The 53,058-nt window shown below is 36.3% G+C and carries 49 protein-coding genes, 1 other RNA gene and 1 pseudogene; 34 read left to right on the top strand and 17 right to left on the bottom strand.

What is annotated here, in order from left to right; all coding sequences use genetic code 11:
* Positions 1 to 127: 127 nt before the first annotated feature.
* The gene (gene aac(6'), locus DF281_RS08340; protein WP_256595784.1) at positions 128 to 583 is read left to right on the top strand and encodes an aminoglycoside 6'-N-acetyltransferase; all 456 of its coding nucleotides are present in this window, start codon (positions 128 to 130) and stop codon (positions 581 to 583) included.
* 62 nt (positions 584 to 645) lie between these two features.
* Here aac(6') and DF281_RS08335 read toward each other — a convergent pair whose 3' ends face one another.
* Positions 646 to 1,227 carry a TetR/AcrR family transcriptional regulator gene (locus tag DF281_RS08335; protein WP_109349793.1) on the bottom strand — a complete coding sequence of 194 codons (582 nt, stop codon included), beginning with the start codon at positions 1,225 to 1,227 and terminating at the stop codon, positions 646 to 648.
* A 238-nt stretch (positions 1,228 to 1,465) separates the two neighbouring features.
* On the opposite strand from DF281_RS08335, the gene DF281_RS08330 reads away from it, so the two are divergent.
* From DF281_RS08330 to DF281_RS08315, 4 genes are all read left to right on the top strand, one after another.
* Positions 1,466 to 2,200, top strand: coding sequence for a glucose 1-dehydrogenase (locus tag DF281_RS08330; RefSeq protein WP_109349792.1), 735 nt, complete (start codon positions 1,466 to 1,468; stop codon positions 2,198 to 2,200).
* Between the two features lie 175 nt (positions 2,201 to 2,375).
* Positions 2,376 to 3,098: a DnaD domain-containing protein gene (locus DF281_RS08325; protein ID WP_232025803.1), complete on the top strand. Its 723-nt coding sequence runs from the start codon at positions 2,376 to 2,378 to the stop codon at positions 3,096 to 3,098.
* The gene (gene nth, locus DF281_RS08320; protein WP_109349791.1) at positions 3,098 to 3,757 is read left to right on the top strand and encodes an endonuclease III; all 660 of its coding nucleotides are present in this window, start codon (positions 3,098 to 3,100) and stop codon (positions 3,755 to 3,757) included. The genes DF281_RS08325 and nth overlap by 1 nt, the downstream gene beginning before the upstream one ends.
* On the top strand, positions 3,754 to 4,098 hold the full coding sequence (locus tag DF281_RS08315; RefSeq protein ID WP_109349790.1) for a YpoC family protein: 345 nt from the start codon (positions 3,754 to 3,756) through the stop codon (positions 4,096 to 4,098). The genes nth and DF281_RS08315 overlap by 4 nt, the downstream gene beginning before the upstream one ends.
* A 47-nt stretch (positions 4,099 to 4,145) precedes the next feature.
* On the opposite strand, the gene DF281_RS14740 is transcribed toward DF281_RS08315, so the two are convergent.
* The 3 genes from DF281_RS14740 to recU all read right to left on the bottom strand — a co-directional run bounded on the left by DF281_RS14740 (position 4,146) and on the right by recU (position 7,808).
* On the bottom strand, positions 4,146 to 4,307 hold the full coding sequence (locus DF281_RS14740) for a hypothetical protein (RefSeq protein ID WP_166636111.1): 162 nt from the start codon (positions 4,305 to 4,307) through the stop codon (positions 4,146 to 4,148).
* A gap of 282 nt (positions 4,308 to 4,589) precedes the next feature.
* A complete protein-coding gene (locus DF281_RS08310) occupies positions 4,590 to 7,163 on the bottom strand; it encodes a PBP1A family penicillin-binding protein (protein ID WP_240605531.1) in 2,574 nt (857 codons plus the stop codon).
* Positions 7,164 to 7,190: 27 nt separating this feature from the next.
* On the bottom strand, positions 7,191 to 7,808 hold the full coding sequence (gene recU, locus DF281_RS08305) for a Holliday junction resolvase RecU (protein ID WP_109349789.1): 618 nt from the start codon (positions 7,806 to 7,808) through the stop codon (positions 7,191 to 7,193).
* Between the two features lie 235 nt (positions 7,809 to 8,043).
* Here recU and DF281_RS08300 point away from each other — a divergent pair, with 235 nt between their 5' ends.
* The 10 genes and pseudogenes from DF281_RS08300 to DF281_RS08250 all read left to right on the top strand — a co-directional run bounded on the left by DF281_RS08300 (position 8,044) and on the right by DF281_RS08250 (position 20,114).
* Positions 8,044 to 8,412, top strand: coding sequence for a YppE family protein (locus tag DF281_RS08300; RefSeq protein ID WP_240605530.1), 369 nt, complete (start codon positions 8,044 to 8,046; stop codon positions 8,410 to 8,412).
* 52 nt (positions 8,413 to 8,464) lie between these two features.
* Positions 8,465 to 10,687, top strand: coding sequence for a DEAD/DEAH box helicase (locus DF281_RS08295; RefSeq protein ID WP_206058894.1), 2,223 nt, complete (start codon positions 8,465 to 8,467; stop codon positions 10,685 to 10,687).
* Positions 10,687 to 11,940, top strand: coding sequence for a ribonuclease H-like domain-containing protein (locus DF281_RS08290; protein WP_109349787.1), 1,254 nt, complete (start codon positions 10,687 to 10,689; stop codon positions 11,938 to 11,940). Before DF281_RS08295 ends, DF281_RS08290 begins: the two co-directional genes overlap by 1 nt.
* Positions 11,941 to 12,015: 75 nt before the next feature.
* The gene (gene gpsB / locus DF281_RS08285) at positions 12,016 to 12,333 is read left to right on the top strand and encodes a cell division regulator GpsB (protein WP_172461958.1); all 318 of its coding nucleotides are present in this window, start codon (positions 12,016 to 12,018) and stop codon (positions 12,331 to 12,333) included.
* A gap of 77 nt (positions 12,334 to 12,410) precedes the next feature.
* Positions 12,411 to 12,798: RNase P RNA component class B (gene rnpB / locus DF281_RS08280), an RNA gene on the top strand.
* A gap of 99 nt (positions 12,799 to 12,897) precedes the next feature.
* Positions 12,898 to 14,634: a putative bifunctional diguanylate cyclase/phosphodiesterase gene (locus DF281_RS08275; protein WP_109349785.1), complete on the top strand. Its 1,737-nt coding sequence runs from the start codon at positions 12,898 to 12,900 to the stop codon at positions 14,632 to 14,634.
* A gap of 2 nt (positions 14,635 to 14,636) precedes the next feature.
* The gene (locus tag DF281_RS08270) at positions 14,637 to 15,770 is read left to right on the top strand and encodes a THUMP domain-containing class I SAM-dependent RNA methyltransferase (RefSeq protein WP_109349784.1); all 1,134 of its coding nucleotides are present in this window, start codon (positions 14,637 to 14,639) and stop codon (positions 15,768 to 15,770) included.
* A 97-nt stretch (positions 15,771 to 15,867) separates the two neighbouring features.
* Positions 15,868 to 17,769, top strand: a complete 1,902-nt coding sequence (locus DF281_RS08265) for an ATP-dependent DNA helicase (RefSeq protein ID WP_109349783.1) — start codon at positions 15,868 to 15,870, stop codon at positions 17,767 to 17,769.
* Positions 17,770 to 18,046: 277 nt separating this feature from the next.
* Positions 18,047 to 19,312 (top strand): annotated as a pseudogene (locus tag DF281_RS08255) (YobI family P-loop NTPase).
* The gene (locus DF281_RS08250) at positions 19,281 to 20,114 is read left to right on the top strand and encodes a hypothetical protein (protein ID WP_109349780.1); all 834 of its coding nucleotides are present in this window, start codon (positions 19,281 to 19,283) and stop codon (positions 20,112 to 20,114) included. The pseudogene DF281_RS08255 and the gene DF281_RS08250 overlap by 32 nt, the downstream one beginning before the upstream one ends.
* A gap of 78 nt (positions 20,115 to 20,192) precedes the next feature.
* On the opposite strand, the gene DF281_RS08245 is transcribed toward DF281_RS08250, so the two are convergent.
* From DF281_RS08245 to DF281_RS08225, 6 genes are all read right to left on the bottom strand, one after another.
* Positions 20,193 to 21,152 carry an arsenic resistance protein gene (locus tag DF281_RS08245; protein WP_109349779.1) on the bottom strand — a complete coding sequence of 320 codons (960 nt, stop codon included), beginning with the start codon at positions 21,150 to 21,152 and terminating at the stop codon, positions 20,193 to 20,195.
* A 107-nt stretch (positions 21,153 to 21,259) separates the two neighbouring features.
* Complete coding sequence (locus tag DF281_RS08240; protein WP_109349778.1) at positions 21,260 to 21,898, bottom strand: hypothetical protein; 639 nt, start codon at positions 21,896 to 21,898, stop codon at positions 21,260 to 21,262.
* A 466-nt stretch (positions 21,899 to 22,364) separates the two neighbouring features.
* A complete protein-coding gene (locus DF281_RS08235; protein ID WP_109349777.1) occupies positions 22,365 to 24,047 on the bottom strand; it encodes a b(o/a)3-type cytochrome-c oxidase subunit 1 in 1,683 nt (560 codons plus the stop codon).
* Positions 24,044 to 24,526 (bottom strand): cupredoxin domain-containing protein, encoded by a 483-nt coding sequence (locus DF281_RS08230; protein ID WP_109349776.1) that lies wholly within the window; start codon positions 24,524 to 24,526, stop codon positions 24,044 to 24,046. Before DF281_RS08230 ends, DF281_RS08235 begins: the two co-directional genes overlap by 4 nt.
* A 25-nt stretch (positions 24,527 to 24,551) precedes the next feature.
* Positions 24,552 to 24,674 (bottom strand): hypothetical protein, encoded by a 123-nt coding sequence (locus DF281_RS14955; protein WP_256595752.1) that lies wholly within the window; start codon positions 24,672 to 24,674, stop codon positions 24,552 to 24,554.
* 221 nt (positions 24,675 to 24,895) lie between these two features.
* Complete coding sequence (locus DF281_RS08225) at positions 24,896 to 25,348, bottom strand: chemotaxis protein CheX (RefSeq protein ID WP_166636109.1); 453 nt, start codon at positions 25,346 to 25,348, stop codon at positions 24,896 to 24,898.
* A 458-nt stretch (positions 25,349 to 25,806) separates the two neighbouring features.
* Between DF281_RS08225 and DF281_RS08220 the strand changes: the two genes are divergently transcribed.
* The 4 genes from DF281_RS08220 to DF281_RS08205 all read left to right on the top strand — a co-directional run bounded on the left by DF281_RS08220 (position 25,807) and on the right by DF281_RS08205 (position 32,046).
* Entirely contained in the window at positions 25,807 to 29,421 is a 3,615-nt protein-coding gene (locus DF281_RS08220; RefSeq protein ID WP_109349774.1) for a dynamin family protein, read from the top strand.
* A gap of 79 nt (positions 29,422 to 29,500) precedes the next feature.
* Positions 29,501 to 30,484: a CAP domain-containing protein gene (locus tag DF281_RS08215; RefSeq protein WP_109349773.1), complete on the top strand. Its 984-nt coding sequence runs from the start codon at positions 29,501 to 29,503 to the stop codon at positions 30,482 to 30,484.
* Between the two features lie 11 nt (positions 30,485 to 30,495).
* The gene (locus DF281_RS08210) at positions 30,496 to 31,308 is read left to right on the top strand and encodes a sulfurtransferase (protein WP_109349772.1); all 813 of its coding nucleotides are present in this window, start codon (positions 30,496 to 30,498) and stop codon (positions 31,306 to 31,308) included.
* Positions 31,309 to 31,374: 66 nt separating this feature from the next.
* Positions 31,375 to 32,046 carry a TerC family protein gene (locus DF281_RS08205; protein ID WP_109349771.1) on the top strand — a complete coding sequence of 224 codons (672 nt, stop codon included), beginning with the start codon at positions 31,375 to 31,377 and terminating at the stop codon, positions 32,044 to 32,046.
* Between the two features lie 47 nt (positions 32,047 to 32,093).
* Here the strand turns inward: DF281_RS08205 and pepF are convergent, their stop codons facing one another.
* From pepF to gdhA, 3 genes are all read right to left on the bottom strand, one after another.
* Entirely contained in the window at positions 32,094 to 33,905 is a 1,812-nt protein-coding gene (pepF, locus tag DF281_RS08200) for an oligoendopeptidase F (RefSeq protein ID WP_109349770.1), read from the bottom strand.
* A 125-nt stretch (positions 33,906 to 34,030) separates the two neighbouring features.
* On the bottom strand, positions 34,031 to 34,717 hold the full coding sequence (locus DF281_RS08195) for a phosphoribosylaminoimidazolesuccinocarboxamide synthase (protein ID WP_109349769.1): 687 nt from the start codon (positions 34,715 to 34,717) through the stop codon (positions 34,031 to 34,033).
* A 176-nt stretch (positions 34,718 to 34,893) separates the two neighbouring features.
* Positions 34,894 to 36,261 (bottom strand): NADP-specific glutamate dehydrogenase, encoded by a 1,368-nt coding sequence (gene gdhA, locus DF281_RS08190; protein ID WP_109349768.1) that lies wholly within the window; start codon positions 36,259 to 36,261, stop codon positions 34,894 to 34,896.
* Between the two features lie 192 nt (positions 36,262 to 36,453).
* Between gdhA and DF281_RS08185 the strand changes: the two genes are divergently transcribed.
* From DF281_RS08185 to DF281_RS08170, 4 genes are all read left to right on the top strand, one after another.
* Positions 36,454 to 36,900: a YaiI/YqxD family protein gene (locus tag DF281_RS08185; protein WP_172461959.1), complete on the top strand. Its 447-nt coding sequence runs from the start codon at positions 36,454 to 36,456 to the stop codon at positions 36,898 to 36,900.
* Positions 36,901 to 37,073: 173 nt separating this feature from the next.
* Positions 37,074 to 38,126, top strand: a complete 1,053-nt coding sequence (locus DF281_RS08180) for an LLM class flavin-dependent oxidoreductase (protein ID WP_109349766.1) — start codon at positions 37,074 to 37,076, stop codon at positions 38,124 to 38,126.
* A 165-nt stretch (positions 38,127 to 38,291) separates the two neighbouring features.
* Complete coding sequence (locus DF281_RS08175; RefSeq protein WP_172461960.1) at positions 38,292 to 38,486, top strand: helix-turn-helix transcriptional regulator; 195 nt, start codon at positions 38,292 to 38,294, stop codon at positions 38,484 to 38,486.
* 13 nt (positions 38,487 to 38,499) lie between these two features.
* Entirely contained in the window at positions 38,500 to 38,952 is a 453-nt protein-coding gene (locus DF281_RS08170) for a hypothetical protein (protein ID WP_109349765.1), read from the top strand.
* Positions 38,953 to 39,001: 49 nt separating this feature from the next.
* On the opposite strand, the gene DF281_RS08165 is transcribed toward DF281_RS08170, so the two are convergent.
* Positions 39,002 to 39,829 (bottom strand): squalene/phytoene synthase family protein, encoded by an 828-nt coding sequence (locus DF281_RS08165; protein WP_109349764.1) that lies wholly within the window; start codon positions 39,827 to 39,829, stop codon positions 39,002 to 39,004.
* A gap of 204 nt (positions 39,830 to 40,033) precedes the next feature.
* On the opposite strand from DF281_RS08165, the gene coaW reads away from it, so the two are divergent.
* The 4 genes from coaW (at position 40,034) to DF281_RS08145 (ending at position 43,769) form a co-directional block, all read left to right on the top strand.
* Positions 40,034 to 40,861, top strand: coding sequence for a type II pantothenate kinase (gene coaW / locus DF281_RS08160; RefSeq protein ID WP_109349763.1), 828 nt, complete (start codon positions 40,034 to 40,036; stop codon positions 40,859 to 40,861).
* A 161-nt stretch (positions 40,862 to 41,022) separates the two neighbouring features.
* Complete coding sequence (locus DF281_RS08155; RefSeq protein WP_109349762.1) at positions 41,023 to 41,421, top strand: MarR family winged helix-turn-helix transcriptional regulator; 399 nt, start codon at positions 41,023 to 41,025, stop codon at positions 41,419 to 41,421.
* Positions 41,422 to 41,427: 6 nt separating this feature from the next.
* On the top strand, positions 41,428 to 42,606 hold the full coding sequence (locus DF281_RS08150; RefSeq protein ID WP_232025809.1) for an MFS transporter: 1,179 nt from the start codon (positions 41,428 to 41,430) through the stop codon (positions 42,604 to 42,606).
* 128 nt (positions 42,607 to 42,734) lie between these two features.
* Complete coding sequence (locus tag DF281_RS08145; RefSeq protein WP_147285832.1) at positions 42,735 to 43,769, top strand: acyltransferase; 1,035 nt, start codon at positions 42,735 to 42,737, stop codon at positions 43,767 to 43,769.
* Between the two features lie 18 nt (positions 43,770 to 43,787).
* Here DF281_RS08145 and DF281_RS08140 read toward each other — a convergent pair whose 3' ends face one another.
* Positions 43,788 to 44,177 carry a ribonuclease HI family protein gene (locus tag DF281_RS08140; protein WP_109349760.1) on the bottom strand — a complete coding sequence of 130 codons (390 nt, stop codon included), beginning with the start codon at positions 44,175 to 44,177 and terminating at the stop codon, positions 43,788 to 43,790.
* 101 nt (positions 44,178 to 44,278) lie between these two features.
* Here DF281_RS08140 and DF281_RS08135 point away from each other — a divergent pair, with 101 nt between their 5' ends.
* Positions 44,279 to 44,476 (top strand): zinc-finger domain-containing protein, encoded by a 198-nt coding sequence (locus DF281_RS08135; RefSeq protein ID WP_373863440.1) that lies wholly within the window; start codon positions 44,279 to 44,281, stop codon positions 44,474 to 44,476.
* Positions 44,477 to 44,523: 47 nt separating this feature from the next.
* Here the strand turns inward: DF281_RS08135 and DF281_RS08130 are convergent, their stop codons facing one another.
* Positions 44,524 to 45,129 carry a hypothetical protein gene (locus DF281_RS08130; protein ID WP_109349759.1) on the bottom strand — a complete coding sequence of 202 codons (606 nt, stop codon included), beginning with the start codon at positions 45,127 to 45,129 and terminating at the stop codon, positions 44,524 to 44,526.
* A 240-nt stretch (positions 45,130 to 45,369) separates the two neighbouring features.
* Here DF281_RS08130 and DF281_RS08125 point away from each other — a divergent pair, with 240 nt between their 5' ends.
* Both DF281_RS08125 and DF281_RS08120 read left to right on the top strand, forming a co-directional pair.
* A complete protein-coding gene (locus tag DF281_RS08125) occupies positions 45,370 to 46,731 on the top strand; it encodes an aspartate kinase (protein WP_109349758.1) in 1,362 nt (453 codons plus the stop codon).
* A gap of 185 nt (positions 46,732 to 46,916) precedes the next feature.
* The gene (locus DF281_RS08120; RefSeq protein ID WP_109349757.1) at positions 46,917 to 48,257 is read left to right on the top strand and encodes a hemolysin family protein; all 1,341 of its coding nucleotides are present in this window, start codon (positions 46,917 to 46,919) and stop codon (positions 48,255 to 48,257) included.
* A gap of 244 nt (positions 48,258 to 48,501) precedes the next feature.
* On the opposite strand, the gene DF281_RS08115 is transcribed toward DF281_RS08120, so the two are convergent.
* Positions 48,502 to 48,708, bottom strand: a complete 207-nt coding sequence (locus DF281_RS08115) for a cold-shock protein (protein WP_109349756.1) — start codon at positions 48,706 to 48,708, stop codon at positions 48,502 to 48,504.
* Positions 48,709 to 48,942: 234 nt separating this feature from the next.
* Here DF281_RS08115 and DF281_RS08110 point away from each other — a divergent pair, with 234 nt between their 5' ends.
* The 4 genes from DF281_RS08110 (at position 48,943) to DF281_RS08095 (ending at position 52,878) form a co-directional block, all read left to right on the top strand.
* Entirely contained in the window at positions 48,943 to 50,622 is a 1,680-nt protein-coding gene (locus DF281_RS08110) for a formate--tetrahydrofolate ligase (protein ID WP_109349755.1), read from the top strand.
* A gap of 73 nt (positions 50,623 to 50,695) precedes the next feature.
* Positions 50,696 to 51,238 (top strand): P-loop NTPase family protein, encoded by a 543-nt coding sequence (locus DF281_RS08105; protein WP_109349754.1) that lies wholly within the window; start codon positions 50,696 to 50,698, stop codon positions 51,236 to 51,238.
* Positions 51,204 to 51,980, top strand: a complete 777-nt coding sequence (locus DF281_RS08100) for an MBL fold metallo-hydrolase (RefSeq protein WP_109349753.1) — start codon at positions 51,204 to 51,206, stop codon at positions 51,978 to 51,980. The genes DF281_RS08105 and DF281_RS08100 overlap by 35 nt, the downstream gene beginning before the upstream one ends.
* Before the next feature lie 40 nt (positions 51,981 to 52,020).
* The gene (locus tag DF281_RS08095) at positions 52,021 to 52,878 is read left to right on the top strand and encodes a patatin-like phospholipase family protein (RefSeq protein ID WP_109349752.1); all 858 of its coding nucleotides are present in this window, start codon (positions 52,021 to 52,023) and stop codon (positions 52,876 to 52,878) included.
* Positions 52,879 to 53,058 lie beyond the last annotated feature (180 nt).

Genomic DNA, 53,058 nt, shown 5'->3' with positions numbered 1-53,058 from the left:
TAACTAAAAAAGAAACATATGTTCTTATCTAAGCTAAAAGAAAAAGGCGATAAGACCTTTATATCAGTTTTCGAGTTACCAACGGTAACCCTCAAACTGAACGGTATTCATCCCCCACTTATAGAAGCTGGGGGATGAATACCGAAACGATGTTAAATTAGCTACTATTGAAGATGTAGAAAATGTAACGTCGCTCGCTATGCTTTTATGGGAAGGGCATGAAGCGAGTGAATTAAAGGAAGAATTTGAACAACTAATTGCATCCGAGCAATGCGCAGTTTTTATTTTTAAAGAAAAAGAGCAAGCGATTGGCTTTGCTCAATGTCAATTGAGAGTGGATTATGTGGAAGGGACAGAGACATCTCCGGTAGGTTATTTAGAAGGTGTTTTCGTCTTAGAGCAATATAGAAAACGTGGAATTGCGCGTGATTTAGTCCAATATTGCGAGCAATGGGCTACTCAAAAAGGGTGCAGCGAATTTGCGAGTGATTGTGAATTGGAAAATGAAGCAAGTGCTAAATTTCATGCTGCAATGGGGTTTATTGAAGCAAACCGAATCATTTGTTTCAAGAAAAAAATATAAAGATTTAGATAAAAAAGGTGAAGGAATTCTCAATTTCCTTCACCTTTTTATGATGTGTATGATTAAAAAACTTCAGCTTCTTCGAATAACTTACTATGGAGATACGTCAGTTTTTTAGCCATGACTTTTGGTTTTTGGTCGAAATTATTTTCCATCCAGTAGATGAAAAAACCTAAACTTCCATAAGTAGAGAAATAGCTTAAAGCAGGTACTTCAATTGGAAGTTCATCATTTAGTTTTATTTCACGATGCGTTAATTTCACGAGGTTTTCACAAAAACGATTTTGCGAACCTGGAATTAATTCACCCTTGATGATTAATGTGAAGACGAATTGGTTTGCATAAATAAATTCAAAAATAGGTAGATGTAATCTTTCGTCTGTTGAAGAAAATTTTCCGAGGGATTGATAACTGTCTCGGAAATGTTTTAATAAACTGTCTAAGTAATCATCGAAAATCGCATTTAATAATCCATCTAAGTCGTTATAGTGGGAATAAAATGTGACACGATTGACATTTGCTTTTGCTGCGACGGTTTTAATGGACAGTTTTTTGAAATCTGCTTCTTCCATTAACAACTGAATTAAAGCTTCTTTTAAGCTTGATTGTGTTCGAATAATACGTCGATCTTTTGATAAAGACAAGTACTCAACCCCTTTCTTTGCAATATTCCTACATTATGACAGTAAAAATGAAAAATGAAAAGTTTACAGATGAAATAAATAGGACATATAGATATTATGTGACTTTGTGATACAATGAACTTAAGGATTAAATAGTTTAATTCTAAAATATTTAAGCTTTTTCATTGACAAAGCATTATAAAGTTTGTTAATTTACAAGTGTAGTTTATTTCTAGTTAATTTAAGGAGGAGTTTTATAATGGCTCGTTTAGAAGGTAAAGTAGCAATTATCACAGGTTCAGCTCAAGGTATGGGAGCTTCACACGCAAAAAAATTCATCGCAGAGGGCGCTAAAGTCGTTCTTACAGATTTAAATGAAGAAAAAGGTAATGCATTTGCTGCAGAACTTGGCGAAAACGCAATTTTCGTTAAACAAAACGTTGCAAACGAAGAAGATTGGAAAAACGTAGTAGCGAAAGCTGAAGAAGCATTCGGTCCAGTAAACGTATTAGTAAACAACGCTGGTATTACTATGGCTAAAAAAATCGCTGATACTTCAGTTGAAGACTACCGTCGTATCGTAGAAATCAACCAAGTATCTGTATTCTTAGGTATTAAAACTGTTACAGCTTCAATGGAAAAAGCTGGTAAAGGTTCAATCGTAAACATCTCATCTCTTAACGGTCTTGTTGGTGGTGCAGTTGGTTACACTGATACTAAATTCGCAGTTCGTGGTATTACTAAAGCTGCTGCTCTTGAATTATCAAGCAAAAACATCCGCGTAAACTCTGTACACCCAGGTGTAATCGCTACTCCAATGGTTGTTCAAGAAGATACAAAAGCTGCTGTTGAAGCATTTGCTAAACATATTCCACTTGGTCGCGTTGCTGAATCAGAAGAAGTTTCTAACTTAGTAGTTTACCTAGCATCAGAAGAAGCTAGCTACTCAACTGGTTCTGAATTCATCGTTGATGGCGGTATGTCAGCTCAATAATTGATCGTTGTAATGCAAGTTACACAATCAATCAATTACACGCTCGAAAGTCTTTCGTATGAAAGCTATTGGGCGTGTTTTTTTTGCGCATTTTTTCAAGTCATTCTTTGCACTTTTGCACCCAATAAAATGTTATAATCATTGTTGAAGCATTTTCAGAGGAGGAGTCATAGAGATGAATAAAAATGAAGAAATGAGGCTCCAATCTTGGATTTCAAGTGGGCAAGTTTCCGTTCCTCAATTATTTTTTAAATATTATAAGAAACTCAAAATTACAGATGAAGAAATGATTCTACTATTACAATTGCAATCATATATTTCGAAAGGCATTGATTTCCCGCCGCACACAGAATTAGCAGCACGTATGGAAATCCCCGAACATCAGATTATGTATTGCCTACAAGGACTTTTACGTAAAGGATTAATTCATATTGAACAAGAGGTTAACCAAAACCAAGTACTCTATGAAAAAATCAACTTAATGCCACTGTGGATTAAATTGTCGGATTGTGAGCAAAACAGTTCCATTCAAAAAGAAGAAAGAAATGAACAACTTGAAGAAGGTAAACTTTTTCAAATGTTTGAACAAGAGTTTGGCCGTTTATTATCGCCAATTGAAATTGAGACAATTACGATGTGGATTGATGAAGATCGCCACGATATTAAATTGATTAAACAAGCTTTAAAAGAAGCAGTTCTAAATGAAAAAATGAATTTAAAATACATTGATCGCATATTATTCGAATGGAAGAAGAAAAATATTACAACTTCAAAAGAAGCAGTTGAGCAGTCTAAAAAATTCCGCGAACATAATATGAAATCAGTAAATCATGAAAAAGTAGAAGACGCACCAGTGAAGAAAGCGCCGTTTTACAATTGGTTAGAGGAGAGAGAATAATGCTAACGATTAAGCAATGGCTATTGTGTTTAGATGAAATGGATCGAATGTTTCCGGATGCTCATTGTGAGTTAGTACATGACAATCCTTTTGAATTAACAATCGCTACATTATTATCTGCACAATGTACGGATGTATTAGTGAACAAAGTAACGAAAAACCTATTCCAAAAATATAAAACACCAGAAGATTATTTAGCCGTTCCACTAGAGGAATTGGAAAATGATATTCGTTCGATCGGGCTTTTCAGAGGAAAAGCAAAGAACATTCAAAAACTTAGCCAACGTCTACTAGATGTTTATGGAGGAGAAGTTCCTGCGAATCGTGAAGATCTAGTAACGTTGCCAGGAGTCGGGCGCAAAACAGCGAATGTAGTGCTATCAGTGGCTTTTGGTGTTCCTGCAATGGCAGTTGATACACATGTTGAGCGAGTTACGAAGCGGTTAGGCCTATGTCGTTGGAAAGATAATGTACTTCAAGTTGAAGAAACGGTCATGAAGAAAACACCAATCGAAAAATGGTCTAAAACCCATCATCAATTAATTTTCTTCGGTCGCTATCATTGTAAAGCTCAAAAACCTGGCTGTAATGAATGTCCATTATTTGATTTATGTCGAGAAGGACAAAAGCGTATGAAAAAGGGGCTTGTCACAAGATGATTGAAGTAATTAAAAGTAAAATCGAAAAAGAAGCGGTGGATCAATGGTTCGCAAACTGGTCTGACCTAGTACCTGTTATTCATGAAGCGCATGATTTGCGAGATAAGACCGCTGGCACTCATATGGAAGAGGGCATTCAACTGTATGAGCAATTCATATGCGATGTGAGTGAAGTCGCTGAAATCGATGTTCATGAAGAATATGAAGTATTACCAATCAATGCGTTAGAACGTTTAGCCTTCATCAAAAGAAGACCAGGCCAATATGCTTGTTATCGTCAATTAGATGAGCTGTTCATTGAGACGAAAAAACGTTGTGCGAGACTACGATTGAAGAAATAAAAAAAGCTTCTGCATTTTTAATATGCGGAAGCTTTTTCTATTAAACTTTATTTCGCGGGTTCCTTTTTGCCTTCAAATAATTTGCCGACAAGAGTACCTGCAATGATGCCTAAAATGAATGTAATTCCAGAATCAACAGCGTGTGTACGATTTAAAATAATGGCAACAATAATTAGAATAATACCGATTATGCCTAATAATTTATTCAAAAAAACACTCCTCTTGAAAAGATTATACTAAGTTGTATGTAATAATTATACAATTAAAACTTTTTTTGTAAAACTATTCGCGTGGATTTATATAAAATGAGTCGTTTTGAACTAGAGTTTGTTTACATCTATAAGCGTTTCTTTTAAGTCAGAATATGTTCTAAAAAACTAAGTTTGTATTCATTAATCATACGCTTTCAGAGTAAAGGATTGTAAGACCAAACATATATAATAGAGGCAAAAAAAAGCAGCACCCAAGTCTAACTTGAGTGCTGCTTTTTTTTATTGATCTGATTCAGGTTTGTTTGAAACAGGTGGTTTTGTACCTTGCGTATCGACAGGTTCATCCGTTTCAGGTTCATCTGTTTCAGGTTTGTCAGGCTCATTTGGTTTTGTCGTTGTACCGTTACCATTGCCATTACCATTTGGTGTTGTAGGTTTTTCAGTTTCAGGTTTTTCTTCAGGAGTCGTCGGTTTTTCAGTTTCTGGCTGATCCGGTTCTTCCGTTTCAGGTTTTTCCGGTTCAGTTGTTTCCTCTGAAATTCGAACGGTTGCTGAAGCAGCAGAACTCGTTTTACCATCTTTCGTCGCTATTACTGTAAAGGTCAGTGAAGTACTGCCTGCTGGGACGCTGTAACTTGCGGAAGTGCTATCTGTTGTTGTAATCGTCTTACCGTTTACTGCGACACGATAGCTCGCTCCAGAAGTACCATTCCAAGAAAGTGATACCGAGTTACTACCTTCATTATAAGTTGCACTTAAACCAGTTGGCGCATCTAATTTTTCTTCTTCCTCTTTGTCTGGTTTTTCTTCAGGAGGAGCAGCTACTTGCGTACCACGTACATACAATTCAGAGCCAGAGCGGATGACTGAATTTGGTTGTTTGAAAGCAGGTGTGTTTTTCCCTTGAGAAATTTGCGACATAATAATTCGGAATAGATTTTGCGCTAGTTGTCGTTCAGCTGGAGATGAAATCCCATCCTTACGACTCGAATAACCTGTCCATACAGACATTGAGTAGCGAGAAGTGTAGCCTGCGAACCAAGAATCTGGAACTGCTCCATCAGGAAGGCCATATTCTCGAAGTTGCTCGCCTGTATAGTTTGTCGTACCAGTTTTACCAGCGACATCTAAGCCATAAACATTGGCTAGAGAACCAGAAGCACCAGGTTTCGAACCGACAACATCTCTTAACATATCTGTCACCATGTAAGCGGTATAGTCACTCATTGCTGCTTTAGGTTCAGGTGTATAAGTTTTTACTGTATTACCATCGCGGTATACAATTTTCTTAATTGAGTGTGGTTTAATATAAATCCCGTTATTTCCGAATGAAGCATAAATACCTGCCATATCAATCGGAGATAAGTTGACTGAACCACCACCGATTGCGTCAGATTCATAAAGTTCTTTCGGCTCTAAGCCAAATCCTTTGATGAATTCTTTCACTTTCGGAACGCCAACTTCTTTGAACGCTTTGATTGAAGGGATATTACGAGAGTTGTAAAGTGCTTCACGCATCGTAATGCTTCCTTTAAATTGGTGGTCGAAGTTATTAATTTGTTGAGAAGTACCACTATAAGTCATTGGTTCATCAACAAGTGTATGTGCTGTATTCCATTTTAAATATTCAATTGCTGGGCCAAAGTCCATAATTGGTTTCATTGTAGAACCGGGTTGTCGTGTTTTTAATGCTTGAGCATAGTTGAAGCCACGCTCTGGGCCGTAATCACGCGCACCACCAATTGCAGAAATCTCACCATTTTGCGTATTCACTACTGAAATACCCGTTTGGATTTTCTTCGTAGGGAAGTTCGCATCATTATTAATTGTTTTTTCAACAACTTTTTGTGCTTCAGGATCAAGTGTTGTATAAACACTTACACCTTCTTCTAATGCTTTTTCATCATTATTCTCCGCAAGTTCTTTTAATACAACATCTACGAAAGCATCGTATTTTGAGCTGCTTTGACTAATGCGTTTATCTTTTGGAAGTAGGCCTGTTTTAGCACTCACTTTCATCGCTTTGTCCATTTCCTCTTTGCTGATTTTCTTATTGTTATACATTAATTTTAATACTGTATTACGACGTTTTTCAGCTAAATCTGGATTTGTGAATGGGTTGTAGTTGTTTGGAGATTGTGGCATACCTGCTAATAAAGCCATTTGAGGTAAAGTTAGTTGATCTAAATCTTTCCCGTAGAATTTCTTCGCAGCTGTACCAAATCCGTAAGTTCTACCACTCATTAATACTTTATTGAAATACATTTCAAAAATTTCATCTTTTGAATATTCACGCTCAAGTTGAACAGAAAGATAAGCTTCCTGTGCTTTACGTTTTAAAGTTTTCCCGTTATTTAAGAATGAGTTTTTAATTACTTGCTGTGTTAATGTACTTGCACCTTGAGCGCCGAATCCATCTCGTAAGTTGGCAACTACTGCGCCACCTAAACGATAGAAATCAATACCATGGTGCTTGTAAAAACGTGAATCTTCCGTTGAAAGAATCGCATTGATCATTTCTTGAGGGATATCCTCAAATTCGACATGCTCTCGTTCTTCCGTACCCATCGTGTAAAATTCTTTGCCGTTAATGTCATAGAATTTAGAAGATACTGGGTCTTTCAAAGTTTCTTCATCTAACTTAGGTGCTGTAACTGCGTAATAAGCGAATACGCCACCACCTAATAAAATCCCGATTAAACCTAACGTTACGATTGTAAGAAATATTTTTTTCAACCAAGATTTCTTCGGTTTATCTTTTTTACCTTTAGAAGATGGCTTTCTTTTGCCACCTTTTCTTTGTTCGTTTTCCATACGTTTTCGTTCTTCTCGAGAATTATATCGTTTATCCACTAAAATTCCCTCTCTTTCTGATCACCTTTATATAGGTAACAAAGCGGTTATTGCCTTTAGATAATCAAGTTGCGGCACATAACCTTCTTTTACTTCAATTGCCTCTTTTTCAAATACTTCAAATGGGATGGACTTTCGCTCGCCATTATCCATGCCAATCCATGCTTGATTTAACACATCAAATGGAAGGATGAAAAATCGTTCTAAAGTTGTGAATTGGACAAGTAAGAAGCAAATTCCTCCTTGTTCAACTGCTGCTCTCATATGAATTACTTGATGTAAATGAACATTTTTTAATGGAAAGGACGTTTTGTTTTTCGTTTCTTTCGCATCAAAGTCAATATAATGTCCCTTATAAACACCGTTGTAGTCTGTTGTAGACGGTGTTCTAAAATATGCTTCTCGAATTACCGCAGCACTTCGTGAAGGATATTCTACTTTGACGATTTGAACCGGAACAGGTTTCTTATGGATGACAGCTATATTAGCGCTTAAATAGTATTGATTTGTTTCATCAATTTTATCCTCTAAGCTTTTTCCGCGATTACTATAGGTCGGATCCATTTTTTTCTTCTTCGTAGTTTGTCCTACGGATGTATTATTTGGTGGTGTATATTTTCGTCCATTTGGATAACGAATTGCCATCGTAATCACCTCGTAATCAATATCATACCATATGTTTTATCGGGCGCTTTCGCTCTGTTTTGATAATTAATCGAAAAACACTACCAAAAGATATTAGCAATAACAGAACTATTTTGCAAATAAAGAAACGGCATTCATTCAATGTCTTGAAATAGAATATGGAATATTCGTTCGCTTATAAATGTAGTGAATTACGCAACTATTTGGTAAAATAGAAAGTAAAACAACGAGAGGGGTGCTGGTCATCTTAAAACAACTGACAGAAGAGTTATATGCAGAGTGCGATTTAAGTTGGGAACGATTTTCTCGATTTAGAGAAGAAGAGTACGAACCCGATTTTTTCACCGAAGTGAAGCCTTATGCGGATGAACTCCAAGATAAATTAGTACGATGGAAGCAACTTTCACAAGAGTATATTTTTAAAAATAGACCAAAACATATTCATATGGTTCAAATCAATAATGCGAGCGACGCTTTTGAGCAATTTGTCGTGCAATCATTTTATATAAAAACAAGTAAGAAACGATTTTTCCAATCGATTCAATCTGTGAAATATACATGCGAAACTTTTTTAAGAACTTTGGAGGCGGAGCCGGTTGATTAGAGAAAAAAGAACGGTAAAGCAACTAATCGACCTTTGGCAAAGTGATCCGAAAATGCAAAGTAGAGTACAGCATATTCGTGTGCTTGATGAGAAGGAAGCGACTTACGCATCATTTCCTGAACAATTGCATCCATCGATCCGCAAGGCTTTAGCTAGTCGAGGGATTCATCAATTGTATTCACATCAACGTGAAGCTTTTGATTATGCGACGGCTGATCAATCCTTTACAGCAGTAACGCCAACAGCTTCGGGTAAGTCCTTATGTTATAACTTACCCGTTTTACAAGGAATTATGGAAAATCCGCAGGCGAGAGCTTTGTATTTATTCCCGACGAAAGCTTTGGCGCAAGATCAAAAATCTGAAATGAACGCGCTAATTGAAGCGATGGATGAGGAGATTCTCTGTTATACATATGATGGAGATACTGCTCCGGGTATTCGACAAAAGGTTCGAAAAGCGGGTCATATCGTAATGACGAATCCGGATATGCTTCATTCTGGGATTTTGCCACATCATACGAAATGGGTTTCTTTATTTGAGAACTTGAAATATATTATTGTCGATGAATTGCATACGTATAAAGGGGTATTCGGCTCGCATGTCGGTCATGTCCTACGAAGATTACAACGTATTTGCCATTATTATGGTAGTAATCCAGTATTCATCTGTACGTCTGCGACAATTCAAAATCCGAAAGAATTAGCCGAAGCATTGACGAATACAACACATGAATTAATCGAGAAAAACGGTGCGCCATCTGGGAAGAAGACATTCCTTTTTTACAATCCTCCAATTGTTAACGAGACATTCGGAATCCGAAGAAGTGCCATTTTAGAAGTGAAGGATTTAGCGAAAAAACTGTATGAATCTGAAATTCAAACGATTATTTTTGCAAAAAGTCGTGTCAGAGTTGAAATGCTCGTAACCTACTTAAAATCATTAACATTCCAAAAAATCCATGATGAATCCGTACGAGGATATCGCGGTGGTTATTTACCATCGGAGCGCAGAATCATCGAAAAAGGGCTACGAGATGGGACAATTCAGACTGTTATTTCGACGAATGCTTTGGAATTAGGTGTCGATATTGGTCAATTACAAGCATGTATTATGACTGGCTACCCAGGCAATATTGCGAGCGCTTGGCAACAGGCTGGGCGAGCAGGGAGAAGGCAGGATGATGCTTTGATCATTTATGTCGCACAATCCACGGCATTAGACCAATATGTCATTCAACATCCAGATTACTTACTTGGCAATAAACCAGAAGAAGCGCGTGTTTATCCTGAAAATATGCTTATTTTGATGGATCATTTGAAATGTGCGGCATTTGAATTACCGTTTAACCAAGGGGACTCCTATGCTGAATTTGACGTAGATGATTTATTAACCTATTTAGTAGAAGAAAAAATATTATTGAAAACATCAGAAACTTGGCATTGGATGTCGGACAGCTTCCCAGCACATGATATTAGCCTACGTTCTGCCTCTCAAGAAAATGTCGTTATAATTGATCGTACATTAACAGGGAAAGCCTCTGTCATAGGTGAAATGGATCGATATAGTGCGATGACACTTTTACATGAAGAAGCGATTTATATTCATCAAGGTACGCAATATCAAGTGGAAGAATTAGATTGGGAAGAGAAGAAAGCCTACGTCAAGGAAGTCGATGTCAACTACTTTACAGATGCCAACTTAGCGGTTGAATTGAAGGTTATTTCAGAAGATAAAACGATGAAATTAGGTAAGGCGACTGCGTCATTTGGCGATGTCATGACATTAGCAACTGCAACTATTTTCAAAAAAATTCGTTTTAATACACATGACAACATTGGTTCAGGTCCAATTCACCTGCCACCAGAGGAGTTACATACTTCTGGTACATGGCTGAATTTTGAACAACCGACAGATTGGACGGATGATGATTTAAATGGGGCTATGTTAGGTGTAGCTTATGCGATGAACAGTTTCATCCCATTGTATATCCAATCAGATCGTAGCGATGTACACGTAGTTCCTCAAGTGAAGGCGATTCATAATAATCAACCAACATTCTTCATCTATGATCGCTATCCAGGTGGCATTGGTTTGAGTGAACGCGTTTATGATTACTGGCAGTCATTAATTGAGCATGTATATGATCATGTCGAAAGCTGCTCATGTCAAATCGGCTGTCCATCATGTATCGGCGCTCAAGACCAATCAGGTGACGCGAAAGACAAAGTATTACATTTTCTACAATCATTTTTATTAGAGGAATTGATGAAGTAATGTCTTACGAGAAAAAAATATTACAAATGAAGCAAATGTTAAAGAAAAAATCTCCTACCACCGAAAAAGAACAGCCGAAATTCAAAAAACCGAATCCTCCATTATATGCGGATGCGTGGGATGAAGTTGGTTTGAAAAAGATTTCGAATGATTGGGGTACAGTGTTTTTAAAAGAAACGCATTATGATTTAGATTACCAACACGGTAAATATAAGCTCGGTCAATTTTACGACGCGCTCGCATTATGGGATCAATATGAAGACGAGCATCCTCTAAAATTAACTTCCGATGATTTAGCCATTTTCTATGATACGGAGACGACAGGTTTGAAAGGTGTCGGCACGCATATTTTCCTAAATGGCTTACTCGAAGAATCGCCGCACGGATTCACGTTAAAACAATATATTTTGGCGGATCCTGCAAATGAAACGGCATTTTTATTCGAATCGAGGTTTTGGCAAGGCGAAAAGACGGTAATAACATATAATGGGAAAAGTTTTGATTGGCCACAACTCCAAACGAGATGGACTTTAAATCGACAACATTTGCCACCTTTAAAAACACAGCATCAAATTGACCTTTTTCACAGCTCAAAACGAATTTGGAAAAATGATCTAGGTAGAATGAAGTTATCGATGGTTGAGGAGCAGAAATTGGGGTTTGCTCGCATTGATGATTTACCAGGCTATTTAGCACCTATTGTCTATTTAGATGCTGTGAGAAGCGGGGAATATGAAGCTTTATTCCAAGTGTTAACGCATAATGAATATGATTTATTGTCGCTCATCACATTATTTGTTCAAGCTACACAACTAGTTTTCTCAGAAGTGGAGAAGAACAATGCGACAGTGCATACGAATATCGGGAAATGGTATAATGATTTAAAGCAAAGCGATCGAGGAATCCACTTGTTAGAAGGTATTAGCGAGACCTATAATGAGAAAGAAGCAGCACAGGCGAATTATTTATTAGCGAATCAACAAAAGCGCAAGAAGGATTTCGTGTCAGCTGCTGAAAACTACAAAAAAGCATTACCGTACTTAGTGGAACGACAATGGATTGACGCCTCAATCGAACTAGCCAAATTATATGAGCATCAACTAGATGATTTGATTGATGCGGAGACTTATACTTTGAATGCACTATACAAAGTGAAGTCTGCGAAGTTTTATAAAAAAGAAGTTAAATCGAATAAAATAGCTGAAATCGAGAAGCGTTTTTTAAGAATTCGCAGAAAACAAGGAATCAAATAGAATAAGCTCCTTATTCACCCATGTTTTTACAACTATATGTTATAATAAAATTACTTATTAACACTTGAAAGGATCATGATGATGGACATTAAATTATCAGCAAAAAAGATACTAGATAAAGACTTCAAAACCGGTCTAAGAGGATACAGTCAAGATGAGGTAGATCAATTCCTAGATGAGATTATTAATGACTACGAAAACTTCGAAAAAGCTTTACTAAAAAAACAAGAAGAAATCAATTTATTAAAACAAGAGCTTGAGCAAGCAGAGAGTAATCGTCGAAATGCTCCTACTACAGTACCTACTTCAGGCGCTGGAGTGACAAATTACGACATCTTAAAACGTATTGCAAACCTTGAAAAGCACGTTTTTGGCGATAAATTGTACGATTAATCTACAATTTCTTTGATTTGTCGAATTCTACCTTGTAATAATGGATTATTGGGCATATAATAAAGACACATCAATAAGAGAATGAGTAATCGCTGCAACGCTTGACGTTGTTGAGGAAAGTCCATGCTCGCACGTTTCTGAGATGATCGTAGTGTTCGTGCTTCGCGAAATCATAAGCGGAGGTAGCAGCAATGCTAACGGCGGGAGGAAGGCCTAAGTCTTTGGATATGGCTGAAACTCTCTGAAAAGTGCCACAGTGACGAAGCTTATAAAGAAATTTATGAGGTGGAACGAGGTAAACCCCACGAGTGAGCAACCCAAATTATGGTAGGGGCGTTCTCCTGAAAGAAATGAATGGATGGAGAGATGTATATGCTTGCATATGCATAGATAGATGATTACTACCCGAGTAGTACGAGGCTCACGCCGTTTGAGTACGAAGGGCACAAAACATGGCTTACAGTTCCTTATGATGCTTATAACATGACTAGTCAGGCTCTCCTAATTTATTGGAGAGCCTTTCTTACTAAATAAAGAAGATTTTATCTTAGATGTGAGGGTAATATGACAAAAAATGAAGGTTTCTATAAAGATTTATTATCTACCTCTAAAAATATTGCTTCACCATTAGTTGATGCAATTTTTAATACGATTACAGAAGGTATAATGGTAACGGATCCTAATAAAGTGATTTTAACAGTCAATCCTGCATTTGAGTTTGTTACAGGATATAAAGCAAGCGAAGCTGTTGGTAATAAGCCATACTTGCTTCAATCAGGCATGCACTCAAAAGAATTTTACATAGAGATGTGGGAAGAAATTGATGCATTCGGTAAATGGTCTGGCGAAATATGGAATAGAAGAAAAACCGGCGAAATTTATCCAGAATGGCTAACAATTATGGCGATTCGTGATGAAGAAAATACTTTGCTTCATTACTGTGGCATTTTTGAAGATCTTTCCGAGAAAAAGACAGCAGAGAATACAATTCAAAAGCATATGAATACCGATACTTTAACAGGTATAGTAAACAGCTACTCATTTTCTAAAAGAATGGAAGTTTTACTTTCAGGTTCAGAAGATAAGCAGTTTTTGCATGCGCTCTTATTTCTAGACTTAGATCGCTTTAGTCAAATTAATGAAACTTTAGGGCATTCCGTAGGGGATTCCTTGTTGATGAAAGTTGTTGAGAGATTAACACCGCTCATCCGAAATAAAGATATATTAGCGCGATATGGTGGCGATGAATTCGTTATTACGATGACCAATTTACACAATCCTAAAGAAGCAGTACAGTTAGCAGAGAAAATCATTCGAATTTTTGAAGAACCTTTCAAATTAGACGAGCATCAAGTGTATATTACTGCTTCAATAGGAATCAGTTTATACCCAAATGATGGTGATAACACTGAAATACTTATTAATCGTGCCGTAAAAGCGATGGAATTTTCGAAGCGTAATGGCCGCAATCAATTCGCCTTTTACTTTGACGATTTAAAGTTGGAAACGAATAAAGGCATACTCATTGATCATGAATTACGACAAGCGATCAAGAACAATGACTTCACTTTAAACTACCAACCAAAAGTCGATTTGAAAAAGAATGCAGTAATTGGGTTTGAAGCACTCGTACGTTGGAATAATGACAAGCTTGGATTTGTATCGCCAGGCATTTTCATTCCATATGCTGAGGAAACGGGATTAATCATACCTTTAAGCGAACTAATTATCGAACAAGCTTGCTTAGATTGGATTAAATTAGATCGATTAGGAAATGGTCATTTGTCGATTGCCATCAATATTTCGAGTATTCATTTCCATCAGGAGAATTTTATTGACTCAATTCAGCAAATTTTAGAAAGAAATAATTGTTCGCCGCGCAATTTTGAATTAGAATTAACAGAGCGCACAGTTATGAATAACGAGAGAGAAACAATCCGAAAACTAGTATTATTAAAACAACTTGGATTCAAACTATCCATTGATGATTTTGGAACAGGATATTCATCATTGTCTTATTTAGTTCAGTTCCCACTAAATTATTTGAAAATCGATCAAAGCTTCATTCAATTAATCGGTTCATTAAATGAAAAACAAGCAGTAGTAGATGCTATTATTCAGATGGCGCACAGACTTCATATGGAAGTAATTGCTGAAGGTGTGGAACAGAAGGAGCAAGTAGAATTGCTAAGGAATATGGGCTGTGATATGATTCAAGGATATTATTATTCAAAACCTATGCCTATACGAGAGGCGATTGATTACTTAGAGTTTTGGAAACTGGAGATAGAAGGGAAATAAGCATGACAAAATTTAATTTAGTAGCAACTGCAGCAATGGGCTTAGAGTCGATCGTAGCAGATGAGTTGAAAGCTTTAGGATACGAAACAAGAACAGAAAACGGTAAAGTATATTTCGAGGGCGATGAGCGAGATATCGCACGTACGAATTTATGGTTACGCGTAGCAGACCGTGTGAAAATTGTCGTTGGTAAATTCCCAGCGAGAACATTTGATGATTTATTCGAGGGCGTAAAAGCATTACCTTGGAGCAAAATCATGCCAGTAGACGCTGAATTCCCTGTAACGGGTAAATCAGTTAAATCAAAATTATATAGTGTGCCAGATTGCCAAGCGATTACGAAAAAAGCAATCGTAGAAAACATTCGTAAAGCACATGGTCGTCTAGGTTTCTTAGAAGAAACTGGCCCGAAATTTAAAATTGAAGTTTCAATCTTAAAAGATGAAGCAACTTTAACAATCGATACATCTGGCGCTGGACTTCACAAGCGTGGCTATCGTACAGAGCAAGGTGAAGCTCCGCTGAAAGAAACTTTAGCAGCTGCACTTGTCTACATTTCAAAATGGTCACCAAACCGTCCATTCGTAGATCCATTCTGTGGTTCTGGTACAATCGCACTTGAAGCAGCAATGATCGGTCAAAATATCGCACCAGGATATAATCGCGAATTCATTAGTGAAGATTGGCCGTTTATGAAGGAAGAAATTTGGGATGCAGTTCGTGATGAAGCAGATGAGTTAGCTGATTACGACCAACCACTTCAAATTATCGGTACAGATATTGACCACCGCATGGTTGAAATCGCTAAAAATAATGCCGTTGAAGCTGGATTTGGTGATATTATCGACTTCAAACAAATGCAAGTATTAGATTTCACAACTCATGCTGAAGATGGCGTAATGATTGGGAATCCACCATATGGGGAACGTATTGGTGAAACAGAAGAAATCGAGCAAATGTTAAGTAACTTAGGTCACTTAATGAAAAAATACCCATCATGGTCGGTATACATGCTTTCTTCAATGGAAAACTTTGAGGATCTTTATGGTCGCAGAGCAACGAAAAAACGTAAATTATTCAATGGTTTCATCCGCACAGACTTATACCAGTACTGGGGAAGAAAAACACGTAATTAATATATAATGCAGTGTAAATCAAGAATGGCTCTTTTTTGCGCCATTCTTAATTTACGTTTAAATAACTATGGCGAAAATATAGAGAGGGGTAGCTAATTTGAGACAATCACTACCATTTGAATTATCAAAAGAAAAATCATTCTTCGATTCTCTAGGGGATTGGATGGGCGACGTTTTATACGACGAGTTACCTGAAAAAGGTTTAGAATGCCGTGATGAACAAATCTTCATGTCATACCAAATCGAAAAAGTATTACGTGAAAAGTCTATTTTATTCGCGGAAGCGGGTGTAGGTACGGGGAAGACAATCGCATACTTACTACCAGCAATCGCTTATGCTAGATATATTGGAAAACCAGCTTTAATTGCGTGTGCTGATGAAACTTTAATCGACCAACTTGTTAAAGAGGGCGGCGATATTTACAAACTTCAATCATTATTAGATTTGAAAATTGATGTACGTCTTGCGAAATCACGTGATCAATACTTATGTAATAAGCGTTATGAAGAAGCCGAGCAGTTTTTAGATGGTGATTATTTAGACGAAATCGCCATGTCAATTCCAGAAGGCTATCATGGCAATGGTAAATTAGAAGTTTATGGTGTGCGTTCAGATTATCCGAATATTTCTGATGAAGAATGGCAGCATGTAAACTATAACTATATCCAACAATGTCAGGTTTGTGATGTCCGCAACCGCTGTGGTCAAACATTGCACCGCGCGCATTACCGTGAAGCGACTGACTTAATTATTTGCTCGCAAGATTTCTTAATGGAGCATACTGCGACGAAAGAATCGCGTGAACGTGAAGGTCAATTACCTTTATTACCTGAAGTTTCGATGATTGTTTTGGATGAAGGACATTTATTAGAATATGCAGCTCAAAAAGCGATGACGAATAAAATTCAAGATTACACAATCGTAAAATTATTAGATCGTTTAATGGTTGATGGTTTACGCGAAAAAACATTACTTTTAATGGAGAAATTACAAGATGGCCATGAGCTATTCTTTGATCAATTAAGAGATGATGTTGTGGAATCTGAAGAAGATCGCAAAAAAATCAATAAGAGTGAGACGTTAATTAAATTGGGTGAGAAAGTTATCTCAATCATCCAGCAATTAATGGAAGAATTCGTCTTTGAATCAGAAATGTATGTCATTCCTGAATATGAATTGCGCATGGCAGAAGAATTCCTTGATCAATATGAAGAAGCAATGAGCATTTTCGTATCACAAGGGAACGCCATTGATTGGTTAGAGGAAACAGATGGTGAAGAAACATTAGTCATCATGCCTCACTTAATTACGGAAATTTTAGAGAAAAAATTATTCTCTAAAAAAATCCCATATGTATTCTCATCTGCAACACTTTCAATCAACAAAGACTTCAGCTATATCGCCTATAGTTTAGGTATTAAAAAATATGATTCATTCACAGTGGAATCTCCATTCGACTATGAAGAAGTAATGAAAATTAAATTACATGATCTTGAGCAACAGGATAAAGCGGCTCGCGTCATAAAAGTGATTGAAGAAGAGGAAGCGCAAACTTTACTTTTATTCAAATCGAAACAAGCGATGCATGGCTTCAAATCGATCTTGACGGAAGAGCAGTTAGTTCAATATGGTTTCGAAGGGGATAAGGAATTATCTTCACTTGTGCGCGATTTCCAAAATGGTAAATTGAAAGTATTAGCTTCTTACCATCTGTGGGAAGGCTTAGATTTACCTGAGGAAGCTTTAACGCGTGTCATCATCATGGACTTACCATTCCCTCCGAGCGACCCATTATTCGATGCGAAACGCTCGTTTGCGGATGATCCGTTCGTAGAGGTTGAACTACCATTCATGTTATTACGTCTTCAACAAGGTATGGGCCGTCTAATTCGTACAATGAATGACCACGGAACAATCCACTTACTATTGAATGAAACAGAAATGAAGTATTTAGAAGATATTGAACCAATCTTCGCTGTAAAAGCAGAGAAATACTAAAACTAAAAGCCTCGTTAGCATGACAGTGTAGTCATCTAATGAGGCTTTTTTGTGTGGAGAAATGAGATTTATGGATTCTGTAATCTAGAAATTTTAAATTTTCTAGGTTTATGAAATAATGAAGGCTTTCCGCCGACAAGTGGCGCACTATTTATTTCCACTTTGGGTGGAAATAAAGGATTGCTTCACACTTGTTTTTCGGCAGGAGTCCTCATTATTTCTAATTAATTACTGATATACTAAAAAATCCAACTAGTGATATAATTAAGGTTGGAGGATGAGGCAATTGGAATTCAAAAATTTAGTACCTAATACAGAGGAAGATATTAAAAAGAAACCATTTTTAGATGCTCTTAAATGGGCAATTAGCAATGATGAAAATAAAAATATTGCTATTACAGGTTCTTATGGTTCAGGTAAAAGTAGCATTATCGAAACATTTATCAAAAAAGAAAAGATAGAGAAAGAAACTGCGAAAATATCGATTACAACCTTTAACAAGGAATCGAAAAAGGGAAATGAAGCTAGAAATTCTTCAGACACTGCACTTGAAGATATATTAGAATAGCAAATATTACAGCAGTTATTTTATAAAATTTCACCAGACAAAATTCCATTCTCTAGATTTACGAGTATTTTAGAAATTAGTAAGATAAAGATTTTACAAGGGATTGTGGTCACATTAACAATGCTTTTAATAACGTATTATCTGGTTAATTATAATTGGCTAACTAAGGGCGTTGAAAAATTCATATCAGGCGATTTAACGTGGGCAATTTTTGTAAGTGTTATAACTTTAGCTTTAATAAGTGCATACACATATTCAATCTATTATTTAATTTTGATAATCCATAAATTAAGAGTAAGTAAATTTGGTTTTGGCAGTACTTTAATAGAAGTAGGGACAAATGAAAGTAATTCAGTATTTAATCGATACATAGATGAAATTATTTATTTTTTCAAGAAAACCGAATACAAATATATAATTTTTGAAGATTTAGATCGATTCGAAAACCTGGAGATATATGAAAGACTAAAAGGATTAAATTTACTTTTAAATTCTAATCAGCAACTATCGGATAGGAGAATAGTGTTCATATATGCATTGAAAGACGAAATATTTGTAAAAAAGGAAGGCACTGTACAAGTAAATAATCGGACTAAATTTTTTGATTTCATCGTTCCAACTTTAAATATAGTGCATAATTCTAATGCTGAAGAGATATTAAAACAATACTTGACTACTGAAATAGGAAAAACAGAAATGAAAGAAGGATTAAGTGAATTATTTATTGAAGACATCTCGCTATTCATAAATGATATGAGAATTCTAATCAATATTTGCAATGAATATAAAATTTTCTCCGAAGCACTGAGTAATAGTGGAATAAATAGAGAAAAACTATTTTCTTTCATTGTCTATAAAAATATGAATCCGTTTGATTATTCAGAACTTCTGAATAATAAAGGATTAATTTTTAGCGTTCTAAATATAGTAGGATTAGAAAATCATGAATTTTATGGGAAAATGGGGGGGGGTTAGTGCTGCTTTAGAAGGAAACGAATTTTATGAAATTCTTGAAAATAAAAATACAGATGCAAACATTAAGAGTTCACTCCTTAAATTAAGTAAAAATGAATTATTGTTTTTTTTAGTAAAGCATGAATATCTTGATGAAAATTATAGGGATTATTTGACGTTCTTCTATGAAGGCAGCCTTTCGCAAGCTGATGCAGAGTATTTAAGAGCAGTTCGGAATGGGATTATTGGTAAAGAATGTCTCGAACTTACTAATACTAAAAAGGTATCAAAAAGAATTCTATTGAAGGACATAAATCATATTTCAATTCTAAATTACGATTTAATATATTTCTGGATTTTAACCAACGATGTGGAAAAAATCCGTAGAATTATTAAGGTTATATTTGAAGTTAAAGAGAATAATATTTATTATTTTCGTCTGATTGAAAAAATGAGTGCAGATCAAAAATGGAAATATATAGCGTATGTAATCAATAATGGTAATTATTCAAAAGGCTTTATTTTAGAAGAAAAATTTTGTGAAGATGAACCAGTATTAAAATTAAACTATTTGATTTCCACAATTAAATCTTGGCAGTATATAGACAATGATTTTAGTAGTAATCACATTTTTCATCTTATCGAAACTTTAGAATATTTGGAAGAAAATGAACCAGAACAATTAATTAAAGTGATTAGTCGAGAGGACTACGATACGCTATTAGAGAAATATGAAGAATATTCAAGCAATCCAGAGATTAGAGCGGAAGACTTCACAGAAGTTTTACAAGAATTAAAATTCAACAAAATAAAAATCTTATGAACATATCAAAAGTGTATGAATTGTATAATTCATACACTTTTATTTTAGTTGGGAAATATAACTCTAAGGTAAAATAAACTATTTAAACAACTTCGGTATGATTTTCACATAAATCAATTCACCAATCAATTCAATAATTGTTTGGGTGACGATGACGGCTGCTGCAATGATTGCCCATTGATCTGGTAGGGCAAGTGCAATAGGTAGAACAACAAGGGAGTTACGTGTACTCAAACTAAATGCCAATGTGCGACTTGTCGAACTGGGTAATCGAAATAATACGGATAGAAATTTTCCGATTAAAGGGGCGATGACTAAAAATAATAGAAAGATCGGAATGACCATTTTTATTTCATGAAAATGGTCAGAAATAGTTGGTAATTGAGTTGCTAAAATGGTGAAAAGTACAATCGCCATGAACGGTACAGGTAACCACGCAGTCTGTTTTAACAGCGTGGATGAAAGCTTAAAAGACTTCGCTGTAACTTGTAGGGCAAAAGCGAAAGCCATTGGTATGACAATCATCCATAAGAAAGCTTTAAACAATGGTGCGAACTGTAAGAGAGACGAAAGTTCATTATTGAAAAATAAATACATATACAACGGTAGTAATAATAACTGAAGTACTAGCAAAATGGGCGTGGATACTAGCATTAACGCTTCATTACCACGGCCTAACTTGGTGAAGACGATGACATAATCAATACACGGTGAAAGTAAGACAAGTGCGATGCTGAAAGCTATGTATGAATTGAAATCAACTATTTGTAATAAAGTCCAAACTGCAATCGGAACGAAGATGAAATTCCCGATTAAAAGTGCAATGAAATAGGGCAGGTTACTAAATGCTTTCTTCATTTCTAAAAACGGGATTTGGGCGAACATGGTGAAGAGCAGTACAGCGATCGCAGGTGAGATGATCACCGAAAAATCAGTTGTAAGATCTTTTAAAAAGACGCTAGAAACCGCTCCTAATAGTAAAGCGATGAAATAGAGCCATATTTGATTATTTTCTAATGATTGAAGTTTATTATTCAAAGTGTCACGGCCTCCAAGTTGGAATATTGTCTATTCATTACACCATGTGAACTGCAAAAATACTAGAAAAAAACCACCAATCTCTTAAATGAATTGGTGGCTCGTGATTATAAATAAATCGATTTGTATGAATCTACTTCATCCATCAGGTTAATTTCAGTGAAAATTTGTAAGGAGTGATTCGTTCGTTCCGCAAGTGGAAGTTTAGAAAATAGCTCCATATCAACAAAGATCGGCAATTCGTTAAGAGAATGAAGGACAGTGTGAGCTGCACATTCTAAGCAATTGCCAATTGCAAGTTGTTCATCAATAAAATGTTGTAAATCGATAGTATTCGTCAGTTCTTCCGAAGTGAAAATCGATTCAATTTCAGAATCGATCATCATTGCGACCATCTCAGTAAGTAGTAATGCACACACAAATGAATTACCATTATGATGTTCTGAAATCTCGTGAATAATATGGAATGTAGGATGCTCGTATACGGCTTTCAAGATTTGTGATAACACTTCATTTGAAAAATCTACCTTCTCGCTAAATTGAACAATTTCGTAAGGTTGTTCAATCATAAACCAGATATCTCTATATAAGGCAGGGTAATATGCATTATTAATTGCTCTTTCAGCTAGAATTTGTTCAAGTAAAGGCACTTCAACAACATTCATATAAAAGAAATCGTACTGATCTTCTTCCAAAGCCAAAACACTGTTTTTCGATTTCTTAAATTCATTTAAAATAGTCTGCATTAATAAACTCCCCTTTTTCTATAAAATTTCTGTTATGTCTAAGTTTTTGTCAAAATAGCTCTAAAAATTAAAAGAAATGGAATCAATTGAAAGTCGAAGGAGAACCCCCTTATGAAAATGTTTTACAATAAATAGGAATTTCTTGCGCTATCATTTCAGTGGATTTTGCTTATGTATGCAAAATGTTCTTAGGAAAAAGTAAAATAGACTGAATAAGAACGCCGGAAATACTTGGTTATCCTGCTGTTTTGAAATGATTTTATGATATGAAAATAATTGTAAGAAAAATACTTTCTAAGTAGTTAAGTAGAAAAAATCAGTATAAAATAAGTAAATTTCTACCTTTTTCACATCTAAATTAAATTCACTAAATTGTAACATTAGTCTAAAGGTTATTTTGTGAAAAATCAAACTTATATTAAAATATCTTCTCCATCCTAGGACAGAGAAGATTTATTAGTAAAAATTACCAAAGTTTATATCCTTTTGAACCGAGTGGTGCGTTTGAAATAATATCGTAAATTGGATACGTATAAGCAATCAAAACAAGCGCCACTAAAATAACAATCCATAATTTGAAGTTTTCCAAAATTGCTGGAGTTTCTTGTGCATGATCCGAAACAAGCGCAATCGGGAATTCTTCATGCCCTTTAGGCGTAGCCCAACATAATTTAATGAAAATATAAAGGAATAGGATGATCGCAATAAATAGTAAAGTACCACCAACTGCTTGAGCAATTTGATAACTTAGCCAAGTTTTTGCGATTTCAGCACCACCATAATCGGAGAATGATGATCGTCTAGGTGCGCCCATCAAACCAGCAACATGCATTGAAATCGACATGATGCCCATGCCAAGTGCCCAAAGAATGGTTTGAATTATTCCTAATTTATTCATTTCTTTTGTCAATGTACGTCCTGTAAGATGTGGAACTAGCCAGTAAGTTGCGCCGAAGAATGTTAACATTACCGCGGTAGCAACGGTTAAATGGAAGTGACCAGTAACCCAAATCGTATTATGAATCAGTTGGTTCATTTGGTAAGATGCATTGACGATTCCGCCAGCCCCACCCGGAATGAAGACTAACATACCGATAAATGGTGCGAAGAATCGAACATCATGCCAAGGTAATTTTTTCAACCATGCAAAGATTCCTTTACCACCAAGTTCTCTACCTCTCAATTCAAAAGTTGCGAATAGCGAGAAGGCTGTCAGTAGGGAAGGAATTACGACCATCATCGTTAAGACAACCTGAAGGAATTTCCATGAGCCGTCAACGCCAGGTTCTGTCAATTGATGATGTAATCCAACTGGTACTGAGAAAAGAACGAACATGATAAATGAGAGTCTAGCAAGTGCATCTGAGAAAATGCGTCCGCCGATAATTTGAGGAACGATTGCATACCAAATCATATAGGCAGGCAATAACCAGAAATACACAAGTGCATGGCCGAATGACCAAAATAAAGTTCTCGAAAGTAGTATATCTACGCGATCAACGAAACCGAGCGACCACGGTAGTAATTGGAATAATACTTCTGTAGCGACACCGATTGTCGCGATGAACCACATTAAATTATTACAGACAACCATAAATCCAAGTAATGGTGTCGTTTGTTTCGGGTGATCTTTTCTCCATTTCATCCATCTTAAAGCTTCTGACAACGCCGCAATCCATGAACCTACAACAACGAGTGCTAAGCCCGCGTAGAAAATCCAATGAGCTTGTAGCGGTGCATAAAATGTGTAGAGTACGGATGCTTCGTTTAGTAAAACCATGACAGCAGCCATAGCTGTACCAATAGTCATTACCCAAAAACCTATCCATCCTAAACGTCTTTGATTAGAGGATAATGTACCTACTGCGACACTCATTGCAGCGGTTTGGAATCCAAAGATGAAAAAAGTTGTAAGAATAAGGCCTAATAAAACGCCGTGAACCGTTAAAACTTGATAATAGTTAATTCCCCAAGGTAATTCGAATGATCCAGAACGGACTAGAACTTGAAGTAAACCTGCAAGTCCACCTAGGAATAAAGCGATGAATGCAACGTATAAATGAGCCATCGATAATTTTGCATCACGTGCATCAATCTTTTTTAATTTCGAACGAAAAGATTCATTTACTTCAATTGGTTGCTCACTCATTTAGGTTCCACCACCTTTAAAATAGAATGCATTTGAGCATGACCTACTCCGCAATATTCATTACAAACGATTAGAAATTCGCCTTTTTTATTGACCGTTGTAACGAATTCAGAAATATAGCCAGGTTCAAGCATCATATTGACATTCGTTTTCGCGATTTCAAAACCATGTACGACATCTTTTGAAGTTGCGATGAATTTTACTTTTGCACCTAATGGCACTTCTAAAACAGGGGGATTATAGAAAAATGCTGAAGCTAAAACGACGACTTCATAATCCCAATCCTTCCCTGAAACTTTGTGAACACCAGGTTTATCAAATGGTGCAATTTGTTCGACTTTTTCGTGATTGATCGTATTTTTTGCACTAGGTGGGTGACTGCCGTTATGAAATGCCATAATTCCTGTAATCAATAAAAAAACGATTAGCGAGCCAACACCAAATGTGAGCCAATACTTTTCATATTTATGAAAATGCAATGTAACCTCATCCTTTCAAATATATTTAGAATCGATCCATAAAAATTGCGAAACAGCTTGCCCAAACAGCAACGATAATGACACCAATCGTCATTGATAAATAAAATGTGCCTTTAAGATTGTCGTTTGTATCTTGTTTTTTGGACATAAAGATTCCTCCTCACTTCTCGAATACAAGCAATGGTTTCGTTACTTACCACTTATTGTAAAGAATGGAAATAATCTATGGTGTGATAATTGTCACAGAGTTAGACAGAAATTGTGAAATAAATGTGAAAGAATAGTGTGACTCAAATTCAATTCCCTTAGAAACTTAAAAATATGCATAAAAAAACTATCAAATACAGAATTTGATAGTTCAGAAAGAATCTAATTTTCAATTGTAAGTAAAACATTTAGTGAACCCACTTCATTAATAGTGATTGGAAGTGAAAATGTTGGTGGTGAATTAGGGATTTGGGTCTGTCCGATCATCACTGTTGGTGGTGTAATATCGAGATGAATCTGCTGTTCTGAGCTGTAGCTACATAATTTACCTGCCACCATATTCCCGAATTCTCCAACGAAGGATTCTAATAAATCGCCTTCTAATTGAAATCCGTACAGTGTTTGACATAGTTTTTCGAAAAAAGGCTGGTCTGCATCAAGGATGATTCTTCCTTTAAAATCGCCAACCATTCCGACTAACACGCTATAGGAAAGAAAAATATGATGATCTGTAAATGTAGATGGTTGTTTTACGTCCACTAAATTAGGTAGAATCTCCTTAAATGCGTAAATAGATCCGTTTAGCAATGTTGTTACTTGGTTCGATATACTCAATTTCATCACCTGGTTCATATGACTTTTACTTCATAATACAATGATATTCTAAATAACACAATAAAATCTTATTGAGAATTTATTTCAATTAGGTTGACAAAAAGAGTGGTATTGATTATGATTATCAATGAGAATGATTATTATATTCACTTGTCGATTATGAACGATTATATATATTAAAGGAGTGGGGAATCATGGTATTCGCATTAGTAGGTGCTACAGTTATTGCCTATGGCGCTATGACAAAATTTGTCTTAACAAAAACAACAGCACATTTGAAATAACAGATTCAATTCCTTTAGCCTTTGCTTATAGCAAGGGCTTTTTTTAATGCTAAAATATATTTTCAACTACTTCAGACAAAAGAATAAGTAGATTTCAGCACATTTACTATTTTTCCTTTGCAATGTGCATGTTAGAATAGAATTACTTACATATATAAAGGAGATTGTGTTTTCATGACTGGTTTTGATGAAAAAATTCAAGTATTACTAAAGAAGACTGCTTTACAGTACATGATTTATAAGAAAAATGAGGACCATGAACGACTTGCAAAGACTGTGTTATTTGCAGATAAATTAATTAAAAAGGAATATGCAATTGGTTTCGCAGGGCATTTCTCTGCGGGTAAATCGAGTATGATTAACTCATTAACAGGGGATCAATTACTACCTTCAAGCCCGATTCCTACGAGTGCCAATGTCGTAAAAGTCCATAAATCTGAAGAGAATTATGCAATCGCTTACCTAACAGGGGATGATCCTGTCCGATTTAATTCTGATTATGATATTAAAACGGTGAAAGAATTCGCGAAGAATGGCGCATTAGTGTCGCAAATCGAAATTGGCCATAGCGAATCTGTATTACCAATGGGTGTGACAGTTATGGATACACCAGGGGTAGATTCGACAGATGATGCGCATAGAATGTCGACGGAATCTGCACTTCATTTAGCAGATATCGTATTTTATGTGATGGACTATAATCATGTGCAATCTGAATTAAACTTCCAATTTACGAAAACATTAATGAAGCATAATCCAAATGTATATTTAATCGTAAACCAAGTAGATAAGCATAAAGATCAAGAGCTTTCATTCGATGAGTTTAAGAAATCAGTAGCCGATTCATTCGGTAACTGGGGCGTATTCCCAAAAAATATTTTCTTCACATCATTACGTGCGAAAGACTTGCCATACAATGATTTTGAAGAAGTGAAGGGCATCGTGATGAACAGTATTGATGGCTGGCAAGATCAATTAGTCGAAAATGCTGAAAATACACTTGCACAAATGCATGATGAACATGGGCAGTTTTTAGCTCAAAATAAAGAAGATTTAATTACGCAAAATGAAGAAATAATTTCAGAAGCAGATTGGCAAAGACGTGACGATATTCTGGATGAATACCAATCTGTCGTGCGCCAATTAGAATTGTATTCCGTTGAGAAATGGGAGAAATCTTTCAATAGTCAACGTGATGAATTACTTGAAAATGCGGTATTAATGCCTTTCGAATTACGTGATCGACTAGGTAACTACGTTGAGAGTATGCAAAAGGATTTCAAAGTCGGGATGTTCTTCGCTGCGAAGAAAACTGAAGCTGAAAGACTGGCGCGTAAAGAGTCATTATTTGAGCTGTATCAAACGATTGTTGGCGCTCAAATTTCAGGACATATGCTCAACTTAATGAAAAACTCATTAAAAGAAGTTGGCGCATTATCAGATGAGAAATCATTGGAAGTTGATGCTTTTAAATTCGATATTCCTTTCGAAGTAATCACCGATGAAATGCGTACGGATGCAGTAGCGGGGGATGCATTGTTGAACTTCGCAAACCGCGTTGTATCAGCGACTCGTATGTGGTTCAAACGTGCAACGGATCAATGGAAGAAAGAGCAGATGGATTATATCCAACAACTTTCAATTGTGAAAATTGAACCGTTGAAGAAGAAAAAAATTGCGATGACAGATAAAGTGAATGTCATTAATGAAGTGCTTCATATTGAAGAACAGCAAAAATACTTTGAAATTCAAAAAACAGTCGATATTCGTACTTTAAATAAAGAAGCGGATGGCTATGTTGAAACATGGATTATAGATGAGCGTGAAGCACGTGAAAATATGCGTATTTTTGATCCTGCAATGATTGCGGAAGATGAAGTAGTTGAAGCAGAAGTTGATGATGAAGATGTGTCACAATCTGAATACAATCTTCAATTGGACCAAGCGATTCAAAATGCACTTGCTACGGCGAATGCAGTTGAACCGATTTCAGGATTCCAAGAAGTATCCGCATACCTAAAAAATAAAGTGGCACGTCTTGAAGAAAAAGATTTCACAATTGCATTATTCGGTGCATTTAGTGCTGGTAAATCTTCATTTTCAAATGCTTTAATGGGGCAAAAAGTATTACCTGTATCACCGAACCCGACGACTGCGGCCATTAATAAAATTCGCCCAATTTCGCCAGATCATCCACATGAAACGGCGGATGTACGTCTGAAAACAGCGACACAAATGACGGAAGATATCATCGCTTCATATGGCGCGATTGGTGTTAAAGTTACGTCACTTGATGATGCCTTTGCAAAAGCTGAAAAAGCACTTGCGATTGAATTATCGGATGAACGACTACATGTCCACAAATCATTCGTTCGTGCATTTGCGCAAACGTATGAGCAATTCAAAGATCAATTAGGCACTGTGATCCGAACGGAACGCGATGATTTCGAAAAATTTGTCGCACAAGAAAGTTATAGTTGTTTTGTAGATTCGATTGATTTCTACTTCGATTGTGAATTGACTCGTTTAGGCGTTACGCTTGTTGATACACCTGGAGCAGATTCAATTAACGCGCGTCACACAGGCATTGCTTTCGAATATATTCGTAATGCTGATGCAATTTTATTTATCACATACTACAACCATGCATTCGCAAAAGCAGATCGTGAATTCTTAATTCAACTTGGCCGTGTCAAAGATGCCTTTGAATTGGATAAAATGTTCTTCGTTGTTAATGCTATCGATTTAGCGACAGATGCACAGGAAGCAGAAGATGTAAAAGATTATGTGCGTAATGAATTACTTCGTTTCGGTATTCGTAAACCGCGTCTATTCGGTGTGAGTAGTCTACTTGCATTGAAAGAAAAAGTAGAAGATGCGGATCTCGAATCGGGTATGAAACCATTTGAAGAAAACTTCCATAATTTCTTATCAGAAGAATTAATGGCTTTAGCAGTTCAAGCTTTAGTGGAAGAAACAGATAAAACGAAAGAACGTCTATCAGTTTTAATCCGTCAAACAGAGGATAACTTATCGCGTAAAGATGAGCGTCTAGCTGAATTAGATCAAATCGAAAAATTTGTTCGTATGACATTTGAACAAACAGCAGCAAAAGTAATGAAACAAGATATTGCACAGGAACAAAAAGAATTACTATACTATGTATTGCAGCGTGTGTACTTCCGCTATACGGATTTCTTCAAAGAATCGTATAACCCAACTGTGTTCAATACAAAATCAACATCTGATGCACTTGAATTTTCATTAACAGAGCTTGTACAAAGTTTAAGTTTCGACTTTGAACAAGAGATGCGTGTAACGAACTTCCGTATTTCGAAATTCATCGTGGCGAAAACTTTGGAACGCTATACAGCAGATTCACGTAAAATGAAGGATGTTAATGATAGTTTCAGCTTCACACCATTTGAAGTGGAAGAACCTGCAATTTTAGAATATACAGGTCCATTCAATGATCCTTTCAAATATAAAGAAGTGAATAAACTATACAAAAATCAAAAATCATTCTTTGAAAATAATGAGCGTACCGTGTTACGTGACCGTTTAGAAGAAGTGACAAAACCAGATGCTCAAAGCTATTTAGATGAGCAATCACAACGCATGGCTGCTTGGGCTGAAGCGGAAATTGACTCGATTACGACTGCATTAAGCAAGCATATCGAATCACAAGCATTAGAACAGCTTGATACAGAGCGTTCATTATTACAAGAAGATAGTAAATTAGCCGAATGGAAAAAAATCTTTGAAGAGCTTGTAGCTGTAAGTAAATAAATAATTTGAGAACTTATGCGACTATAAAGCATCCATTGATTCATTGAATTCGTCTATTTTAGAAATAGAGGTGAAAAGGATGAAAAAACTAGTTGCGTGGGTTCTCTTTTTCGTATTGATTTTTGGTTGTATTCGTTTTATTACATGGATTACCGATCAAGATGAAACGAGGGAACTGATTGCATCCATCCAAGAAAAAGTGGATCAGAAAACAGCGGATTTAAAAACAGAAAAAGAAAAACCAGTGAAGGAAATTGATGTCAAAGATACGCAAAGCGCCGTGAAAGCGACATTTTACAATGAATATGCGCAGAAGTGGACGATGACACATCGAGATTATGAAAACTTCACTTTAGAAATGCCGAATCATCAAGGCGGGTATATCGCAGGACATGGTCGGAAACTTTTTGATATGACAATCGGCAAAGATGATTACAAGAGCGTGGCGAAGAAATATGGTAAGCCACTCGACTATATTCAAAAAGGTATGACGCAATATGGTTTTAATGAAAAAGATGAAAAAGAGATGCTGTGGTATTCGATCGATGGGTATTTCGTGACATTTTTCTTTGACAATCATCAAAAGGACCAACTTCGAGCGATTCAATATATTCAAAATGATGTTGAAATGAAGAAAGACGGCTATTATGGCCAACCTTCAGAGCAATTAAAAGTTAGTTTTGAAAAAATGATGGTCGAATTGATGAATCAGTCACGCGTAGAGCATGGCTTAAAACCATTCAAGTATGATGCGGGTCTTACTGCACAAGCGAGAGCGCATAGTGAAGATATGGTCAAAAATAAATATTTCTCACATACGGGAAGTGACGGTAGTACAGTTGATACACGTATGAAAGCAGCGGGCTATAAATATGAGCAGTACTATGCTGAAAATCTAGCTTTCGGACAATACAGTAGTATTTTTGCGCATGAAGGATTGATGAATAGTCTTGGGCATCGTGAAAATATTTTGAATAAAAATTTACAAGTGGCTGGCGTAGGTGTAGCATTTGATTCAGAGAGAAGACCTTATTACACGATTAATTTCTATACTTCATTCTAGGGGGAATTACGATGGGAAAAGTATTCATTCAAGCGAAGGATATTCAAGATGGAAATGCAATTTGGATTGATGCACGATTTGATTTGGCAGATGCGACAAAAGGGGCAACTCTTTTTGCGGGAGGACATTTGAAAAATGCGATTCATTGGGATTTAGAAAAGGATTTATCGGATATGACTTTGGAAAAAAGCGGTCGTCATCCAATGCCTTCGAAAGAGCAGTTAACGGAATTATTCCAAAAAAGTGGCTTGAATCATGATGAAACGATCTATGTTTATGATCAAGGTGGCGCACCGTTTGCGACGAGAGCGTATTGGTTATTAAAATATGCTGGCTTTGATGATGTAAAAATTGTACAGGACGGCTATATTGCGCTAGTGGAAGCAGGGTTTGAAGTGACTTCTGAAACTGCTACTCCTGCTCAAACTTCACCAAAATTGAACTGGCAGGATCAGTTATATGTCGATCGATTTTATGTGAAGGAAGTGACGGAAGGGAAGCATAATAAAGTGCTTGTCGATGCACGTTCACATCCGCGCTATTTAGGTGAGATGGAGCCGCTTGATCCGATTGCAGGTCATATTCCAACTGCACGAAACTTTGATTGGGAACAATTAAAAGAGGGCAATCAAATCGTATTGAATGAAGAAATTACGAAAGTGGTTTCTAAAGATGAAAACGTCATTGTTTATTGTGGTAGCGGTGTTTCTGCCACGCCATTATTTGCTGTATTAGATGAGCTAGGCTACGAAAATATTCAATTATATACGGGGAGTTACAGCGATTGGGTTGCACATTACGAGATTGCGACGGGCGAGGAATAGGTTTTTCTTTTCATTTACTCAAAAAGGAGTACAATGGAGAAAGTCTATTATGAAAGAGGTTAAAATATGGATATAGATTTTCTATCCAAAATCTTGTCGATTATTTTGCTCGACATTGTTTTAAGTGGTGACAATGCGGTTGTAATCGCACTTGCTACACGTAAACTAAACCCCGCTCAACGCAAAAAAGCAATTTTGATCGGTACCGGGGGCGCGATTGGTTTAAGAATTATCTTAACGGTGATTGCGGTTCAAATTTTAGCGATTCCTTTCGTCAAAATCGTTGGTGGACTACTATTATTTTATATTGCTTACGATTTATTACGTTCAAATGGCGAAGATTCAGACGTCAAAAGTGGCGGTACATTACTGGCGGCAGTCAAAACGATTATCGTTGCAGACTTTGTCATGAGTCTTGATAATGTTCTTGCTATTGCAGGTGTTGCAGATGGTCATACAGGTCTTGCGGCACTAGGATTACTTGTAAGTATTCCAATCATTATTTTTGGTAGCCAATTAATTATTAAATTAATGGATAAATTCCCATTACTCGTATGGATCGGTGCTTTATTAATCGCTTATACAGCAGGTACGATGGTCGTATCAGATCAGTATGGCGCGTATTTAGTCGATTGGACATTCCCATTAATGAGTAAAATTATTCCGATTTTATTCTGTGTCCTATTAATTGCAGTAGGGCTTTGGGCGAAGAAATTCCAAACAAGAAATATTCATTAAAAAAAGTAGGTGCTGCATCCAAATTAGGAGCAGCACCTACTTTTGTATTATTTCCCGTTAATTTCGTTAGTCAGTTGTTCTAATTGATCAACTAGGCTACCGATAAATGCGATTGTTTCTTGTAATGGTTTGTCAGTCGTAATATCAACGCCAGCCATTTGAGCAAGTTCAACAGGTGATTTCGTACCACCAGCATTTAATGTTTCAATCCAATCTTGCACAGCATCGTCGCCTTCTTTAAGAATACGTTGAGATACTTGAGTAGAGATTGTAAGGCCTGCACTATAAGTGTAAGGGTATAGTCCCATGTAATAGTGAGGTTGGCGCATCCAAGTCAATTCAGCACCTTCATTGATGTCGACTGCATCGCCCCAGAATTCTTCTAAAACAGAGCGCTTCAAGTTATTTAATGTCGAAGCAGTTACAGAACCACCAGCATCAACTACTTCATATACTTTACGTTGGTAAGCCGCTTCAAGTAAATGTGTCACGAAGTTATGGTAGTAAGTACGTGCAACAATGCTTGAGATTACCCAACGCTTGAAACGAGGATCTTCTGAATTCTCAAGTAAGTAGTTTGCCATTAACATTTCATTCATAGTTGATGGTGCTTCTACGAAGTATGTTGATGATTCACTATTTAAGCTCGTTTGTGAACGTTGTGCATGGCGGAAGTGACCTGCATGTCCTAATTCATGCGCAAGTACGAAAACCTCGTTCATGCGGCTTGTCCAAGAAATAAGGATGTAAGAATGTGAGCCGTATGGACTTGCACAAAATGCACCCGTTGATTTCCCTTCATTTTGTGCGAAATCAATCCAACGTTGGTCGAAAGAATCATCGATCATTTTCAAGTAATCTTCACCCATAATACCAAGTGATTTTTTCAAATAATCACGAGATTCTTCTACTGTAATAGAAGGCTCAAATTCAGGGTCTAGCGAGATTTTTAAGTCCGCAAAAGTCATTTTTTCTAATTGATGTTCTTTTTGCAGTAATTTCGCATAACGTTGCATATGAGGCGCTAATTCCTTCATCGTAACGTCGATTTGACGGTTGTATAAATCGCGTTCCACTTCTTGATCATCCAATAAATAATCGATTACAGAATCAAAACCACGAAGCGTTGCGATCGTTTTTTCTGTTTGGATATGCGTGTTATATGTTTTAGCTGTTGTATGAATATATTGTTGAAGTTGCGTAGAGAATGCATCGAATGCGGCACGTCTTACTTCCGTATTTGATTCTAATTCCCAGTCACCTTCGAATAAATTGTAGTTTAGTGGGTATGATTTGCCATCAACTTCAAAGTTTTCGAATTTTAAATCGACTAATTTCGTCGTATTGTATAAGCCATAAGCCGCTTGGAAAGTTCCTGAAAGGGAAGCGAGTGCTTTTTCAGTTTCAGGGCTTAGTAAATGTGCTTTATCATTAATTAATCGTTTAATATAATGCGTGTAATTTGGCGCAATTTCGATGGCAGATTCTAATACTTCATTTGAAAGTGCAAGAATATCGCTAATTACGAATGATAGATCAGCAGAAGCTTTAGACATAGCAACAGAGAAATTGTTTGAGCGTTCGCCAGCAACTTCATTTGTTTGGTCTGTTTCGACATCTAATTCTGCAAATGATCCTGTAATAATAAATGGTTCAAGTAATTTTTCGTATTGAACGATTACTTGTGCCACATCTTGAGCAGTTTTAATATTGCCTTGCCATTTTGTTGCGAAGTTTTTTACGTCAGCTAAACTTTTTTTAAGTAGCTCATTGTAAGTTGCTTCATCTTTTATTAGGTAAGTAAGATCCCATTTCTCTTGTTCAGGGACATCTTTTCTTAATGGAAAACTGTTGTACATTTGTCATAACCCCCTTAAATTCTTCGAAAATCGAAGTAACTTCATAATTATATAATACTTTGAAAACTTCGACAATTAAATCCGACAAAAAAACAGAGCCGAATAATCGACTCTGCAACATTGTATTATTTTGCTAACATGATTTTTTCAAGTTCTAATGGCTCGATGTATTCGCCATCTTTATAAGCGCGCATATTACCGCCTGAAATTTCGTCGATTAAAATGATGTCATTTGTTTTTGCATCGCGACCGAATTCAAGTTTAATATCGTATAGTTCTAATCCTTTTTTCGCTAATTCATCTTTCACGAATTGAGAGATTTTCTTCGTAGCATCTTTAAGTGCAGCGTATTCTTCTTTTGTAAGAAGGTCTAGCATTGCAAGTGCGTCTTCTGAAATAGGAGGGTCTAAACGATCATCATCTTTAAGTGTAACTTCTACGAAAGAGTCAAGTTGTTGACCTTCAGTTGCGTAAGCACCGTAGCGACGTAAGAAACTACCAACAGCACGGAAGCGGCAAATAACTTCTAAACCTTTGCCGAATACAGTAGCGGGCTTCACTGTCATTGTCGCGTCTTCGATATTTGATGAGATTAAATGTGTTTTAATGCCAGCTTCGTTTAATTTTTCATAGAAGAAAGTAGTTAATCGAAGTCCAGCACGACCAGCACCTTCGATTGATAAGCCAACTGTATTTGCGCCTGGATCGAATACGCCGTTTTCACCTGTCACATCATCTTTAAACTTTAGTAAAAAATCACCGTTTTCAAGTTCGTAAACATCTTTCGTTTTACCTTGATATTTTAATTCCATATTCAAAATCCTCCTATTTCATAGATCGCTATGAATAATATGTATGAATCGACATTAATAAAAGCGATTGTTTTCGATGTTATTATATCATATAATTCGTGTTTTTAGCTACAAAAAATGTAAAAAAATAAAGAAACAACCGAAAAGGCTGCTTCTTTATTAATAAATACGAACAATTAAATAACGCCTTGTGCAATCATTGCATCTGCCACTTTTAAGAAACCGGCGATATTTGCACCGATTAATAAATTGTTTTCGTGACCGAATTCTTTTGCAGCTTCACGGCTATTACGGTAAATATTTTTCATAATTTCATGTAATTTTTCATCGACTTCTTCAAAAGTCCAGAATAAACGCATGCTATTTTGTGCCATTTCAAGTGCAGATACAGCAACACCACCAGCATTTGCGGCTTTTGCAGGAGCAAATAGAACATTATTTGAGAAATAAACATTAATTGCTTCTAATGTATTAGGCATATTCGCGCCTTCACCGACAGCTTTTACGCCATTCGCCACTAATAATTTAGCAGCATCTTCAGAAATTTCATTTTGTGTCGCACATGGTAATGCGATATCACATGGGATTGTCCAAATATTTTCACAGCCTTCAGTAAAGGTAGCTTCAGGGTGAACGTCCACGTATTCTTTAATACGACCGCCGCGACCTTCCTTGATTTCTTTGACTGTGTCTAGTTTAATACCAGTAGGGTCATAAATATATCCATTCGAATCAGAACAAGCGACTACTTTCGCACCAAGTTGCTGTGCTTTTTCCATCGCATATGTTGAAACATTACCTGAACCCGAAACTACGACAGTTTGGCCTTCAAATGTTTCGTTAATTTCCTGTAACATTTCTTGTACAAAATAAACAGTTCCATAACCAGTTGCTTCCTTACGTCCAAGTGAGCCACCGAAACGAGGTAATTTACCAGTAATTACGCCAGGTAAGTAGGCTGCTTTAATTCGGTTGTATTGACCAAATAGGAAACCAATCTCTCTCGCTCCAACACCGATATCTCCTGCTGGAACATCTTCGTGAGGACCGATATACTTATGAAGTTCGGTCATAAACGCTTGGCAGAAACGCATGATTTCTGAATCTGATTTCCCTTTTGGATCAAAGTCAGAACCACCTTTTGCGCCACCGATTGGTTGACCAGTAAGTGAGTTTTTGAAAATTTGTTCGAAACCTAAAAATTTGATGATACTTTCATTTACAGAAGGGTGGAAGCGAAGTCCGCCTTTATAAGGTCCAATCGCTGAGCTATACTGAACACGGTAACCGCGGTTCACTTGTACTTTCCCTGTATCATCTTCCCAAGATACGCGGAATTTAACGACACGTTCCGGTTCAACAATTCGTTCAAGTAAACTTGCTTTCATATACTCTGGACGCTGAGCGAATACAGGTGTTAGTGAATAGATAATTTCTTTAACTGCCTGCAAAAACTCAGGTTCATGAGCATGGCTTTCTTGTAATTCGTTATACACGCTATCGATGTACTCAATTGCAATTTGTTGTTGATTGACTGTGACCATTTTGAAAACCCCCATTTGTTTTTTGCTATGGGGACTACTATATAGAAGTTTTAAACTTTTTTCAATTGATAGAAATTTATATTTATGCATAACTTATGTATAATTATGTATGTAAGCGGTGTAATTTGAATATGCCGATTTGAGATAGGTTTCATGCAGAATTAAATATTTAACTAGAAAAGGATGATTTTTTTGGTAAAAGTTACAATCGATGCGGATGGATGTCCGGTCGTTCAAATTAGTGTTGAATTGGCAAAGGAATATGATCTTCCATCTGTCATTTATTGCGATACATCCCATCAATTTGATGTACCTGATGCGACGGTGAAGACAATTTCAAAAGGGGCGGATGCAGTAGATTTCGCTATTTTAAAGGATGTTGAGAAAGGTGATATCGTCGTTACGCAAGACTATGGTTTGGCTGCGATGGTGTTAGCGAAAGGGGCACTTTGCATCGATCAAAATGGGCGTGAATTCACGAATGAAAATATCGATCAATTGCTATTTACTAGACATCTTGGTCAAAAAATCAGACAAGCTGGCGGTCGTACAAAAGGGCCCAAAAAGAGAGAGAAATCAGCAAATGAAATATACGGAAATAAATTTAGACAACTTTGTGAACGCGCAATAAAACAATAAAAAAGGGTATGACCTATATCAAAAGTAGATATAAGCTATCTCAATTTATTATATATTTATGCATTTTTTATGACTACAACTTCGTATGTTGTAGTCGTTTGAACTAATATCTTGAATTCGAGATAAATAATTGCTATGATAGGAGCATCAAAAGAAATAAACGGAGGATTCCGATGAAAAATAGAATAAATGAAAATAACGGTATGGAATTTGGTATTTATACAATTGGTGAGCATTTACCGAATCCACATAATGGTTCAAGAATCTCATCACAGCAACGAATTCAAGAGATTGTAGATGCGAGTAAACTAGCGGATCAAGCTGGATTGGACGTTTTTGCAGTTGGTGAAAGTCATCAACCGGGATTTACGACACAAGCACATACAGTTATTTTAGGAGCAATTGCTAACGCGACGAAAGATATTAAAATTGCGAGTTCAGCTACTGTTCTAAGCGTTAATGATCCTGTTCGTGTATATGAGGATTTTTCAACGATTGATTTACTATCAAATGGGCGTGCTGAAATTGTCGCTGGTAGAGGTTCGAGAGTAGGGGCGTATGAGTTATTTGGCTATGACTTAAAAGATTATGATGCGCTATTCGAAGAAAAACTGCAGCTATTAATGCAAATTAATGAAGAAAGATCGATTACTTGGTCAGGCGAGTTCAGAACGCCATTGAACCATGCGCATATTATTCCAGAACCATTGAATGGCGAATTGCCAATTTGGCGTGCTGTTGGTGGCCCACCTGCATCGGCGATAAAAGCGGGTTATGCGGGTGTTCCGATGATGCTGACAACTTTAGGTGGTCCTGCGGAAAATTTCAAAGTCGCTGTCGATGCCTATCGTGAAGCTGCAGATCGTAGCGGTTTTGATGCAAATGAGTTACCAATTGCGACTACAAGTCTTATGTTTACAGCTGAAAACTCACAGGACGCATTATCAACTTACTATCCTCATCTAAATGAAGGGATGCGTGCTTTAAAAGGTGGCGGCTATCCGAAAGGGCAGTTTGAAGCTGCAGTTGATTATCGCGATGCACTGATGATTGGTAGCCCTCAGCAAATTATTGAAAAACTTCTGTATCAATATGAATTGTACGGGCAACAACGATTTATGGCTCAAATTGACTTTGGTGGCGTATCATTCGCGGATCAAATGAAAAATATTGAATTAATCGCAACGAAAATTATGCCGGATATTAAAAAATATACGAAAAAATAAAAGTCAGTGAGAACTTAACTGTATCCTTTTTAAAAGCTACTGTTTGTATAATACAAGCGGTAGTTTTTTTAGATTCAAATAATTTTGTTATGTAATATATATGTTGCATATATGCAATATATATATTACAATCGTGATGTGATACTAACTTTTGAGGAGAAAATTATGAATAATCAAGTTAAAAAGTATCGTATGGATAAAAACCTAACTCAAACTGAACTAGCAGAATTAGTTGGCGCTACTAGACAAACGATCGGTTTAATTGAGTCAGGGAAATATAATCCATCATTAAATTTATGTGTTTCTATTGCTAAAGTGTTAAGTAAGACTCTAGATGATTTATTTTGGGAGGATTCGTAATTATGGAGAAATCATGGGTTTCGTTTTTTTTTTACCTAAAGATGAATACAAGAGAATGAGAATATTACAATTTATGGCTGAATCATTCTTACTTTTAGTGATAGTTCTTTTATTGGGTGTTTTTTTGAATCGTTTTTTAAAATTTTTTGATGATGAAATCGGATTTTTATTTTTAATCGTATTAATGAGTGCTTTGGGTTATGGGATTATTAGATATATTTTTTCAGGAATTGAATATGTTACTGTATTTGATAAAAATGATTTTAAAAAGGAATTGAAAAAAATATCTCGTAGTGGTTTTAAATTTGCATTTATCTTCTTTGCTATATCTTCTTCCTTAAAGTTTTTCAATGTAATAAATTTTAATTGGTACGACATATTTGGATTAACGTTTATAGTGTTGATCTTAATTATACTAATGAACTATATATCTCTTTGTTTTTCATTTAAGAAAAATGCTGAATAAAAAAAGTCAGTGAGGGAACGGTTATTCGTTCCTTCACTGACTTTCTTATTTATTTAGTTGTTTCATCTAATTGAGCGACAGTCGCTTCAACTTCTTGACGAGACATTTTTTCATATCCTTTTTGCATCGCTTCAAGTGTTTTATGTGCTAGTGCAAGAGGGATTTTACAGAACATAAGAATGCTGCGTTTTTTAATAGAAGCGTTATAAGCATCAGCTTTTGCTAAGTTTTCTTCTGCGTAATTGAATAAATCAGCACGCGTCCAACCTTCTGGCATAAAATTCACGCCACGCTCCGCATCTTCATCTTGGTTACGAAGAATATTAACAGCTTGCAAGCCACGGCCATAGCCAATTGCTAAGTCGCGATCCGTTTCGATGTCAGCACCCCAACGCCAAATATGAGAAAGCATAACCCCTACAAGACCTGCTACGTAGTAAGTGTAATCATCTAAATCTTCCTTCGTTTTACAAATCCAGTTTTTACGCGCCCATTTGGCCATTCCGCCAGCCATCTCACTTGTTGATTCAGCTACTTCTTTACGAATGCCTTCAGGAGTCAATTCAATCCAGTCTGGAAGTCTTGTCGTCACTTCTGGTAAGATGTCAGCGTAATCCGCAATCACCGCAGCGTACGCTTGTTTATTAAAAGGTGCAGTTAAAAGTAATGCTGCCGTTTCATCTAACATTTTGGCTTTTGCTTCGATTTCAATTTCTTCATGGTCTTCGATTTCATCAATTGCGCGCATACAAAGGTAGGCCATCGCAACGGTTGTTTTCATTTCTTTTTCTAAAAAAGTAATGGGAATAAAGAATGTGCGACTTGTCGCTTTTAAAATCGCCATTGCTTCTTTATGCATTTTTTTCGTGTCAGTCATTGATTAGACCTCCGTATCATAAATAATTATCTCTATTGTATCGTACTTCAAAAATCATTGAAACGAAAATAATTACTGTCAGCAAATGTGAAGTTCGGTATATAATTGACAGTGAAAAATAATTATAGGTTGTTAAAATGGAATGAAAACGCTATTATTCTTTTTAAGTACAATTATATTACGACATTTTTAAAGGGGATCATTATGGTAAAAGAAATGGGAATAGATGCAGGCGGAACATTAACAAAAATCGCATACATAGATTCAACAGGAGAGTTAATTTTAAAAAATTTCCCCTCAAATGATTTACGCGTTCCAGCGCAATTTATTAACCAATTTACAGAACTAGAAGTGATAGGAATTACTGGTGGACGTGCCGAGCAGTTGAACCAGTTCATTACGATTAATCCTAAAACAGTGGGATTAGTGGAGTTTGAAGCGACGATGGAAGGTGTTAAATTCCTTTTATCACAAGAGAAAAGCGACATTGAAGATGCGATCATCACGAATATTGGTTCGGGAACTTCGATTCATCATATGAAATACGATGAATATACGCGCGTTGGCGGAACGGGTGTCGGTGGTGGAACTTTAGTCGGTTTAAGTGCCTTACTGACAGGTGTCAATTCGTATCAAGAAATGAGTAACTTAGCGCAAAGTGGTACGCGAAAAGGCATTGACTTGATGGTGGCGGATATTTTCCAAGGACAGGAAATACCGGCACCTCTGAATCCTGATTTGACAGCAAGTAATTTCGGCCAAGCGGGGATTAAATTAAATGAAACGTATAAGGATGAAGATTTATTAGCGACTGTCGCGCGTCTAGTCGGTGAAGTTATCACGACCTTGAGTATTCAATTAGCGGATCAGTTTAAGACAGAGTCGATTGTTTATATCGGTACGACTTTGAAGGATCATCCGGTCTTACAATATGTTATTGAAGACTATACGACCCTTAAAAAGAAAAAAGCGATATTTTTAGATGATCGAGGATATAGTGGCGCAATTGGGGCTTTAAAAAAAATTGTGTAAAAAGAGTGTTCGTCTGCAAAACGACCTACAATTGAAATTGTAGTAAACGTAGTAGACGAGCATTTTCTATGTAAAAAAACAAAAAATGTTTACATAGGTAAATAAAAAGTATAAAATTAATATGTTATTTACCTAAGTAAATGATAATTCAGGAGGAAAAAATGAATCTATTATTTCATGAACTTTTACAAAAAACACGAGAATTTACGAATGGTGTAAATATCGTTTTAAAGGAACATGGTTTATTTAGTAGCCAATGGACTGTACTTTTTACAATTGAAAAACACGGTCAAATGACGCTGACTTCGATTTGGAAATATTTAAATGTGGAAGCGCCAACGATTACGAGAACGATCAATCGTTTGGAGGAGCTTGGATTATTACAACATGAACCAGGGTTTGATCGCCGTTCTAAATTAGTTTCATTGACAGATGCAGGGCGAGAGAAATATCAAGAAGTAATAGAAACAGTTTCACTTTATGAAGAAAATTTTGCGAGGGGTCTAACAGAAGAAGAACAGCTGCAATTCAGACAGTTGCTCGAAAAACTGAAAGGATGACCTTTTTTGACAAGTGATTCAAAAATATGGACGAAAAGATTTATTAGTTTATTTTTAACAAATATGAGTGTATTCTTCGTTTTTTATGGTCTTGTGAACGTGCTACCACTGTATGTGACGGACGAACTTCATCTTGGCAGTAAAGAAGCGGGATTACTTCTTACAACATTTTTAGTATCAGCAATTATTACAAGACCTTTTATCGGGAAGATTTTAGATGTCGTTGGCAAAAGAAAAATGCTCATTTTTAGTATTTTCATGTATGTTGCGACGACGATTTTATACATCTTCATTAAACCGTTTGCGATTTTGCTCTTACTACGATTTATTCAAGGTGTATTTTTCAGCGTGCTAACAACTGCGAATAACACGATCGCAGCGGATATTGTGCCACCAGCTAAGCGTGGTCAAGGTTTAGGTTACTTTGGGATGTCACAAAACTTAGCGATTGTATTAGGTCCATTTGTGGCGTTATTAATCGTCCAATACTTAAATTTCAATACATTATTCATCGTGATGTCGGTCGTTGTAATTTTAGGCGCTTTATTGACGTTGACGATTCGTGTACATGAAACGGAATTCCCGGAAGGAAAACCGAAGCTACGTTTTTCTAAAAGTGATTTATTAGAGAAAAAAGCTTTACCAACGGCGTTAATCGGCATGTTCGTGGCGTTCTCGTACTCGGCAGTTTTATCATTTTTAGCAGTTTATGCGAAGGAAAAAGGATTGCTTGAAACGGCGAGTGTATTCTATTTCGTATTTGCGGCAGCGATGCTTTTTTCAAGACCATTTACAGGTAAAATCTTTGATACAAAAGGGCCGAACTATATTATCATTCCAGGATTTATTCTATTTATTCTAGGATTAGTTGCCATGGCGATCATGCCGAATACTGCAGTTTTCTTACTGGCCGGGGTTTTGATTGGTTTAGGATATGGCTCGCTTGTGCCGAGTTTACAAACGCTGAGTGTGCAAAGAGCTGCTCATAATCGAACAGGCTACGCGACTGCAACATTCTTTACATTCTTCGATATTGGGATTGCGGTAGGTTCAGCAATACTTGGCTCTGTCGCAGCAAGTGCAGGCTATAGCGCATTGTACTGGGTCGCTGGAATCGTCTTGACAATCATTACTTTGATTTATGTATGTATCACATTAATGAATAGAAAATCGTATCAATTGTAAAGATATTGCAAATTTTTATTAATTATATTGTATTAATATTAGATTTCTCTATAATAAATAGAGAAATCTTATTTTTTTGCTAAAATAATGGATTGGAGAGGGACATCATTCAACAACGAACAATTTATGTGGATATATTGCGAATAATCGCCATGTTCATGGTCGTCATTATCCATGTAAGTGCTTCAAATTTTAAGACTGTCGATGTGAGTAGCTTCGAATGGAAGACATTTAATTTCACTGACAGTTTAGCGAGATCCGCCGTGCCGATCTTCGTCATGATCAGTGGGATGTTTTTCTTACGACCGGATAAACAGCTTTCTTATAAAAAACTTTATCAAAAAAGTATTGTAAGATTACTAACAGCGTATGTATTTTGGTCAATTGCATATGCGGTGTATATGATGTACTACAAAGGAAAGAGCTTCACGGCAGAAAATACGGACTGGTTCGTCAATCGCATTTTAGATGGGCATTATATTCTCTGGTATATCCCGATGTTAATCGGCATTTACATACTCGTACCAGTACTACGACCGATTACGGAGAAAAATGATCGCAGACTACTTGAATACATATTAATCATATTCTTCGTTTTTGGCATTCTCCTTCGTACAATGAATAAAGTTGGGATGAATGACAATTTATCGATTATTTTAAATCAGATTTCATTAGATGGTTTTGTCGGCTATGTTGGGTATTTCTTATTGGGCTATTATTTAGCAACGTATGATTTGAAAAAACCGCTGCGCATCGTCATTTACACTTTAGGTATTTTGAGCGTATTTGTGACAGCGTATATGTCATATAGTGAAGCGATGGAACTGAATAAACCGAGTACAATCTTATATGGCTATCATATGATGACGACTTTCTTTGAAGGATTTGCGATTATTTTATTCGTGAAAAATAGTAAACTGATTCAGCATTTAAGTGAAAAACCACAAATTAGCAAACGGATTGTTGAATTTTCAGGATTAACATTTGGTATGTATTTGATTCATGATATGATTTTGAAGCAATTTACGATGTTCGGCATTACGACGGTATCATCAAATCCCGTAATTATGACGATTTTCATAGTTGTTTCGGTATTTGTATTAAGTTTGATTGCTACGTACTTCTTAAGAAAAATCCCGTTTGTTAAAAAATATTTAATGTAAAAGGAAAAACACAGATCATCATTGACCTGTGTTTTCTTTAATGGCAGCTCTTGCTAATGCATCAGCTGCTTTATTTTGTTCGTCTGGAATCCACTTAATGAAAAATAATTCGAAGTCATCAACGATTGTCAAAGCTTGTTGAAGCAATTCATCATAATGTTTGGCGTATCTTTTTTCAATAGAAGAAACAACTATTTTTGAATCAGAACGTACGGAAATGAATGAAGAATTAAGTTTCTTCGCTTCTTCCAAACCGCGAATTAATGCCAAAAATTCTGCAGTGTGATTATCTGTTGAACCGATGGCTTCCTTGAATTTCAATTGATGTCCTTCACCTTTAATGAAAATGCCGATGCCACTTGGGCCAGGATTGCCAGCACTTGCGCCGTCTATGTATATTTCTAACATGGGATCGCCTCCATAATTGAGTTACTTGCATCCACTCATTCGCTAGTAGTAGAATAGAAAAATATGATTGTATGAACAAATTAAATGAGGTGACACTTTCAATGATTGATTTCAAATCTATTGTACAAGAAATCGATGAATTAAACGAAACATATTGCGAAGGTTGCTTCGTTAAAACACAATTAAGAAAAGAATCTGGGAAACCGGCAGCGCATCGCTTTTGTATCGAAAAATGTACAGTAGGCGAGCAATTGCAATTTCTAGGTGAAGAACTTTTGAAATCCAGCACGAGAGCATAGATCGACGAAAGACTTCTGTATGAGTGAATATACAGAAGTCTTTTTTATTATTTAAGTTTCACTGTTTTTGAGTACGCTGCTACCCAAGTTGTACCTGTGTAAACTTTAGCAGCTACGCTATAGTAATACGTTTTCTTCGTACCTTTTTTTACTCTTTTATCTGTAAATTTTATTTTTTCTGTATCGGTATAAGAAAAGTCGAGGTCAGTAAGCCCGTCAATTGGATAAAACGTGCCTTTTTTAGAAGTAGCTCGATAAAGGACCATTTCGCGGATATATTTATTTTCTCTTTTCGAATGGATGACCGGATTTTTCTTACTATTATAAGTAATCGAGATTTTTGGGTCATTCAATGTATACCATTTTCCATAAAAATTTTTGTTCTTTGTCGCTTTTGCGGAAAAAACGTCATTTGTCAGGCTTTTATTTGTGTACCAATCAGAAAACCAATGATATTTTTTATCCTTGAATGGCGATTTTGGCGAATAATTCAAATTGATTTTCGCATTTTTCTTATACTTTTTCACAATTTTTTTATGACCATCGTCAAAAGTGATGTTCACAGTGCTAGCTGCTTGGCTTTGTTGCGGGCTTACTAAAAATAAACTGATCAATAATAAGCTACTAACAAGTAGTGTTGCAATTTTTTTCATGTCATCATTCCTTAAAAATGTATTATAAAACCTTATTAATTATAACATTACGCTTCATAAAACTGAATTCAATCTATTTTATCCGCATTTTAGTTCAATATTTAGAATATTCTCCTATTTTGAAGATTTTGTGTTAAAGTAACATATTATATTGACTTCAACTAAAATAATTTGTACACTGTGAAGAAACATTTGTTTTTCCCATAAACACATTAAATGAATAGATAAGGATCTGATTAGATGAAAGTATGCAAATTTGGTGGAACATCGGTAGCAAGTGCAGAACAAATTAAAAAAGTGGCGAATATTATTAAATCGGATGCGACGAGAAGATTTGTTGTTGTTTCTGCACCTGGTAAAAGAACGAGTGAAGATATTAAAGTAACGGATTTATTAATTGAATTAGCAAATGCAGTTATTCAAAAACAACCATTCGACGAGAAAATCGCTAAAGTTGTATCACGTTATGAAGATAACGCGATTGGATTAGGTTTAGATCACGAAATTTGCGAAATTATTGAATTAGATCTTAAAGCAAGATGCGAAGCGGCACTGAAGCAAAATGATGATGCCATTATGGATTCATTAAAAGCGAGTGGGGAAGATAATAACGCGAAGATGATTGCCGCGTATTTCAACAGTATTGGTATGCTTACGCGTTATGTCAGTCCAAAAGAGGGATTAGTCGTAAATGATGCGCCGGAGCGTACAATGGCAATTGCGGAAGCGTATGAGGAACTATCTTCATTGAAAGATTCACAGGAAATTATTTTATTCCCAGGATTTTTCGGTTATACAAAATCAGGCCAACTGCGTACTTTTGATCGTGGAGGTTCCGATATTACAGGGGCGATTTTATCAGCTGCGGTAGGCGCGGACTTATACGAGAACTTTACAGATGTCGATTGTGTGTTTAGTGCCAATCCAAAAGTTGTCAATAATCCTGCTGAAATTGTAGAAATTACGTATAGAGAGATGCGTGAATTATCATACGCTGGTTTTTCTGTTTTCCATGATGAGGCGTTAATGCCGGTTGTAAAACAAGGGATTCCGGTCAATATTAAAAATACGAATAATCCGCAAGCTCCTGGGACTCGAATCGTATCGAAACGAGTGGAGAGTAAACGCCCTGTGACTGGGATTTCTGCCGATTCAGGCTTCTCGATTTTATATGTATCAAAATATTTAATGAACCGCGAAATTGGATTTGGACGTAAATTACTGCAAATTTTAGAAGAAGAAAATATTTCGTATGAACATACACCGTCTGGATTGGATGATATTTCGGTCATTATTCGTAGTTTCCAATTGGATGATGCCAAGGAAGAACGTATTTTACAACGTGTCGAAAATGAATTACAAGCGGATGATGTGAATTTCCGCCATGGTTTCTCGATGATCGTCGTAGTGGGTGAAGGTATGAAGTATAAGACAGGTCTTGCGGCAAGCGCTACAGCAGCTATTTCAAGAACTGGTGCCAATATCGAAATGATCAACCAAGGGTCGTCAGAAGTGTCACTTTCTTTCGGTGTTTTAGAAAAATACGAAAATGTCATTTTAAAAGAATTGTATAGCGAATTCTTTTCAGCTATTACTGTATAAGTTGTAATTGGAATCACTTTGGTCGGTGATTCCATTTTTGTTCTGAATTATAAGAAAATATTGTGGAGTTGATACTTTTACGTTGCAATTTACCATGATTATCGTATAAATTTAAAGTACATTAATTTCAGGAGGTGAATTCTTTACAATACGTATATTTTTAGGGAGTATTGTAAAGGACATATTTGGACGTCGAGATAGCCATAAAACTTGTGTTATTCATTTTATTAATCGCATTTACTGCGTTCTTCGTAGCTACGGAGTTTGCCATTGTAAAGGTGAGATCTACAAGGATTGATCAGCTAGTTAGTGAAGGGAATGCGAAAGCAATCCGAGCTAAAAAAGTAATTACGCATTTAGATGAATACTTATCTGCTTGTCAATTAGGTATTACAATTACTGCTTTAGGATTAGGTTGGGTAGGAGAATCTACAATTGAGGCTCTATTACACCCGGTTTTTGAATTATTCGGTATTGATGGCAAAGCTGCCTCAATTCTGTCATTCATCATCGCATTCTCTGCTGTAACATTTTTACACGTAGTTGTAGGTGAATTAGCACCGAAAACTCTTGCAATCCAAAAGGCTGAGTTTGTAACATTACATTTCTCAGGCGCTTTAATTCTATTCTACAAAATCATGTATTTACCAATTAGAATTCTTAACGGTTCAGCACGTTTATTAACTCGTTTATTCGGGCTAAAATCAATGTCTGAAAATGAAGAAGTTCATAGTGAAGAAGAATTGAGAATGATCATGTCGGATAGTTTAAAAGGTGGGGAAATCAATACTTCGGAATATCAATACATGAACCGAATTTTCGAATTTGATGATCGTATTGCCAAAGAAGTAATGGTTCCACGAACTGAAATCTGTAGTTTCGACAGAACGGTTACTGTAAAAGAGATTTTTGAAGAAATGAATGTTGAGCAATATACTCGTTATCCTATTTATGATGGCGATAAGGATCATATTATCGGAATCGTAAATATGAAGAAAATTTTGACGGAAATCATTCGTAGTGATGACGCGAAAAAGCATGATGTCGAGCAATATGTTCAACCTGTAATTCAAGTGATTGAAACAATTCCGATTAGTGACTTATTAATTAAGTTCCAAAAAGAACGTATTCATATGGCTATTTTGTTGGATGAATATGGTGGTACATCAGGATTAGTGACAATTGAAGATATTATCGAGGAAATTGTTGGTGAAATTCGTGATGAATTTGACGCTGATGAGTTACCAGAACACCATAAATTAGGCGAAGGCCACTATAATATTAGTGGTAAATTATTATTAGATGAACTTTCAGACTTAATTCCGATTAATTTTGAGGACGAGGATGTCGATACGGTCGGAGGTTGGTTCATGGCCAATCACGATGATGTTCAAGTCGGTTCAAAGTTCGACTATGAAGGCTACCGTTTTACGGCGACTGATGTAAATAATCATCAAATCGTACGTTTAGATATTTTAAAAACGAAAGATCCAGAAGACGAACAGAATGAGGAGCAGGGGGATTAATTTCCTCCTGTTTTTTAATTTTCTAATGGAATTTTTAGCTAATTCATACTTGTTTTTCGTTAGGAGTCTTCGATATTTTTTTAAAATGCTTATGTCAGCACTAAAATAGAAGGTTGAATCGGTGAAATGCATAAATTTCACCTCGATCGATTATTTATATTAATCAATTATAATCTATTAATGAGAGGTAATTAGATTTTGAGCAATAAAAAAACAGAGAGAAAAAACTCTCTGTCTACAAAATTTATGGTTGGATGACAACGACGTGTGATGCTTGTGGGCCACGGTTGCCTTCGGTTAGTTCATATTCAACAAGTTGGTTATCTTCAAGATTCTTAAATCCATCACCAACGATTCCTGTAAAATGTACAAAGACATCATCACCATTGTCAGATTCAATAAATCCGTATCCTTTAACAGTATCGAACCATTTTACTTTACCACGGTGCATATCGATCCCCTCCATTTACGAATGTACCTGAAATAATTCGAAAAAACAGAATAGAATTGCAATTTACAGGCTGATTAGACTATAGCATGATTTTTTAAAAATTGTCAATTATGTTTAAATTCAAAATAACTTAGTTCCTTAATTGAAGGAAACCCATAATTGTAGTAATCTGTATATAAGAAATCCATTGAAAAGAAGCGAGGTGTAGGGACTTTACTATAGTCCCAATTGAATATGCAAAACAATACAAAACCTTTATCAGACTTAGAAATTGCATTACAATCTCCAATGCAGCCAATTACAGCGATTGCTGAAAAAGCTGGAATTCCAGAAGATGCGCTAGAATTATATGGCAAGCATAAAGCGAAAATTGATACGACAAAACTTGCTCATTTACAAGCCGATGCGAAGGTCGTTTTAGTAACGGCCATCAACCCAACACCAGCAGGCGAAGGGAAATCAACTGTCACAGTTGGATTAGCGGATGCGATGAAACAATTGGATCAAAAAGTTATGGTTGCTTTACGTGAACCTTCTTTAGGGCCAGTAATGGGTATTAAAGGTGGCGCAACAGGTGGCGGATATGCACAAGTGCTGCCAATGGATGAAATCAATTTACATTTCACAGGTGACTTACACGCGATTACAACAGCGAATAATGCACTTGCAGCATTTATTGACAACCATATCCATCGAGGAAATGAATTAAATATCGATCCACGTCGAATTCTTTGGAAACGTGTTTTAGATATGAATGACCGCTCTTTACGTCATGTCATGGTTGGACTTGGTGGACCTGCACAAGGTGTTCCACGTGAAGATGGTTTCGATATTACAGTTGCTTCTGAAATTATGGCGATTTTCTGTTTAGCAAAAGATTATGCGGATTTAAAACAACGACTTTCTGAAATCGTCATCGGTTATACATACGACCGTAAACCAGTTTTCGTCAAAGATTTGGCAGTACAAGGTGCATTAACTTTACTTTTAAAAGATGCATTCAAACCAAACTTAGTGCAAACAATTGAAGGTACACCTGCCATTATTCATGGTGGACCATTTGCGAATATTGCACATGGTTGTAACTCAATTCAAGCAACGAATACAGCACGTAAATTAGCCGATTTAGTTATTACAGAATCAGGTTTCGGAGCGGATTTAGGTGCAGAGAAATTTATGAACTTAAAATCTGTACAAGGTAATTTAAAACCAGATGCAGTCGTAATTGTTGCGACAGCTCGTGCTTTAAAAATGCATGGCGGCGTAGACAAGGCTGAATTAAAAGGTGAAAATGTCGAAGCGATTAAGAACGGCATCGAAAACCTTGCACAACATATTCAAACAATTCGTAAATTTGGCGTAGAGCCAGTAGTAGCGTTAAATCGCTTCATTACAGATACAACAGCTGAATTAGAAGCGATTCAAGATTGGTGCAAAGCGAATAATGTGAAAATCGCTCTGACAAATGTTTGGGAAAAAGGTGGAGAAGGCGGTCTAGAACTAGCGAAAGAAGTATTGGCCGTTTTAGAACAACCGAATAATTTCAAACCACTTTATAATATGGAAGATTCAATTGAATCGAAAATCGAAACAATTGTCAAAGAAGTATATGGCGGTGCTGGAGTGAAAATTTCAGACCAAGCATTAAAACAAATCGCTGATATTAAAAAACACGGTTGGGATCAGTTAGGTGTATGTATGGCGAAAACGCAATACTCACTAACGGATCAACCAAAATTACTTGGCAGACCAACTGACTTTACGATTACGGTTCGTGAAGTAATTCCGAAATTAGGCGCTAAATTCCTAGTTTGCTTAACGGGAGATGTCATGACAATGCCAGGATTACCGAAGGAACCAGCTGCACTTCGCATGGATATTGACGAAGATGGCAATCCAATCGGCTTATTCTAATAATGAGCATGGGAGAATCTTTACGGTTCTCTCGTGTTTTTATTTCTGAATATTCCAAAAACGAGGTGAGGAAATGCATGAAAGAACGTTAATCATCGGTTGCAGTGGTTCAGGAAAATCATGGTTAGCTACTAAATTGTCGGATATTACGAAGCAACCGGTTGTTCATCTCGATCAACTTTATTGGCTAGAAAATTGGCAAAAACAAGATCAAGTAGTCTTTATTGAAAAACTTGAAACAAAACTCGCTAAAAATAGTTGGATTATCGATGGAAATTTCGATTCGACTTTAGAGAAAAGGTTGAAATATGCAGATTTCGTCATTTTCTTAGACTTCAATCGTTATCAAACATTATCTGGCGCAATTACCCGAGCGATGAAATATTATAAAAGAACTCGACCCGATATGACCGAGGGATGTATTGAAAAAATTGACTTCGAATTTCTAAAGTATATTTGGGATTATCCGAAAACGACAAGGCAGAAAACGGTCGATTTATTAAGCAAACTGAAAATTGATTCCATTACATTTACGAATCGAAAACAAATGACTGAGTGGTTAGAAAATATGGAGGTGCGGTATGGAAGAATGGTTCACAGTTCAAAAACTAGATGAAAATACATATGCGATAAGTGAATGGGGGCATTGGGAGAAGGTACATACATTTCTTCTAATTGGTGATACAGAAGCGGTATTAATTGATACAGGGCTAGGATTAGGCGATTTGAAAGCAGTTGTGGAGTCCATCACAACTTTACCTATTATCGTGGCGACAACGCATATCCATACAGACCATATCGGCAATCACCAGCAATTCGATACACATTATGTACATGAAGCGGAAGTGGAATGGTTGGAAAAGGGGATTCCAGGCCGAGCGATGGCTGATATTAAAAAGGATTTAGTGAGAGATTGTACGAAGGAAATCCCAGCGACTTTCAACTTGGATACATTTGAACTTTATAAAGGAAAGCCAGCACGCGTCTTAAAGGATCAAGACACCATCGACTTTGGAGGTCGCCAATTAACAGTGCTTCATACGCCGGGACATTCGCCAGGTCATGTATGTTATTTTGAAAAAGAAACGGGGTACTTATTTACAGGTGATTTATTCTATTTAGAAACGCCGATTTACGCATTTTATCCATCAACGAATCCAGAAAATCTCATTCAATCACTGGGAAAAATCGTCCATCTAGAAAATATTCAAAAAATCTATGGATCGCATAATACATTGTCGATTCCGTTGGATTGTTTAGCTGAAATAACTGCGGCAATTGTAGTTTTACAGCAAAAAGATGTCATCCGATTTGGCACTGGCATACATCAATTTAGTTCATTTTCCTTCCAATTCTAGTGTACAATGAATAGTACAGAAAAAAGGAAGTGTAGCAAGTATGGAAAATATAAATGTGGAAGGCGTTAGTTTGATTTTGGAAGGTGGCACATTTCGCACCATTTATACAGGTGGGATTCTCGATCATTTTTTAGATGAGGATATTATGCTGCCATATATTCTAGGGATTTCCGCAGGCGCAATCAATGCCGCATCCTATGTATCAAAACAGAAAGAACGTACTTTACGAGTTTTCGCAAATTATCGACATGATAAGCGTTATATCGGTTTTCGAAACTTCGTGAAAGAAAAGAGTCTTTTTGGCTTAGATTTTGCGTACAATATTTTGCCAAACGAATTAGAATTATTTGATTGGGATACTTTTTATCAACATGAGGGTGTCATCAAATTCGGTGTAACGAATGCTTATACAGGTCAAGTTGAGTATATGAATGCTCTTGAAATGGATAAACATTGCACGATGTTACGCGCGACTTGTGCCATTCCAGTCGTATTCCCAGAAATCAAAATGAACGATATTCCTTATTATGATGGTGGTTTATCTGAGCCTGTACCGATTCAACAGGCGATGAAGGACGGCTTTGACAAGCATATTATTATACTGACTAGACCTAAAGGTTATCGAAAAGTAATGGATCGCAAAACGAAATGGGTAATGAAAAGTTTAAGAAAAAAATACCCGAAACTTGTGGACGCGATGGTGCTACGTGCCGATCATTATAACGAGGCGATGGAGCTATGCGAGCGATTGGAAGCGGAAGGAAAAGCACTGATCTATCGTCCAAACTATGCGCTTAGCAGCTTCGAAAAGAATGTTGATCAACTGCGCGCCAACTACAAAATGGGCTACAATCTTGCAGGACAAAGAAAAACAGAACTATATGAGTTTTTGAAATAGAAGGAAGAACAACTACGAGAACTATGACAGTTTAACATCTGTTCGGTAGAATTCCCCATCTTCTATAAGTGGGGGATGAATACCGTTCAGTTTGAGGGTTACCGTTGGTAACTCGAAAACTGATATAAAGGGTTTATTGCCTTTTTATTTTAGGTTTGATAAAATCAGTCTATAATTAGT

Source organism: Kurthia zopfii (assembly GCF_003143955.1).
GTDB classification, from domain to species: domain Bacteria; phylum Bacillota; class Bacilli; order Bacillales_A; family Planococcaceae; genus Kurthia; species Kurthia zopfii.
Note: the sequence above shows the minus strand (reverse complement) of the source record. Positions and strands in the feature narration are given on the sequence as shown.

What these genes read in the sequence shown, in the direction of transcription:
- DF281_RS08110 (WP_109349755.1), top strand. Translation starts at nt 48,943, where the DNA reads ATGCAAAACAATACAAAACCTTTATCAGACTTAGAAATTGCATTACAA.
- DF281_RS08215 (WP_109349773.1), top strand. Translation starts at nt 29,501, where the DNA reads ATGAAAAAACTAGTTGCGTGGGTTCTCTTTTTCGTATTGATTTTTGGT.
- DF281_RS08125 (WP_109349758.1), top strand. Translation starts at nt 45,370, where the DNA reads ATGAAAGTATGCAAATTTGGTGGAACATCGGTAGCAAGTGCAGAACAA.
- DF281_RS08165 (WP_109349764.1), bottom strand. Translation starts at nt 39,829, where the DNA reads ATGACTGACACGAAAAAAATGCATAAAGAAGCAATGGCGATTTTAAAA.
- gdhA (WP_109349768.1), bottom strand. Translation starts at nt 36,261, where the DNA reads ATGGTCACAGTCAATCAACAACAAATTGCAATTGAGTACATCGATAGC.
- DF281_RS08330 (WP_109349792.1), top strand. Translation starts at nt 1,466, where the DNA reads ATGGCTCGTTTAGAAGGTAAAGTAGCAATTATCACAGGTTCAGCTCAA.
- DF281_RS08315 (WP_109349790.1), top strand. Translation starts at nt 3,754, where the DNA reads ATGATTGAAGTAATTAAAAGTAAAATCGAAAAAGAAGCGGTGGATCAA.
- DF281_RS08140 (WP_109349760.1), bottom strand. Translation starts at nt 44,177, where the DNA reads ATGTTAGAAATATACATAGACGGCGCAAGTGCTGGCAATCCTGGCCCA.
- DF281_RS08195 (WP_109349769.1), bottom strand. Translation starts at nt 34,717, where the DNA reads ATGGAATTAAAATATCAAGGTAAAACGAAAGATGTTTACGAACTTGAA.
- DF281_RS08275 (WP_109349785.1), top strand. Translation starts at nt 12,898, where the DNA reads ATGACAAAAAATGAAGGTTTCTATAAAGATTTATTATCTACCTCTAAA.
- DF281_RS08115 (WP_109349756.1), bottom strand. Translation starts at nt 48,708, where the DNA reads ATGCACCGTGGTAAAGTAAAATGGTTCGATACTGTTAAAGGATACGGA.
- DF281_RS08325 (WP_232025803.1), top strand. Translation starts at nt 2,376, where the DNA reads ATGAATAAAAATGAAGAAATGAGGCTCCAATCTTGGATTTCAAGTGGG.
- DF281_RS08270 (WP_109349784.1), top strand. Translation starts at nt 14,637, where the DNA reads ATGACAAAATTTAATTTAGTAGCAACTGCAGCAATGGGCTTAGAGTCG.
- pepF (WP_109349770.1), bottom strand. Translation starts at nt 33,905, where the DNA reads ATGTACAACAGTTTTCCATTAAGAAAAGATGTCCCTGAACAAGAGAAA.
- DF281_RS14955 (WP_256595752.1), bottom strand. Translation starts at nt 24,674, where the DNA reads ATGTCCAAAAAACAAGATACAAACGACAATCTTAAAGGCACATTTTAT.
- DF281_RS08235 (WP_109349777.1), bottom strand. Translation starts at nt 24,047, where the DNA reads ATGAGTGAGCAACCAATTGAAGTAAATGAATCTTTTCGTTCGAAATTA.
- DF281_RS08100 (WP_109349753.1), top strand. Translation starts at nt 51,204, where the DNA reads ATGGAAGAATGGTTCACAGTTCAAAAACTAGATGAAAATACATATGCG.
- DF281_RS08130 (WP_109349759.1), bottom strand. Translation starts at nt 45,129, where the DNA reads ATGAAAAAAATTGCAACACTACTTGTTAGTAGCTTATTATTGATCAGT.
- DF281_RS08105 (WP_109349754.1), top strand. Translation starts at nt 50,696, where the DNA reads ATGCATGAAAGAACGTTAATCATCGGTTGCAGTGGTTCAGGAAAATCA.
- DF281_RS08155 (WP_109349762.1), top strand. Translation starts at nt 41,023, where the DNA reads ATGAATCTATTATTTCATGAACTTTTACAAAAAACACGAGAATTTACG.
- DF281_RS08135 (WP_373863440.1), top strand. Translation starts at nt 44,279, where the DNA reads ATGATTGATTTCAAATCTATTGTACAAGAAATCGATGAATTAAACGAA.
- coaW (WP_109349763.1), top strand. Translation starts at nt 40,034, where the DNA reads ATGGTAAAAGAAATGGGAATAGATGCAGGCGGAACATTAACAAAAATC.
- DF281_RS08250 (WP_109349780.1), top strand. Translation starts at nt 19,281, where the DNA reads ATGAATTTTATGGGAAAATGGGGGGGGGTTAGTGCTGCTTTAGAAGGA.
- DF281_RS08240 (WP_109349778.1), bottom strand. Translation starts at nt 21,898, where the DNA reads ATGCAGACTATTTTAAATGAATTTAAGAAATCGAAAAACAGTGTTTTG.
- gpsB (WP_172461958.1), top strand. Translation starts at nt 12,016, where the DNA reads ATGATGATGGACATTAAATTATCAGCAAAAAAGATACTAGATAAAGAC.
- DF281_RS08295 (WP_206058894.1), top strand. Translation starts at nt 8,465, where the DNA reads ATGCAAAGTAGAGTACAGCATATTCGTGTGCTTGATGAGAAGGAAGCG.
- recU (WP_109349789.1), bottom strand. Translation starts at nt 7,808, where the DNA reads ATGGCAATTCGTTATCCAAATGGACGAAAATATACACCACCAAATAAT.
- DF281_RS08180 (WP_109349766.1), top strand. Translation starts at nt 37,074, where the DNA reads ATGAAAAATAGAATAAATGAAAATAACGGTATGGAATTTGGTATTTAT.
- DF281_RS08175 (WP_172461960.1), top strand. Translation starts at nt 38,292, where the DNA reads ATGAATAATCAAGTTAAAAAGTATCGTATGGATAAAAACCTAACTCAA.
- DF281_RS08205 (WP_109349771.1), top strand. Translation starts at nt 31,375, where the DNA reads ATGGATATAGATTTTCTATCCAAAATCTTGTCGATTATTTTGCTCGAC.
- DF281_RS08210 (WP_109349772.1), top strand. Translation starts at nt 30,496, where the DNA reads ATGGGAAAAGTATTCATTCAAGCGAAGGATATTCAAGATGGAAATGCA.
- DF281_RS08170 (WP_109349765.1), top strand. Translation starts at nt 38,500, where the DNA reads ATGGGTTTCGTTTTTTTTTTACCTAAAGATGAATACAAGAGAATGAGA.
- DF281_RS08095 (WP_109349752.1), top strand. Translation starts at nt 52,021, where the DNA reads ATGGAAAATATAAATGTGGAAGGCGTTAGTTTGATTTTGGAAGGTGGC.
- nth (WP_109349791.1), top strand. Translation starts at nt 3,098, where the DNA reads ATGCTAACGATTAAGCAATGGCTATTGTGTTTAGATGAAATGGATCGA.
- DF281_RS08290 (WP_109349787.1), top strand. Translation starts at nt 10,687, where the DNA reads ATGTCTTACGAGAAAAAAATATTACAAATGAAGCAAATGTTAAAGAAA.
- DF281_RS08220 (WP_109349774.1), top strand. Translation starts at nt 25,807, where the DNA reads ATGACTGGTTTTGATGAAAAAATTCAAGTATTACTAAAGAAGACTGCT.